The sequence below is a fragment of the uncultured Desulfovibrio sp. genome, assembly GCF_944327235.1.
Taxonomy (GTDB): Bacteria; Desulfobacterota; Desulfovibrionia; order Desulfovibrionales; family Desulfovibrionaceae; genus Desulfovibrio.
The window spans coordinates 1-41149 of record NZ_CALVHE010000016.1; the positions used below are offsets into that span (position 1 = coordinate 1).

36 protein-coding genes and 1 pseudogene are annotated in these 41149 nt (G+C 63.5%); 14 read left to right on the top strand and 23 right to left on the bottom strand.

What is annotated here, in order from left to right; translation table 11 throughout:
- Positions 1-1705 precede the first annotated feature (1705 nt).
- A pseudogene (locus Q0K00_RS04035) lies at positions 1706-2002 on the top strand (flagellin); the annotation flags it as partial.
- Between the two features lie 273 nt (positions 2003-2275).
- On the opposite strand, the gene Q0K00_RS04040 reads toward Q0K00_RS04035, so the two are convergent.
- The 13 genes from Q0K00_RS04040 to Q0K00_RS04100 all read right to left on the bottom strand — a co-directional run bounded on the left by Q0K00_RS04040 (position 2276) and on the right by Q0K00_RS04100 (position 14459).
- On the bottom strand, positions 2276-2674 hold the full coding sequence (locus Q0K00_RS04040) for a F0F1 ATP synthase subunit epsilon (protein WP_297227531.1): 399 nt from the start codon (positions 2672-2674) through the stop codon (positions 2276-2278).
- Between the two features lie 19 nt (positions 2675-2693).
- Positions 2694-4112: a F0F1 ATP synthase subunit beta gene (gene atpD / locus Q0K00_RS04045; protein WP_297227532.1), complete on the bottom strand. Its 1419-nt coding sequence runs from the start codon at positions 4110-4112 to the stop codon at positions 2694-2696.
- A 13-nt stretch (positions 4113-4125) separates the two neighbouring features.
- Positions 4126-5010, bottom strand: a complete 885-nt coding sequence (locus Q0K00_RS04050) for a F0F1 ATP synthase subunit gamma (protein ID WP_297227534.1) — start codon at positions 5008-5010, stop codon at positions 4126-4128.
- Between the two features lie 15 nt (positions 5011-5025).
- The gene (gene atpA / locus Q0K00_RS04055) at positions 5026-6534 is read right to left on the bottom strand and encodes a F0F1 ATP synthase subunit alpha (RefSeq protein ID WP_297227535.1); all 1509 of its coding nucleotides are present in this window, start codon (positions 6532-6534) and stop codon (positions 5026-5028) included.
- Positions 6535-6537: 3 nt separating this feature from the next.
- Positions 6538-7089 carry an ATP synthase F1 subunit delta gene (atpH, locus tag Q0K00_RS04060; RefSeq protein WP_297227536.1) on the bottom strand — a complete coding sequence of 184 codons (552 nt, stop codon included), beginning with the start codon at positions 7087-7089 and terminating at the stop codon, positions 6538-6540.
- Positions 7086-7667 carry an ATP synthase F0 subunit B gene (locus Q0K00_RS04065; RefSeq protein ID WP_297227537.1) on the bottom strand — a complete coding sequence of 194 codons (582 nt, stop codon included), beginning with the start codon at positions 7665-7667 and terminating at the stop codon, positions 7086-7088. Before Q0K00_RS04065 ends, atpH begins: the two co-directional genes overlap by 4 nt.
- A 43-nt stretch (positions 7668-7710) precedes the next feature.
- Entirely contained in the window at positions 7711-8130 is a 420-nt protein-coding gene (locus tag Q0K00_RS04070) for an ATP synthase F0 subunit B (protein ID WP_297227538.1), read from the bottom strand.
- A 170-nt stretch (positions 8131-8300) separates the two neighbouring features.
- Entirely contained in the window at positions 8301-9362 is a 1062-nt protein-coding gene (locus tag Q0K00_RS04075) for a glycosyltransferase (RefSeq protein ID WP_297227539.1), read from the bottom strand.
- Entirely contained in the window at positions 9359-9925 is a 567-nt protein-coding gene (locus Q0K00_RS04080; protein WP_297227540.1) for a shikimate kinase, read from the bottom strand. Before Q0K00_RS04080 ends, Q0K00_RS04075 begins: the two co-directional genes overlap by 4 nt.
- A 276-nt stretch (positions 9926-10201) precedes the next feature.
- On the bottom strand, positions 10202-11335 hold the full coding sequence (gene alr, locus Q0K00_RS04085; protein ID WP_297227541.1) for an alanine racemase: 1134 nt from the start codon (positions 11333-11335) through the stop codon (positions 10202-10204).
- A gap of 183 nt (positions 11336-11518) precedes the next feature.
- Positions 11519-12655, bottom strand: coding sequence for a tRNA guanosine(34) transglycosylase Tgt (gene tgt, locus Q0K00_RS04090; protein ID WP_297227542.1), 1137 nt, complete (start codon positions 12653-12655; stop codon positions 11519-11521).
- Between the two features lie 71 nt (positions 12656-12726).
- Positions 12727-13752, bottom strand: coding sequence for a DUF1848 domain-containing protein (locus tag Q0K00_RS04095; RefSeq protein WP_297227544.1), 1026 nt, complete (start codon positions 13750-13752; stop codon positions 12727-12729).
- Positions 13749-14459 (bottom strand): SDR family oxidoreductase, encoded by a 711-nt coding sequence (locus Q0K00_RS04100; RefSeq protein WP_297227545.1) that lies wholly within the window; start codon positions 14457-14459, stop codon positions 13749-13751. Before Q0K00_RS04100 ends, Q0K00_RS04095 begins: the two co-directional genes overlap by 4 nt.
- A 146-nt stretch (positions 14460-14605) precedes the next feature.
- Here Q0K00_RS04100 and Q0K00_RS04105 point away from each other — a divergent pair, with 146 nt between their 5' ends.
- Positions 14606-15250, top strand: coding sequence for a LysE family transporter (locus Q0K00_RS04105; protein WP_297227546.1), 645 nt, complete (start codon positions 14606-14608; stop codon positions 15248-15250).
- Positions 15251-15762: 512 nt separating this feature from the next.
- Here Q0K00_RS04105 and Q0K00_RS04110 read toward each other — a convergent pair.
- From Q0K00_RS04110 to mutY, 3 genes are all read right to left on the bottom strand, one after another.
- Entirely contained in the window at positions 15763-17469 is a 1707-nt protein-coding gene (locus tag Q0K00_RS04110; RefSeq protein ID WP_297227547.1) for an ATP-binding protein, read from the bottom strand.
- Positions 17466-18203, bottom strand: coding sequence for a response regulator transcription factor (locus Q0K00_RS04115; RefSeq protein WP_297227548.1), 738 nt, complete (start codon positions 18201-18203; stop codon positions 17466-17468). Before Q0K00_RS04115 ends, Q0K00_RS04110 begins: the two co-directional genes overlap by 4 nt.
- 195 nt (positions 18204-18398) lie before the next feature.
- Positions 18399-19508 (bottom strand): A/G-specific adenine glycosylase, encoded by a 1110-nt coding sequence (gene mutY, locus Q0K00_RS04120; RefSeq protein WP_366937600.1) that lies wholly within the window; start codon positions 19506-19508, stop codon positions 18399-18401.
- Between the two features lie 201 nt (positions 19509-19709).
- Here mutY and Q0K00_RS04125 point away from each other — a divergent pair, with 201 nt between their 5' ends.
- From Q0K00_RS04125 to Q0K00_RS04135, 3 genes are all read left to right on the top strand, one after another.
- On the top strand, positions 19710-20219 hold the full coding sequence (locus tag Q0K00_RS04125) for a peptidylprolyl isomerase (protein ID WP_297227550.1): 510 nt from the start codon (positions 19710-19712) through the stop codon (positions 20217-20219).
- A 12-nt stretch (positions 20220-20231) separates the two neighbouring features.
- Positions 20232-20708 (top strand): DinB family protein, encoded by a 477-nt coding sequence (locus Q0K00_RS04130; RefSeq protein WP_297227551.1) that lies wholly within the window; start codon positions 20232-20234, stop codon positions 20706-20708.
- Between the two features lie 245 nt (positions 20709-20953).
- The gene (locus Q0K00_RS04135) at positions 20954-21514 is read left to right on the top strand and encodes a hypothetical protein (protein WP_297227552.1); all 561 of its coding nucleotides are present in this window, start codon (positions 20954-20956) and stop codon (positions 21512-21514) included.
- 211 nt (positions 21515-21725) lie between these two features.
- Here Q0K00_RS04135 and Q0K00_RS04140 read toward each other — a convergent pair whose 3' ends face one another.
- The 4 genes from Q0K00_RS04140 to Q0K00_RS04155 all read right to left on the bottom strand — a co-directional run bounded on the left by Q0K00_RS04140 (position 21726) and on the right by Q0K00_RS04155 (position 28312).
- Positions 21726-24572 (bottom strand): response regulator, encoded by a 2847-nt coding sequence (locus Q0K00_RS04140; RefSeq protein WP_297227554.1) that lies wholly within the window; start codon positions 24570-24572, stop codon positions 21726-21728.
- A gap of 230 nt (positions 24573-24802) precedes the next feature.
- Complete coding sequence (locus tag Q0K00_RS04145) at positions 24803-26161, bottom strand: sodium-dependent transporter (protein ID WP_297227555.1); 1359 nt, start codon at positions 26159-26161, stop codon at positions 24803-24805.
- A gap of 185 nt (positions 26162-26346) precedes the next feature.
- Entirely contained in the window at positions 26347-27630 is a 1284-nt protein-coding gene (locus Q0K00_RS04150; protein ID WP_297227556.1) for a serine dehydratase subunit alpha family protein, read from the bottom strand.
- A gap of 10 nt (positions 27631-27640) precedes the next feature.
- A complete protein-coding gene (locus Q0K00_RS04155) occupies positions 27641-28312 on the bottom strand; it encodes a PAS domain-containing protein (RefSeq protein ID WP_297227557.1) in 672 nt (223 codons plus the stop codon).
- Between the two features lie 231 nt (positions 28313-28543).
- Between Q0K00_RS04155 and Q0K00_RS04160 the strand changes: the two genes are divergently transcribed.
- Complete coding sequence (locus tag Q0K00_RS04160) at positions 28544-29443, top strand: DMT family transporter (protein WP_297227558.1); 900 nt, start codon at positions 28544-28546, stop codon at positions 29441-29443.
- A gap of 128 nt (positions 29444-29571) precedes the next feature.
- On the opposite strand, the gene Q0K00_RS04165 is transcribed toward Q0K00_RS04160, so the two are convergent.
- The gene (locus Q0K00_RS04165) at positions 29572-30432 is read right to left on the bottom strand and encodes a PHP domain-containing protein (RefSeq protein ID WP_297227560.1); all 861 of its coding nucleotides are present in this window, start codon (positions 30430-30432) and stop codon (positions 29572-29574) included.
- 126 nt (positions 30433-30558) lie between these two features.
- Here Q0K00_RS04165 and Q0K00_RS04170 point away from each other — a divergent pair, with 126 nt between their 5' ends.
- The 4 genes from Q0K00_RS04170 to acs all read left to right on the top strand — a co-directional run bounded on the left by Q0K00_RS04170 (position 30559) and on the right by acs (position 34723).
- Entirely contained in the window at positions 30559-30762 is a 204-nt protein-coding gene (locus Q0K00_RS04170) for a Trm112 family protein (RefSeq protein WP_297227574.1), read from the top strand.
- Between the two features lie 57 nt (positions 30763-30819).
- Entirely contained in the window at positions 30820-31377 is a 558-nt protein-coding gene (gene yfcE / locus Q0K00_RS04175) for a phosphodiesterase (RefSeq protein WP_297227561.1), read from the top strand.
- 11 nt (positions 31378-31388) lie between these two features.
- Positions 31389-32045: a Maf family nucleotide pyrophosphatase gene (locus tag Q0K00_RS04180; protein WP_297227562.1), complete on the top strand. Its 657-nt coding sequence runs from the start codon at positions 31389-31391 to the stop codon at positions 32043-32045.
- 602 nt (positions 32046-32647) lie between these two features.
- Positions 32648-34723, top strand: a complete 2076-nt coding sequence (gene acs / locus Q0K00_RS04185) for an acetate--CoA ligase (RefSeq protein ID WP_297227563.1) — start codon at positions 32648-32650, stop codon at positions 34721-34723.
- 736 nt (positions 34724-35459) lie between these two features.
- Here the strand turns inward: acs and Q0K00_RS04190 are convergent.
- Positions 35460-35684, bottom strand: a complete 225-nt coding sequence (locus Q0K00_RS04190) for a hypothetical protein (protein WP_297227564.1) — start codon at positions 35682-35684, stop codon at positions 35460-35462.
- Between the two features lie 214 nt (positions 35685-35898).
- Here Q0K00_RS04190 and Q0K00_RS04195 point away from each other — a divergent pair, with 214 nt between their 5' ends.
- From Q0K00_RS04195 to Q0K00_RS04210, 4 genes are all read left to right on the top strand, one after another.
- Positions 35899-36138: a FeoA family protein gene (locus Q0K00_RS04195; RefSeq protein ID WP_297227566.1), complete on the top strand. Its 240-nt coding sequence runs from the start codon at positions 35899-35901 to the stop codon at positions 36136-36138.
- Between the two features lie 91 nt (positions 36139-36229).
- Complete coding sequence (locus Q0K00_RS04200) at positions 36230-36481, top strand: hypothetical protein (RefSeq protein ID WP_297227568.1); 252 nt, start codon at positions 36230-36232, stop codon at positions 36479-36481.
- Positions 36482-36795: 314 nt separating this feature from the next.
- The gene (locus tag Q0K00_RS04205) at positions 36796-39015 is read left to right on the top strand and encodes a heavy metal translocating P-type ATPase (protein WP_297227570.1); all 2220 of its coding nucleotides are present in this window, start codon (positions 36796-36798) and stop codon (positions 39013-39015) included.
- A gap of 139 nt (positions 39016-39154) precedes the next feature.
- Positions 39155-39415: an HMA2 domain-containing protein gene (locus Q0K00_RS04210; protein ID WP_297227572.1), complete on the top strand. Its 261-nt coding sequence runs from the start codon at positions 39155-39157 to the stop codon at positions 39413-39415.
- A gap of 497 nt (positions 39416-39912) precedes the next feature.
- Here Q0K00_RS04210 and Q0K00_RS04215 read toward each other — a convergent pair whose 3' ends face one another.
- Complete coding sequence (locus Q0K00_RS04215; RefSeq protein ID WP_297227573.1) at positions 39913-40818, bottom strand: DMT family transporter; 906 nt, start codon at positions 40816-40818, stop codon at positions 39913-39915.
- Between the last annotated feature and the right edge of the window lie 331 nt (positions 40819-41149).

Below are 41149 nucleotides of genomic sequence, written 5' to 3' on the forward strand. Positions count from 1 at the left end.
ACGGCAAGCGTACTTGTTTTTCATTGTCATAACTTGCTTTTAGCCTCTTTATGGACTCTCTGCTAGTCATGACCCTTATTCAAATATATATGATCCAATGGTCACTGTCTTGGACAAGGAGACCCAGGGAGATGTCATCGCAAGATTGCGGATGACGCCGGCGGAGGTCAGATCCACGCATGAGTTCGATGTGTATGTGGATCCGGTGACCGGCGATCAATATCATCGTTACCTGAACGGGGCTTATGATACCGGGTTCATCCTCAGCCCAAGCGATCCCAATTCCAAGCCGCTGGATGCACGTGATCCGGCGGAAAAGGCGATCATTGATCGCCTGCAATATGATAATCGATTGATAGATTTCGGCTTTACATGGCGTCTGTATCTGAATGAAGACAATAAAGTATATTATACTCGCGATGGAGGCTTGACCTTTATCAACAATGTGGAAAGACCATTTCAAATCGCATATACTACAGTTAATCCTGATCATCTGGATGAAATAGCCAAGCTAAAGCCAAAAGAAGTAGTGAAAACGGTATCAAAGCCTTATGCAATAACGCACATACCTGCATATCGAGATCCAAAGACTTCAAAGTATGCCTATAGTCATGATGGAAAGACCTTTTACAGTAATCCTCGCGCTACTCCGGATTCCCGCATCGATCCAGTGAAGGAAAAAGATTTTCTTGACAGGCTTGAGATCGTGATCGCTTCGAGCGCAAAAAATGTGAATTACGATGCATATTATGTAATGGATGGAAACAGGAAGGTGTTTTACTATACGAGGGATGGGGGAAAGACGTTTACAAAGAACGGTGGCGACCCCCTGCAAACGGATCTGGACACAGCCAACCCCGCCCATGCAGCCCAGATCGCGCAGCTTCAACCCGATCCGATAGTCAGGAATACTACCATCCACTATCGGGAATACATGGATCCGCTTGATGCCGGGAAAAAATATTATTCCAGTGATGGCGGCAAATCCTTTTGCACGGACATCACAAAACCGGCTGACACCAAACTTGACAAAAATGATCCCGGCTATGCCGCCCTGGTGGGGCGTCTTGTGGAAACCGGTTCCTTTGTTAATGAAGCGACATATTACACCCAATACCGGGACGCAAATGGAACTATTTACTGGACTCCGGACAACGGCCAGACCTTCGTGCGGGATTACAATAAACCCAGCGAGATCGCGCTGGATAAGTCAAACGCCGCCGATGCTCAGATCATCGCCGGACTCTTCTTGGTTCCCCATGTCAGTCAAATAACAGTGTCGTATAATCAGTGCACGGATCCTGTGGATGGCACGATCTATTATACGCCCAGAGATGGAAAAGGCGACTATTTCATCAGTGATGTAAATCAGTATGATACAAAAACACTGGATATCAACGATCCGGCCCAAAAGGCAGTGATGGACAGACTACAGCCTGTGCACGCCAAGCACCCGGCGATCTGGACCAAAGAGTTTCCTGAAGTCTATTATATCTATCAGGATGGGACCACAGGAAAAATTTATTACGAATACGGCAATGGAACCATTACCCCGTCATGGGCAGACCCTTATAAAGATACTACTATCCTTGATCCGACAGACCCGGCGGACAAGGCCATACTGGATAATTTGACGCCCGCGATCACGACTGTTGCTGGCGAATACCGTGTATGGGTACCAGGGGAGAGGGCTCCGGCGGCCGTTATCGAGACCCAGCAGGCCGCCCAGCACGCCCTTGTGGCCATAGAGCGGGCCATCGTCTCCAAGGACAGGATCCGCGCTCATCTGGGTGCACTGCAGAATCGGCTGAAAAATACGATAACCAACCTCACCATACAGGCCGAGAACCTTCAGGACGCGGAATCCCGCATTTCGGACGTGGATGTGGCAACGGAAATGACAGAATTTGTCCGCAACCAGATCCTGGCGCAATCGACCGTGTCCATGCTGGCTCAGGCCAATTCCTTGCCGAAGTTGCTGGCCTCGCTCATCCAGGCTTAGAGCGTTTTCAGTTTGAACGGCTTCGCGTTCCAAACCATCCGGCTTGGCGTTTCGCGGCAAAAATGCGGTTTTTTCCGCTCACGTTTGGCCGGGCGGCGCGGTGTCGCCGCCTCGCATCTTGTCTTTTTCAAAGGGAGAACACTCTAAAAACGCAGGAAAGCTTGTCGGCATTCCCCTCAGAAAAGGTTGGCAAAAGTCGCTGTGTACCCCCCAAAAAAACAGGGCCGGAAGAGATACCTTCCGGCCCTGTGGCGTTTCTTGCCGCCGAGAAGGTTAGCGGCGAGCCAGTTCCAGACGGGTCACGGCACGTTGCAGGGCGGCTTCCGCCCGTTTGACGTCCAGATCCTCAGCGCGCTGGCTCAGGCGTTCCTCGGCGCGTCGTTTGGCGGCTTCGGCGCGCGCCACGTCAATGTCCTCGGCACGTTCCGCCGATTCGGCCAGCACGGTCAGCACGTTCTCGTTCACGTCGGCAAAGCCGCCGGAAATGAAGATGTACTGATCCCTGCCGTTGTCGCTGTAGCGAAGAGGGCCGATTTTCAGGGCCGAAAGCAGAGAGACGTGATGCGGCAGCACGCCGAATTCACCCATGACGCCGGGGCAGACGACCATATCCGTCTCCGTGCTGACCACGGTCTTGTCCGGGGTGACGATCTCCAGTTGCAGCGTGCTCATGCGTATCCTCCGCTATGCCTTACTTTTCCTGGCCGATGCGGGCTTCGTACTTGGCGACGGCCTGATCGATGCCGCCCAGCATGTAGAAGTCGCTTTCGGCCAGATGGTCGTACTTGCCTTCCAGGATGCCCTTGAAGCCCTTGATGGTGTCCTCAAGTTTCACATACTGGCCGGGCGTGCCGGTGAAGGTTTCGGCCACATGGAAGGGTTGGGAGAGGAAACGCTGGATGCGGCGGGCGCGCGCCACGGTGAGCTTGTCCTCGTCCGAGAGTTCATCCATGCCGAGGATGGCGATGATGTCCTGCAGTTCCTTGTATTTCTGCAGCACCATCTGTACCTGCCGGGCCACCTGATAGTGCTCCTCACCCACCACGTTGGGGTCAAGGATGCGCGAGGTGGAGTCCAGCGGGTCCACGGCGGGGTAGATGCCCAGTTCCGCGATCTGGCGGGACAGCACGAGCGTACCGTCCAGATGCGAGAAGGTCGTGGCCGGAGCCGGGTCGGTCAGGTCGTCGGCAGGCACGTAAACGGCCTGCACGGACGTGATGGACCCCTTGTTGGTGGAGGTGATGCGTTCCTGCAGGGCGCCGAGGTCCGTACCGAGAGTGGGCTGATAACCCACGGCGGACGGCATACGGCCCAGCAGGGCGGACACTTCCGAACCGGCCTGCGTGAAGCGGAAGATGTTGTCGATGAAGAGGAGGACGTCCTGATTCTCTTCATCACGGAAGTACTCGGCGCAGGCAAGCGCGGTAAGGGCCACGCGCGCACGGGCTCCCGGCGGCTCGTTCATCTGGCCGTAGACAAGCGTGGCGCGTTCCAGCACGCCCGCGTCCTTCAGTTCGTGATAAAGGTCGTTCCCTTCACGGGTACGCTCACCGACCCCGGCGAAGACGGAGGAGCCGCCATGCTGCTTGGCGATGTTGTTGATCATCTCCATCAGGATAACGGTCTTGCCCACGCCTGCGCCGCCGAAGAGGCCCATCTTGCCGCCCTTGGGGAAGGGCACGAGCAGGTCCACGACCTTGATGCCGGTCTCCAGCAGTTCCACCTTGGTGTTCTGTTCGGTGAAGCTGGGGGCGGGACGGTGGATGGGATAGTATTTTTCCGCGTTGACCGGGCCCATTTCGTCCACCGGGCGACCGATGACGTTGAGGATGCGGCCCACGGAAGCCTTGCCCACCGGGACCATGATGGGCTTGCCGGTATCCACCACCTCCATGCCGCGCACGAGACCTTCCGTGGCGTCCATGGCGATGGTGCGCACGACGCCGTCCCCAAGGTGCTGCGCCACTTCGCAGATCAGGTCAGGTGCGTCGCTGTTGTTGGGGTTTTTGATCTCAAGCGCGGTGAGGATGTCCGGCAGGTGTCCGCCGCTGAACTCCACGTCCACGACGGCACCGATAACCTGGACAATTTTACCGATGTTTTTCTTCATGTGCTTGCTCCTGTTACCCGTTGAGCGCCTCGGCGCCGCCGACAATGTCAATGAGTTCGCTGGTGATGGAGGCCTGCCGCGTCTTGTTGTACAGCAGGGTCAGCGTATTGATCATTTCATTGCAGTTACGGGTGGCATTGTCCATGGCGGCCATACGGGCCGCATGTTCGCTGGCTGCCGTGTCCAGCAGGCCGCGATAGACCTGCACCTTGACGTAGCTGGGCAGAAGTTCCGCGAGCAGCTGTTCCTCATTGGGCTCGTACAGGTATTCGCAGTGCGCGCCCTGTGCCGCTTCCTCTTCCTGCCCGGCTTCCGGCGCGCTCAGCGGCAGAAGCCGCAGATTGCGCGGAGGCTGATGCCCCATGGAGACGAACTCTCCATAGACCATCCAGACCTCGTCCAGCGCCAGCGTCTCGTACCCGTGGATCATCTCCAGCGCCACGGAGCTGGCAAGGGCAAAGTCCACGCTGCCCATGCGGTCGCCGTAGGAGAGGGTGATCTCCTGCCCGGCGCTGCGGATGGCGTCGCGACCCTTGCGGCCCACGCAGGCGAACTGCACGTCCATGCCCTCAGACCGTTTTTCGGCGGCCAGCTTGAGAGCGGCATTGACGATATTGGCGTTGAAGCCGCCGCACAGACCGCGATCCGAAGTCACCAGGACGATGGCGCAACGCTTCTTTTCCTGATGTTCAGCGAGCAGCGGATGTGCGCCGTCTTCCACCTTGCGCGCCAGTTCCGCCAGCACCTGACGGTACTTGCCCGCATAGGGGCGGAAGCGCTCGATGCGGGCCTGCGCGCCGCGCAGCTTCGCCGAGGCCACCATATTCATGGCCTTGGTGATCTGCTTGGTCTTGCCGACCCCCACGATCTTCATTTTGACGTCTTTGAGTGAAGGCATGGTTTCCTCCCGGCGCTACGCCTGCCACGTCTTCTTGAACGCGGCGATGGCCTCGGTCAGGCTCTTTTCCACAGCTTCGTCAATGACCTTCTTTTCCTTGATGGCTTCCAGGGCGTCCTTCTTGGAGTCGCGCATGAAGGCCAGCATCTTGCTTTCGAATTCCCGGATGCGTTCCACGGGCACGTCGTCCATGTGGCCGCGCGTGGCGGCGTAGATGGAGGCCACCTGCTCATGGGCGGGCATGGGCTGGTACTGGGGCTGCTTGAGCAGTTCCACCAGCCGCGCGCCGCGATCCAGTTTGGCCTTGGTCGCCTTGTCCAGATCGGAACCGAACTGGGCGAAGGCCGCCAGCTCGCGGTACTGGGCAAGGTCGAGGCGCATGGTGCCGGCCACCTGTTTCATGGCCTTGATCTGGGCCGCGCCACCCACGCGGGACACGGAAAGGCCCACGTTGATGGCCGGACGCACACCGGCGTTGAACAGGTTGGGCTCCAGATACACCTGACCGTCCGTGATGGAGATCACGTTGGTCGGGATGTAGGCCGACACGTCGCCCGCCTGGGTCTCGATGATGGGCAGGGCGGTCAGCGAACCGGCCCCAAGATCGTCGTTGACCTTGGCCGCACGTTCCAGCAAGCGGGAGTGCAGATAGAAGACGTCGCCGGGGAAGGCTTCACGTCCCGGAGGACGACGGAGCAGCAGGGACATCTGGCGATAGGCCACGGCCTGCTTGGAAAGGTCGTCGTAGATGATGAGCGCGTGCTTGCCGTTGTCGCGGTAGTGCTCAGCCATGGTGCAGCCGGTATAGGCGGCGATGTACTGCAGCGGCGCGGGGTCGGAAGCCGTGGCGGAGATGATGGTGGTGTATTCCATGGCGCCGTGACGACGCAGGGTGTCGGCCACCAGGGCCACGGAGGACTTTTTCTGCCCGATGGCCACATAGAAGCAATGGATGTCCGTATCCTTCTGGGCGAGGATGGCATCGATGCACACGGCGGTCTTGCCGGTCTGGCGGTCCCCGATGATCAGCTCGCGCTGACCGCGGCCGATGGGCGTCATGGCGTCGATGGCTTTCAGGCCGGTGGGCATGGGCTCATGCACGCTCTTGCGGGCGATGATGCCGGGGGCCTTGATCTCCACGGGACGAACTTCCGTGGCTTCCACCGGGCCGAGGCCGTCCAGCGGCTGACCCAGCGGGTCGAGCACGCGGCCCATGACCTTGTCCCCCACGGGCACGGAGAAGATCTTGCCGGTGCGCTTGACCGGGTCGCCTTCCTTGATGCCCACGTCCGAGCCGAGAAGAGCCACACCCACGTTGTCCTCTTCCAGGTTGAGCACCATCCCCATGACGCCGCCGGGGAATTCCAGCAGTTCCAAGGACATGGCGTTCTGTACGCCATAGACTCGGGCGATGCCGTCACCGACGTAGAGCACGGTGCCGGTCTCGCTCATTTCCACGCGCTGCTCGTAGTTTTTGATCTGACTTTCGATGATCTTGCTGATTTCTTCGGCTTTGATCTGCATCTGCTATTCACCCCTCTTGAATGTCTCCCGAAGGATTGCCAGTTGAGCGCGCAGACTGGCGTCCAGCACCTTGTCGCCCACCTTGAGGACGATGCCGCCGAGAATGTCGGGATCCACGTCAAAGCCCAGTTCGATGGATGTCCCGGCTTTCTGTTCCAGCTCGGCCTTGAGAGCGACCTGCCTTTCTTCGGTAAGTTCCACGGCGGTGGTGAGCCTGCCGCGGAGAATTCCCCTCGCCTCGTCCAGCAGCGTGCCGTAGCAGCGCACAATATCGCCCAGACATGCCAGGCGTTCCTTGTCGGCCAGCAACAGGCAGAAGTTGCGGACCGTCTGGTCGATCTTCATTTTTTTCAACACGGCGGAGAGGACAGCCTTCTTTTCCGCTGTGGCGATGATCGGGCTTTTCAGCACCGCCGCCAGAGCCGGGACCGCCTGTGTCTGTTCGCACAGCGCTTGCAGATCCGCATTGTAGCGGCCAAGCGCCTCCTCGCTCTGTTCGCTGCCCAGCGCAAAGAGCGCGGCAGCGTACCGGCGCGCGATCATGGAGTCTGTCATTGCAGCACCACCTTGTTGAGCGATTTGGCAATGAGCGCTTCATGGCCCTGAGCGTCCAGCTTTTCCACAAGGGCCTTCTGGGCGGCGTCCACGATCTCGTCGGCCACGGCGGCACGCACTTCCGCAAGGATGGTGCGGCCTTCGTTCTCCGCCGTCCGGCGGGCCTGTTCAAGGATCTGGTCGGCCTGCCGACGGGCCTCATCGAGGATACCGGCCTTCAGGCGTTCGGCCTGAGCGGCGCTTTCATCAAGGATGGCCTTGCGTTCGGCTTCCAGATGGGCGATGCGCTGTTCCACTTCCGCCAGACGCTTCTTGGCGTCGCTGCGCCGCTGCTCCAGATCGTCGAGCCCTTCCTGGATCTGCCGGCGGCGTCCGCTGAAGTATTTGCGGGCCATGCCGCCCACGAAATACCAGAGGATGCCCGCAAACAGGACGAAGTTGAGGACACGCCAGCCGAAGTCCCCCCAGCGGGGCGCGGCATGTTCCTCCGCCGCCAGAGCCGCGGCGGTCATGAGCAGGGTGAGCGCCGCGACGAGCACCGTCTGCCGCGCGACCCTGCGGCCTGCATGTTTCCACATTTTCAAGGTGATTACCCCCTTGCCGTTGCCGGTTGCGTACTCCTTATCCCCGCAGCACCTTTTCCGCCGTCAGGGCGGAGAGGGTCGCCACCTGACCGCGCAGGGCGGCAAGGGTCTGCTGCGCTTCGGCTTCCAGTTCCCGACGGGTCTGGGCCAGGATCTCCTGGGCCTTTTTCTGGGCATCGCCCACGATGACCTGCTGTTCCGCCGCGCCCGCGCTGCGGCCTTCGTCGCAGAGACGGGCGGCATCGCGCCGCGCCTGCACGAGGGCGGCCTCGTAGCCGTCCAGCCGTTTGGCGGCTTCATCCTCAAAGGATTCGGCTTCGCCGCGCATACCGTCCATGACGTCCTTGCGCTGGCGGATGATGCGCCGGATGGGGCGGATGAGCAGGATATTCAGGACGAAGAGGGCGATCAGAAAATTCGCCAACTGGAAGAGTAGAGTGATATTGAGATCCAGCATATGGCTTCTCCTCGAGGATGATTGCCGGGGGATGCCCCTTAAGATACGGATTATCGGCCCGTCTACAGTACGGCATGGCGGGGCTTCTGTCAAAGCCTTTGCGCCCGCCGAGAGGTCGGCCGGGTCGTAATGCCGCCTTTCCGCACTGTTGCGGTAAAAAAAGCGTCTGTTCAGACCAGCAGCCAGTCCTCAGGGGCGTAACCCGCCTCCCCAAGCCAGTCGGCTGCCTCTTCGGCAGCCCCGTGGGCCGTCAGCACATTGAGCAGCAGGCCCGTCCCCGGCGGCGGCAGCTCCTGACGGGAAAGGACGGGCACGCGGCGCGCGTCATGCGGCGACAGGGGCACACGTTGCCCGATCTTGCACGGGTCGATGTCGATGAAGGCCACAGGCTCGATACCTTCGGCCCAGAGCGGCGCGAGGCGGCGGCGAGCCACCCGGCCCGCGCCCAGCACCCAGACCCGTTCCCGCCCCTCACGAAGCAGGTGACGAGCCAGCCAGCGGGCGCGCAGGGCGTTGTTGGCGGTATCGGTATAACGGGCGTCGGTGCGGGTCAGCCTGCCGGGAGGATCGTTCCAGACGAGCAGTTCCTCCGGCAGCTTTTCCATGTGGGCCCCGGCATGGAACCAGCGCAGCCACAGCTCCCAGTCCTCGGCAAAGTCGCCATCGGCATAGCCGCCGAAGCGCTCGACGGCCGAGCGCCGGAACATGGCGGACGGGTGACAGATCGGCGTGTCCCGGAAGCGGTTGCGGGCCATCTCCTCATGGCCGCACAGACCGTTCTGCCAATCGACATAGTGAGCAAAGCCGTATGCCGTGCGGGGATCGCCGCCAAAACGGACGCGGCTTGCGCTGACATCCAGTCCCGGCTGCCGCAGGAGGTGGGCCGCCTGTCGGGCAAGGCGTTGCGGATGGGCCACATCGTCGGCGTCCATTCGGGCGATGAACTCGCCCCGTGCCGCTTCCAGCCCGGCATTGAGCGCCCGGGCGATGCCGCCATGCGGCACTCGGACGATCCGCAGGCGGCCGTCCGCGCGGGCAAGGTCGTGCAGGACGGCGGGCGTGGCGTCGTCGGAGCCGTCGTCCACGGCGAGGATCTCCAGCGGGGGCAGAGGAGCCTGTGGCGTACCGCACTGGGCAAAAAGGCTTTCAAAGGCCGTCCGCAGGCGGCGACCGTCGTCAGCGGCGGCGTTCCAGACCGGAACGAGCACCGAGATGGACGGAGCGTCCTTCATGCGTCGGCATTCCCGGAAAGCAGGGTCAGGGCCTGCGCGCAGACGTTGCGGAGCGGACGGGCGGCATCGAGGCGATGGTGGGCCTCTTCATACAGCGGCAGACGTTGCGCGAGGACGTCGGCCACCTCCTCGGTCAGGCTCTTCCCCGTCAGCGAGGGGCGTTGCGCCTCCAGCGGATTGCGGTTGAGCCGCCGTACCAGTTCCGCCACCGGCACGTCCAGAAAGAATACGCGTCCCGTCTCGCGCATGAAACGGCGGTTCTCCTCGGCCAGCACCATGCCGCCGCCCGTGGCCACCACGCCACGCCACGCCGCCCTCTGAGCGGCCGTCTCCCCCGCTGCGGAGGCATTTTCCAGCTCGGCGGCCACTTCGCGCAGAATGGCGCTTTCCCGGCGGCGAAAGCCTTCCCAGCCTTCGCGGGCGACGATGGCGGCCACCTCCTCGCCGCTGCGCTCCCGCAGGCGGTGATCCGTATCCACGAAAGGCAGGCCGAGGGCTGCGGCCAGCGCCCGGCCAAGGCTCGTCTTGCCGCAGGCGCGCGGCCCGGTCAGATAGATAAGCATGAACGCCTCCTGAACGCCGGAAAATGGGCGTTCGGCTGTTCGTTTTCTGGGGGGAAGGGGAACCCCTCCGCCGGCGCGGGAGGGGTTCCCCTTCCCCCAAAAAGCATGTTCAGAACAGCGTCAGCAGGCGCTGGAGCGTTTTTATCTTTGAAAAAGATGAAACGCGAGGCGGCGACACAACGCTGCCCGGCCCAAACCAAGCGGAAAAACCGCGCTTTTTCCGCGAAACACCAGGCCGTATGGTTTGAAACGCAAAGTGTTTCAAACTGAAAATGCTCAAATGATATATTGCCGGGGATTCACTTCGCCCATGAGGCAGAGCAGTTCATAGGGCAGCACATCGGCCAGTCGGGCCAGTTCGCAGACCGTGACAGGGCGTTCGCCGGGGGCGGCCTCGCCGCCCATGAGCCAGGCGGTGTCTCCCCGGCTGACGTCGGGAAGGTGGCTCACGTCGGCCATCATCATGCTCATGCAGACGCGGCCCACCACCGGCGCGCGGCGGCCGTGCAGGAGCACGGCGGCCTTGTTGGACAGGGCGCGCGGGTAGGCCGTGGCGTAGCCGCAGGCGATGACGGCAATGGTCATATCGTGGGAGGCGGTGAATGTGCGGCCGTAGGAAAGGCTCTGCCCGGCCCGGAGTTGACGTACCTGCATCACCGGGGCGCTGAGGCTCATGACCCATTCCAGACCCGCGCCGCGTTCTTCCCAGGGGCCGCCCGCAAAGGGGTTGCCGCCGTACAGGGCCAGTCCGGGACGGCAAAGCTCGAAACGGGCCTGCGGCAGGCCGAGCGTGCCCGCCGTATTGGCCAGCGAGCGCGCCAGACCGGGCCAGCGGTGCCGCAGCGGCTCGCACAGGTTGCGGAAACGTTCTATCTGTTCCAGCGAAAAGGCTTCATCTTCGGGCATGTCCGCGCTGGGCATGTGCGAAAGGGCCATGACCGGCACAAGTTGCGGCATGTGCTCAAGGGCGCTGAGCAGGGCGGGGATGTCCGCGGCGTCGAAGCCCAGCCGCCCCATGCCGGTGTCCAGCTTGAGAGCGATGTCCAGCGTGTCGCCGCGGCCGCTCAGGCCTTCGGCCGCGTTCTGCAGGTCCTCGAAGCAGGCCACCACCGGCGTGAGGCAGGCGTCGGCGGCCTGCGTCCACTCGTTGGGACAGAGCGCGCCCATGAGCGTCACCACCCGCTGGCGGTAGCCTTCGTCCCGCAGGGAGATGCCTTCGCTGACGGTGCCGACGGCGAACTGGCGGGCTCCGGCGCGATCCAGTGCCCGCGCCACCGGCAGCAGGCCGTGTCCGTAGGCGTCGGACTTGATGACCGGCAGGATGGTCTCCGGCGCGCCGAGGCGGGCAAAATTGCGCTGCAGGGCGGGCAGATCGATATGGCAGGCGGACGGGGTAAAGATGCAGGTCATGCGCGTGGCTCCAGCCGGAACGGAAAAGCGCCCGCCCATACATGGCGAGGCGAGTTCCTGTCATAGCAACATGCGGCCGGATAGACAAGAAAAAGTCTAGACTTGCCGTGCCGCGTCGGCAGGGCGGCAAGGGCGTCGTGCGCGGCCCGCTCCGGCGGCGCACGACTGCCCGGCGTCTCGGATCTACATGCCCGCGGCCTGTGCGGCTTCTTCGGGATAGATGGCGGCCACCCCGGCCAGGAATTCCGCGTAGCGGTCTTCCAGGATGGCCTGCCGTGCCCGCCGCACGAGATCGAGGAAATACGTCAGGTTGTGCAGGGAGTTGAGACGGAAGGAGAGCAGCTCCTTGCTGACGTAGAGATGGCGCAGATAGGCCCGCGAGAAGGTGCGGCAGGTGTAACAGCCGCATTGCGGGTCCAGGGGGCCGTCGTCCTCGGCATATTCCTTGCGCTTGATGTTGATCTTGCCCTGCGAGGTGTACAGCGTGCCGTTGCGGGCGTTGCGGGTGGGCAGCACGCAGTCGAACATGTCGATGCCTGCCGCTATGCCGTTGGCGATGTCCAGCGGGGTGCCCACGCCCATGAGATAGCGGGGCTTGTCGGCGGGGAGCTGCGGCGCGATGTCGTACATGAAATCGTACATGACGGGCTTGGGTTCGCCCACGGAGAGACCGCCGATGGCAAAGCCGTCAAAGTCGTGAGCGCAGAGTTCTTCGATGGAGCGGCGGCGCAGATCCTTGAAGAAGCCGCCCTGCGTGATGGCGAACAGCAGATTGTGTGCCGTGCCCGCCGGATAGTGCTGCCGGGCGCGCAAGGCCCAGCGGGTGGTGAGCGCCGTGGACTTGTCCGTATAGGCATAGTCCGCTCCGTGGGGGACGCATTCGTCCAGCACCATCATGATGTCCGAGTTGAGGCTGCGCTGGATGTCCACCACGTTTTCCGGCGTGAACAGATGTTTGGAGCCGTCCAGATGCGAACGGAATTCCGCGCCTTCTTCCCGCAGTTTGCGCAGGGAATTCAGGCTGAATATCTGAAAGCCGCCGCTGTCGGTGAGGATGGCGCCGGGCCAGGAGGCAAAGCCGTGCAGGCCGCCGTGGCGTTCCACCAGCTTGTGACCGGGGCGCAGATAGAGGTGATAGGTATTGCCCAGGATGATGGGGGCGTTCATGGCGGCCAGATCGTCGGGGGCCACGGCCTTCACCGAGCCGACGGTGCCCACGGGCATGAAGATGGGCGTGGGGATGTCCCCGTGAGCGGTGTGGACGATCCCCGCGCGGGCCGCGCCGTCGGTATGCAGCAAGGTATAGGTGGGATTCTTCATGGCGGCAGGGTAGCCGCAGCCGGGCCGGGACGCAAGAGGGGCGACAGGCGGTGGGACGTGAAGGATCTTTCTCAGGCGAGCAGTTCGCGTCCCGGCGTAAGGTGGGCCAGCCGTTCACGCACTACGGCTTCGGATTGATTGGCGTAGCAGTAGAGGCAGCCGTGCAGGCAGGTGGAATAGGCCCCGATGTCCCGGCTGGGAAGGCAGCGGCAGGCCCTGCGCTGGGAGCTGTCGCGCGGCGTGGTGGCGTCTTGCGTGGCGCTCGCGCCTGTCAGGGGCAGGAGCGAACATTGCACCGGCGCGGGGGGCGGCCCGCACAGGCGCTGCACCTCCGCATCCCGGGGGCAAAGCCGCCGGACGAGTTCGCCGTCCACGCAGGCATTGTGCGCGATGCCCAGAGCGCGCAGGTCGATGGTCTCGGCGCAGCTTGCCGGTTGCAGGCGTCGCGGCCAGCCGTCCGCCAGCTGTCGCAGGCCCGTGGCCAGTTCCCGCTGTTCGTCGGGAGTGGGGGCACGCAACGATGGATCATGCCGCCGCAGGGCGTTTGCCGTTTTGCGGTACATGTCCAGAAAACTGAAGACCAGTTTTTCGGTGTACGGGGCAAGCCTGCGGCCCAGCGCGTCGATGCGGTCCAGCAGACGCGGCACGCTGAGGCCGCCGCCCAGGATGAGGGGATCGAAACGCCAGACGACGCGCTCCGGTCCGATGCTGTCCGCCAGACGGCAAAAGGTGTCGAGTCGCTGGGCCAGCGGCGGCACATGCGGTTCCAGCCCCTCGGCGGCGTAGTCGTTGAGGGTTAACTGGAAGTAGAAGGCATGGCCGCGCCCGGCTATCTCCTGCAGATGCGGCAGGAAGGGCCGGGGATCTTTGCTCCAGAAGACGAATACGCGCGCCGTGTCCAGCGCGATGGCGCTGACCTGTCGGCTGTTGCAGGGATTGCGCCGCAGACAGTAGCCCGCCCGCAGCCGCTCCATGAACCAGTCCGCATGAAAGGCCGGGATGTCCGTGGCCCGGCTGGCGGAAACGACGAGCGGGCTGACGGTCGGGAAATGGCCTCCGGCGGTGAGGGAGCGGCGTGCGGTGGGGGCGGCGCTCATTCCAGATAGATCATGCGGCGCGTCATGCCGCCGTCCACGACGAGATTGATGCCGTTGACGAAGTCATTGGCCGGGTCGGCCAGGAAGAGCGCGGCGCGCAGGATGTCGTCAGGACGGCCCACGCGTCCGGATGGATGCTGGGCGTGGTCCTCCGGCCGCAGGGCGGCGTGATCGCCGGTCTCGATCCAGCCGGGGCTGATGGCGTTGACCGTGATGCCGCTGCCGCTCAGGGAGACGCAGAGCGAGACCGTCAGCGCCGTGATGCCGCCCTTGGACGCGCCATAGGCGTCCCAGTGGGCCTCGTTCTGCGGGCCGCGTGTGGACGCGATATTGATGATGCGGCCGTAGCCCGCGCCCGCATTGGCCGTCTGAAAGGCCCGGCAGCAGAGGAACGCGCCGCGCAAGTTGGTGTCCAGCACGTTGTCCCATTCCGCGGCGGAGAGGTCCGGCAGCGGTTTGCGGAAATGGCTGACAGCGCCGTTGTTGATGAGCAGATGCACCGGGCCGAAGCGTTGCCGGGCCAGCGCAAAGGCAGCCTGTACGGAATCTTCCTCCCGCAGGTCCATTGCCGCGGACAGGACGCGGGGATGGGAAAAACGGCTCTCTTCCCTGTCGCAGGCCAGCACATCGTAGCCTTGCGCGGCAAAGCCCTCGCAAAGACAGCGGCCGATGCCGCGTGCGCCGCCGGTGATGATGGCTGTGGGCATGTATCCTCCCGTGTGCAGGGATGCTGTTTGGGCGTGGCGGATTTCGGGGCCGACGAAGCCCTTGCACTGCCCTTCTCCTTCTGCCACAAGACGGAAAATACGTCACAGCGGCCCGCCCCGCAAGGAAAGGCAAGGAGGAAACTGCCGTGCTCTGGGAGAATCTGCTGCTCTATGTGCCCATGTCCGCCCTGCTGGTCATCATGCCGGGACCGGACTTCGCGCTGGTGACGCGCGTGGCGCTCGCCCAGGGGCGGGCGGCGGGCACGCTGGCCGCCTGCGGCGTGGCCCTGGGCATCGGCCTGCATACGGCATTGGCCATGCTCGGCATCAGTGCGGCCATCGCCCATTTCCGCCTGTTGTTCAGCCTGCTGGAATACGGCGGCGGCGCCTTCCTCTGCTGGATGGGCTTCCAGTCGTTGCGCGGCGCATCCACGGCGGCGCAGGCGGTCTTGCGCTGCGGCGAAGCATCCCCGGTCGGCGCGGTGACGCCATCCCTGCGCCGGAGTTTTGCGCAGGGATTTTTGACCAATGTCCTCAATCCCAAGGCCATCGTCTATTTCCTGACCTTCCTGCCGCAGTTCATGCAGCCGGATGCGCCGCTGGCCCCGCAATTCCTGCTGCTGGGCGGCATCCTCGGCCTGCTCGTCCTGCTCTGGTTCGTCACGCTGGCCAACTTGCTGCAGGCGGTGCGCGCTCTGTTCCTGCGTCCGCGCGTGCAACTCTGGCTCTACCGCTGTACCGGTGTGTTCTTCCTCTGCTTCGGCGTGCGATTGGCGCTGTCCGCCCTGTAGCAGCAATCACGTCTTTCGGCTCACTTAGAGGCTGATGACGCATATTTTCAAATAATTTCAATATGCAGGACCAATAGGCTGTAAACGCTCCGTTTCTCTTTGGGAGGGACTCGTGTTCCCGATTTTTCCCCCAAATAAACACTGGATAATGTTAACGCCCTAGGGCCTGTTAACACTATTCGTTGCCTGTTTGGGGGTGAAGGGAAACCCCTCGCTCTGCTGTCGATGCCTGTAAGGCTCCTTTGTCGCCTAACAGGCACGGCCCTGCGGGCCGCCCGTTGGGTCGCTGCCAGCGCGGGAGCGGGTTGCTCTGCTGTCGATGCCCGTAAGGCTCCTTTGTCGCCTAACGGGCACGGCCTACGGTCGCCTTCCGGTCGCTCCCTTCCCCAGCGCGCTTTTACCGGGGGAAGAGTCAAAGACACGAGGCTCTCTCGTCCCAAAAACAAGCGGTGTACATACAGCCTGTTTTGCTTATCTATTGAAATTGTTTGTAAAATTTGTGTTAACAGGCCCTAGTTCCCGGCTCCGAAGGTCAGCCGGGCGATGAGGCCGCCGCCGGGGCGTTCCCGCAGATGCAGCTCGGCATTGTTCTGGCGCGCCATGCTGCGCGCGATGGACAGGCCCAGACCGCTGCCTCCTTCATGACGGCCACGGGCCGGGTCCAGCCGGAAGAAGGGTTCAAAGACCTGTTCGCGTTTTTCGGACGGGATGCCGGGACCGTCGTCCTCCACGTCCACCAGCCAGAGGCCGCTGACGGGGCAGCGATGCAGGCGCACCACGATGTGGGCGGCATAGCGCAGGGCATTGTCCACGAGGTTGTCCAGACAGCGGCGCAGGGCGTGTCCCCGGATGGGCAGGATGCAGCTTGCGCCTCCCGTATCGGCCAGAAAGCGCAGACGTTCCTCGGCAGCCACGCCGGATGTCGGAGCGACGGCGTCATGCTCTTCGCCGGAGAGGAGGGAGGCCAGCCGGTCAGCGACCAGACTGTCCAGAAAAGCCGCCAGATCCGTACGGCGCAAGTTCTCCTGCGGGATCTGGGCCTGCCCCAGCTCTTCACTGCTGCGCATGATGGCCGAAAGCGTGTTGACGTCGGCCTGCAGCTTGCGACGCAGCACGTCGTCGGGCACCTGCTCCACCCGCAGCCGCAGCCGGGTCAGCGGGGTGCGCAGGTCGTGGGCCACGGCGGCCAGCATCCGCTGATGCTGTTCCAGCGCGGCCTGGATGCGGCGGCTCATGCGGTTGAAGGCGCGGGCCGCTTCGGCCACTTCCGGCGGGCCGCTCTCGGCCAGAGGCGGCGTGCGGCGATCCTGTCCCAGCGTATCGCTGGCCTGCACCAGCTGGCGCAGGGGGGCGATGAGCCGGTGCACCACAAAGACGGTCAGGATCAGCATGACCAGCGCTTCCAGTCCCAGCAGCACCAGCATGAGGGGCCAGGAGGGCGCAAGACGGCTGATGCGGTGGATGTCCAGCCAGGTATCATTATCCAGCCGGACAAAGAGGCGGCTTATGTAGACGTCCGCCTGGTTGGTGCCGGGCAGCATGAGCAGACGGGCCAGCCCTGTCGGGCCCTGCCGGGTGACTCGGGTCACGAATACCCACGGCGGCACGGCGGTATAGGGCGCCACTTCCTTCAGGTCCGTGAGCTGCGCCCCTTCATCGGCCCAGAAGGATTCGCGGGGAGGGAAGTGCGGCGGCGCGGCGCTATCCGCGCGGGAGGGCAGGTTCTCGTCGGGATGGCGGGAGACCATGTCCTTGCTCCACGGCAGCAGTTCGGATGCGCTCGGCTCCGGCGAAAGGTTTTCCGTGGGGTCGTCGGGAGGAAGGGGAGAGACGAATCCCTTGAGACTGTCGCTGATGCGCTGCCGCAGGAAGAGAGAGGCCGCATCGCGAAACTGGACAGGCTGGGAAGTGGGCCGCAGGATGCGGGCATTGACGGCGTCCAGACGGCGTAGCCGCAGGATGAGTTCCGGCAGGGGCGCGCCGCCCTCGTGCAGGGGGTCCAGCATGAGCAGACAGAGGGTGAGGCTGGAGGCGTGGTCGGCCAGCACCATGCGAGCGGCCTGTTCGTCGTCCAGACGATGGGCCAGCAGGGCCGTCAGCGTGTGGAGGAGCAGGAAGGTCAGGCCCAGCAGGAGCCAGAGCCTTGCCCGCAGGCCGATGCGGGCGAACAGGGCGCGCAGCGGCGAGACGTGCTCCCTTGCGGGGGGCGGCGTGCTCATGCACGTTCCCGCGGCGTGGCCTCTTCGCGGATCACGTCCGTGGCCAGCACATACCCTTCACCGCGCACGGTCTTGATGAGCGTGCCGTAGCGGCCGTCGTCCTGCAGACGATTGCGCAGGCGACTGATGAGCACGTCGATGCTCCGGTCATAGGGCTGGGCGTTGCGCCCCTGCGTCTGTTCCAGCAGGGTGTCCCGACTGAGCACCTGCCGGGGATGCTGGAGAAAGATGGTCAGCAGGCGGTATTCCGCGCCGCTCAACGGCATGATGACGTCATCGGCGGTCAGCAGGTGGCGGGCCGTGGTATCCAGCCGCCAGGAGGCGAAACGCAGTATGCCGCCCTGCGGGGCGGCCGGTTCGCTTTCGCCGCTGCGGCGCAGCACCGTACGGATGCGGGCCAGCAGCTCGCGCGGCTCGAAGGGCTTGCCGAGGTAGTCGTCCGCCCCCAGTTCCAGCCCGACGATGCGGTCCGTGCTGCCGTCCAGCGCGGAAAGGAAGATGGTCGGTACGCGGGAGATCTCGCGCAGACGCCGCAGGACGGCAAAGCCGTCATCCCCCGGCATCATGATGTCCAGCACCACGAGGTCCGCCGGACTGTCGTTCCAGAGCGCGAAGAGATCCGCCGCATTGTGGGCCGTGCGTACCTGAAAGCCGTTGTCGGAAAGGTATTCCTGCAAAAGCTCGCAGATCTCCACGTCATCGTCCAGAAGATAGATGCGTTTTGCCGTTTCCATACCTTGCTCCAGATGGCGTTCGAGGTGCGTTACGCTTGCGCCCAGCCTCACGCGGCGCACATGCGGAGAGAGGCGGCCCGGCGGGCGGTGGGGCGTATCCTGTCAGGATCGGGTCGAGGGCGTATGACTGTTCCTTTTCTCACATGATAGCTCAAGATATGGCAGGCGGCAAGCGGACCGCCTGCCGGAGAATCGTCAGACGAGGCGGGCCTGCGTCGGGCCAGGGGGCGGAGCAAAGAGTCGGTCCGCCAGCTTGCGATGAGCGGCAGGCATGGCCAGGCTCTGCAGTTCCTGCGGACTGACCCAGCGGTAGGCGCTGGCGGCGGTCAGGACGGGCGGGACGGGCAGGCCGTCGGCATCCGTTGCCCATGATCCCGCCGCCAGGGCGACGCCGTAGCAGTGCAGGGTCACGCGGTAGGTGGTGTACCCGTGCCGGATGATGCCGTATTCGTCTGTCACCCGCACGGCGAAGCCTGTTTCCTCGTGGTGTTCGCGCACCACGGCCTGCCGGGGTTCCTCGCCCGGCTCCACCCGGCCGCCCGGGAATTCCCAGAGGCCGCCCCAGGCCCCGCGGTCGCAGCGTTTTTGTACGAAGAGGCGTCCCTCGTGCCGCAGGACGCCCGTCACCACATCCAGCAATACCGTATCGGCCTTGCGGCCGGGCACGGGCCGTTCGTGGACAATGCCCAGATGGCGGGCCAGACAGAAGTCGGCCAGCGGGCAGATCTCGCAGCGGGCCTTGCGGCCGCAGATCAGCGCGCCGAGTTCCATCATGGCCTGATTGTGGGCCCTGGCCTGTCCGGGCGGCAGCAGCTCCTGCGCCAGAGCGGCGATGCGGGCGGCGGCGTTTTTATCCTTTACCGGCGCGTCCACGTCGAAAACGCGGGCGATGACCCGTTCCACATTGGCGTCCACACAGGCCACGGGCTGCTCGAAGGCGATGCTGGCGATGGCTGCCGTGGTGTACGGTCCCACGCCGGGCAGGGCGGCTATGTCCTCCCGGCGCTGGGGGAAGATCCCGCCGTGCTCGTCACGGATGCGGCGGGCCGCCGCCAGCAGGTTGCGGGCCCGGGAATAATAGCCCAGCCCTTCCCAGGCGTGGAGCACCTCCTCTTCCGAGGCCGCCGCCAGCGCTTCCGGCGTGGGGAAACGTTCCATCCAGCGCAGGAAATAGCTGACGCCCCGATCCATCTGCGTCTGTTGCAGCATGATCTCCGAGATCCAGACCTCATAGGGGGCATAGGTCCTGCGCCAGGGGAGATCCCGCCCGTTGGCGGCGAACCAGCGCAGCAGGGCCTCCCGCATCTGCGGCAGATGTTCCAGCGGGGCAAGGTGTCCCGGCGGCGGTACGGCGCCGGTCACCGTCAACGGCAGGGGAGAAGTTTTTTTGCTCATGCACCCAGCCTACACCCCGGCAGGCGCATTGTCATCAGGCGGCGCTTGGCATATACTCCCCCGACTCGACGGCCGTCTGTGCCGCGGGCACATTCATCGCAAGGAGATCCCATGTCCGAGAATCCCACGGTGCTGCTGGAAACCACTTCCGGCGACATCCTCATCGAACTTTTTCCCGACAAGGCCCCCGAAACCGTCGCCAATTTCCTCCAGTATGTGGATGACGGCTTTTACAACAATACCATTTTCCACCGCGTCATCCCCGGCTTCATGATCCAGGGGGGCGGCCTCGGCGCCCGCATGGACGAGAAGCCCACCCGCGAGCCGGTCAAGAACGAGGCCGACAACGGTCTGAAGAACGAGCGCGGCACCATCGCCATGGCCCGCACCCGCGAGCCGCACAGCGCCACGGCGCAGTTCTTCATCAACCTTGTGGACAATGATTTTCTGGATCACAGCGAGCCGACGGTGGACGGCTGGGGCTACTGCGTGTTCGGCAAGGTGGTGGACGGCATGGATGCCGTGGACAAGATCGCCAAGGTCAAGACCAAGGCCGTGGGCGTGCACGAGGCCGTGCCGACCGACATGGTGCTCATTACCGGCGCGAGCCGTTTTGAATAGGATGGACGCATCATGTCCCGAACGCTGACGACGGCGGCGGCAGTGCCCTTTGCCCATGCCTGGAGCCTGCTGGAAGCCTATACGGATGCCTGCCCCGACGCCATCTGGGAAGAGAAGCACGGCGGCTGGCCGGTGTGGCAGCAGATGCTGCACGCGGTGACGGTGCTGGATTTCTTTACCTGCGGCGATGCGTCGCTGTTGCCCGCTCCGGCCCCGCAGGACGTGCTCATGCTCACCGTGCAGGGGACGGAGAAGGTGGACAAGGCCGGACTGCGCGCCTATATGTCGGCGGTCAAGGGCCGGGTGGACGCCTGGCTGGCGGCGCTGGACGATGCCGCATTGTCCGTGAAGGACGAGCGACTGAGCGCGGCGCTGGGCTTTGAGGTCAGCGCCATGTGGGTGCTGGTCATGCTGGCTTCGCATACGCAATATCACCTCGGTTCGTGCGATGCGGCCCTGCGGGATCACGGCCTGCCCGGCGTATTTTAGAGCGTTTTGCCATTGAAAATGGCGGAACGCGAGGCGGCACAGCGCCGCCCGGCCCAACGTGAGCGGGATGACCGCGTTTTTTCCGCGAAACGACAGGCCGTATGGATTGGAACGCAAAGCGTTTCAAACGGAAAATGTTCTAGCAGAGAACGTGGATGGTGACGTTTTCGGGAAAGGCGGCGCGCGGGACGTGTGACGTACGCGGGTGTCGACCTTCTCGAGCAAACGTGCTCACGGAGAACAGTATGAGAACGTATCTTGCCGGCATTGTCCTCTCGCTGGCGGCGGTCGGGCTGCTTCTGCCCGCCTCCGTGCGGGCCGAGGACGAGAAAATCGATCCGACCACCTATATTTGTGCGGAATACGTGGCGCTTGCCTCCACGCAGTCCGCGCCTCCGCTCTTCCAGAGCCTGCAGATCGACGGCTTTGTGAGCTCCAACATCGGCAAGACCGTGGCGGACCCGCGCATGGTCATGAGCCTCATGGCCCGGACATACGCCGTGTGCCAGCGGGACCCCACTGCCGTGGCGGCCGACGTCTGGCAGGAGATGAAGATGGAGCTTTCCGATCCGCTGGATGAGCACTGGAAGGCCGATACGACCACCTGCCGCCAGTACAACGACAATCCTGATGACGGCAGCGGTTTCGTCATCTGGCTGGACGGCTACAATCGTCATTATAATGTGACCGAGAAGTCCGTCCTGGACGATCAGAAGACGCTGGACGCCTTTCTTGCCGCCTGCAAGAAGAAGCCCGACGCCCGCATGATCGACGTCATGCAGGAAACGCTCAAGAACACCAAGTAGATCGTTTTCCCGCTCGCGGATAGAGCATTTTGCCTTTGAAAAAGGCAAAATGCGAGGCGGCGGCACAGCGCCGTCCGGCCGAAACTGAGCGGGATGACCGCGTTTTTTCCGCGAAACGCCAAGCCGTATGGTTGGAAACGCGAAGCGTTTCAAACTGAAAATGTTCTAGGAACGGGGCTGCCTGAGATGGCGGCCCCGTTTTTTTGTCGGGTCAGCTGTCTTGCGGGGTCTCGCGAGAGGGCGGCAGCTGACGGGGGGCGTCTTTCAGGGCGGCAAGTATGGCGTCGCAGCAGCGGCGGACGCCGCTCAAGTCGAATTCGTTGACGGCCTGCTGCAGCTGGGCCAGCTGTTCCGTCAGGCAGGTGCCCCGTGCCCTTCCCAACAGCTGGGAGGCGAGCGTCTCCGCCGTCCCCCAGTCCCGTTCCATCACGTCGGGCAGTCCGGTCAGGGTCGCGGCCACGGCGGAACGGACATCGGGCGGGACCGGCGCGCTGCCATGCTCCCGCGTCTCCTCCTCGCCGCAATAGCTGAGGATGGCCTGCCGGCTCTCGTCCAGCGTCTGCAGGAAGCGGTGCGTCTTTTCCGGCTCGGGCGCCTGCCGCAGCAGGGTATTCTCCATTTCCGTGGCGTGCTTGGCAAAGCGGATAAGCCCCAGATTGGTGCCCACGCCCCGCATGGCATGGATGAGCTGGAGCAGTTCTTCCAGCCGGTCATCCTGCAGGAGACTGCGGATCTGTACCGTACAATCGGCGTAGCGGTGGGCGAATCGCTGCAACAGGGAGCGGTAGAGGCGCTCGTTGCCGGCCACGGCGGCAAGACCGTCCGACGGGCTGAGCAGGGGCAGGGCCTCGCTGCCGGAGACGGTATCGCTTTCCTCTTTGTCCGCCTCATGCATCGCGTCGGGATCTTCCGCCGCGGCGGGGAGGCCGCAGGGCAGCCATTTTTCCAGCGTCTCCCGCAGCTTTGCGGGATCGACCGGCTTGGTCAGGTAGTCGTTCATGCCGGCGGCCAGACCAGCGATGTGCGAACCGGAATCCGTATGGGCGCTCAGGGCGATGATGGGCAGGCTCTGCGGAGAATGCCCGTTGCCGCGGATACGACGGGTCGTTTCCATGCCGTCCATGACCGGCATCTGCATGTCCGTGATGATGAGGTCCGGCTGTTCCTGCTCGGTCTGCTGTATGGCCTCCTCGCCATTGGCGGCAAGGCTGACTCGGCAGCCCATCTGGCTGATGAGCTCCTGCAGGATCTCGCGGTTGATCTCGTAGTCGTCCACCACGAGGATATGGGGGCTGGGCTTGGGGGCGGCGGGGACAAGGCTGTCGTCCGCTGTTTCGAGAGCGTCCGGCAATTGGTTTTCGCAGGCAAAGAGCCGACAGAAGGCCGGCTGGGGCGCGCTCTTTTCCAGCACGGGCAAGGCAAGGCTGAAGCGGAGGCTGCTCCCCTGCTGCTGGATCTCCAGCTCGAGCTGTCCGCCCAGAAGGCGTACCAGCTGGTGCGCGAGCGCAAGGCCCATGCCGATGCCGTTTTCCGTGCGGGTCAGGGAACTGTCGCCCGAGGCCAGCGGTTCAAAAAGATGCTTTCTGGCCGTCTCGCTGAAGCCGGGGCCGCTGTCCGTGACGGCGAATCGTACCAGCACGCGATCCGCATGATCCGCTTCCGTCGTGGGCGGCAGGGGGCAGGCGGACAGGACGACGGTCCCCCGCTGGCTGTAGCGCAGAGCGTTGTCCAGCAGGTTTTCCAGCACCCTGCGCAGACGCAGGGCATCGGTGAGCACCTGGGCGGGCAGATCGGGGGCCGCATCCAGCGCCAGGCCGAGGTGGCGCTGCCGGGCCACGGCGGCAAAGGGGCGGATGGTCCGTTCCAGCAGTTCGACGAGCCGCACGGGCTGTTCGTCCGGGCGCTGCCGGTCGTCAGCCAGACTGGAAAATTCGAGGATGCGGTCGATCATGGTGGTCAGCCGTCCGCCGGACTGCTGTATCTGGCGTACATAGCCCTGCTGGCGGGGCTGGAGCGGCGTCTTGAGCAGGAGGAAGCTCATGCCCAGGAGCTCGTTGATGGGGGTGCGCAGTTCATGGCTCATGCGCCGCAGCAGGTCCTCCCGCGCGGCCAGCGCCTGCCGGGAGAGGCGGGTGGCCTCCTCGGCTTCGTGGCGGGCGATCTCCGCCAGGCGGCAGTTCTCGCGCGATTGCCTGTCCGCCATGTCCAGCGCGCGGATGCGGGCCTCCAGATCGTCCTGCAGGCCGCAGAGGGCGCGAAAGATGTCGGAAAGTTCGTCCTGATGATCCGGCAGGGGGCGGGGGACCTTCTCGCCCCGGCGGGAAGCCAGCACATACTTGTGCATCTCGCGCAGAGGATTGATGAAGCGGCGTTCCCGCAGGTGCATGAAAATGAAGATCAGGATGCCGATGAGCGCGAGGGCCCCCGTACAGGCCCAGGCCAGCATCTTGAGGCTGTGGCGCAGCTCTTCGGCGTGCAAGGTGATGTTGCGGCGCAGCAGGTGGCGAAAATCCCGGCACTGATCGATGATCATCTCGAACTGTCGGCGCATGTTGTGCGCCTCAAGGAAGTCCCGCATGGCCTGCCGGGAAGATTCGGGCATGACGTGCGGTCGCGCATGGGTCGGTATGTCCCCTCCCGCCTGCTGGGCGGCCTCACCGAGCTGGTCGGAGAAGTCCTTGTACAGCCTGACCGTACTGGTCAGCAGCGTACGGGGCGTGGGGGCAAGGGGGAGCTTTTCCACCGTGGACGGCAGCTCCGGCAGATCTTGCGCGGGGTCCTCGCGCCGGGGCAGCTCGCCCAGGTCCTGGAGCCGGATCTCTTCCAGCATGGCCAGCATGGTCCGGTTGCCCGTGCGGGCGAACTCCCGCGCCAGCGCATATTTGGTGCGGATGCGGTATTCGATATGGCTGGAGATGTCATAGGCCTGACCGACTTCATCGAGGCGGCTGCCCCTGTCATAGAGATCCATGCCGAGGATGAAGATCAAGGCGCAGAAAAGGGTCGTTACCGTCAGGAGGAGGATATTCCAGCTGCGTGTCAGGGAGCGGATAGTCATGTGGCGTGCACCGTGTGTGGATTCATCCGCAGCATATCACAGGCTCCGGCGAAAATCATCCGGTACGGTACGGCCCCTTTTCGGGAGCGGAGGGGAGGGATCGCCGCCATGCGATGCACGCCGACAGACGAAAAAGCCGGTCCCGCCCCTGCGGGACCGGCAGCGGCGGCTGGCCGCGAGGAGGAGAGGCTGTCGCCGGCAGGCGTTTTGCCCGCCGGCGGCGTCAGGGGTCAGAAGTTGGCCGCGATGAAGTTGATGGCGATGACGATGGGGATGACATAGAGGATGAGCGGCTTCCACCAGTTGCGGACATGGACCCGCGTCGCGCCGGTGTTGGCCTCATCCTTGAACCGCTCGAAGCCTCTGCTCCAGCCCGTGTACAGGCACATGATCAGACCGGCAAGGATCAGGAAGACATTGGCGGACACATAGTCCATGAACGTGAACATATCCATGCCGAACCAGCGGACATCCTTGAGGGGGCCGTTGGCAAGCACCGAAGGCAGGCTGAGGACGAAGGAGAAGGCGATCACGATCCAGGTAGCCTTGCGGCGTGCGGTGGTGCGGTCCCACTTGAGCGAATCCATGAGCGTGGAGGCGAAGCATTCGGCAAAGGCGATGGCGCTGGTGATGGCCGCGATCAGCACGCCGAAGAAAAAGAGCAGGCCCACGATATGTCCGCCGGGCAGCGTATTGAAGATGGACGGCAGCGTCTTGAACAGCAGACTGAAACCGGAATCGGGGTTGACGCCCACGGCGAAGGCCGCCGGGAAGATGATGAGCCCCACCAGTATGCCCACGGCGATGTTCATGAACACGGCCTGACTGATCATGGTCGGCACGTCATCGGTCTTTTTCATGTAGGACGCGTATACCCACGAGGCGCCCTGGCCCACCCCGATGGACAGGAAGGCCTGGCCCAGCGCCGCCAGGAAGCCCTGGCCGTTCATCTTGCTGAAGTCGGGGACAAGGAAGAACTCCACGCCCTTGAAGGCCCCGGGGAGCGTCAGCGAATAGATGGCGAGCAGGATGAAGAGGATGGCCAGCGTCGGCATACCGTATTTGGCCACCCGTTCCACGCCCTTGACGAGTCCCGCGCTCACGACGACGCCGAGGAAAATGAGCACCACGGCCTCATAGGCCAGCGTCTTGGTCGAATCGGCGCACAGCGCGTCGAAATGCTGCCCGATGGCGGTGATGTCCATGCCGCCGAAGGTATTGGGGATGAAGTTGACGAAGTAGGCAAGGACCCAGCCGATGATCATCACATAATAGGAAAAGATCATCAGGCCGCCGATGATGCCGAAGATCCCGCCCAGCCGCCAGATGGGGTTGCGCGTCAGCTGGAAATTGCCCGTGATGGGCGAGCTCTGCGATTCCCGGCCCAGATTGTATTCTATCACCATGCAGGGGATGCCGATGATGACGGAGATCAGGATATAGACCAGAAGGAAGGACGCCCCGCCGTATTCGCCGGTGAGATAGGGAAAGCGCCAGATGTTGCCAAGCCCGATGCCCCAGCTCGCGGTGGCGAAGAGGATGCCGATTTTGGTGGCCCAGCTTTCACGCTGAGGAAGTGTTCCGCTCATGGTGAACCTCGTTCCAGTGTTGCGACCCGACGGGTCTGGTTGGCAGGCATGGCCTCTCCCGGAGGATTGGGGGGAGGGAGAGGAGGCCATCCGGCTCCCATGCCTGTTTTCAGGGCACAGAGGGAGATGTCCCGCGCGTCGGCGCGGGATACAGGGACGGATCTGGACGGACGGCGGGCGGGCCGTCAGTCTTTTTCACGCATACGCTGGTCGATGATGTCGACGATCATGGCGTCTGTCGCCGTCATGCCGGGATTGTTGAGTTGCCCCAGATTGCGGAAGGTCTCTTCGATATCGTTGCCGATGATGCCGGTCCCGCGGGGGATGCCGCAGTCTTTGAGGGCCAGACGGGCAAACTGCACGGCCATGACGGCCGCCGTACTCAACTTGTAGGCGCAGGATTCCTTCGCGCCGTCGCAGAAAAGACCGCCCAGCGTCCCGATGACGGAATGCATGGCCAATTCGGACTGCGCGTAGCTGCCGCCCATGAGCCATACCGCCGCTGCCGCCACTCCGGTGGCCGCGGCGACGGAGCAGCCGCAAAAGGCGGTCATGCGCTTGATGTAAGTTTTGATGTAGACGGTGATGGCCGAGCTGATGGCCAGGGCCCGGGCGGTGCGCAATTCGTCCGCTCCCAGCCCTTCGGCAAGGCTGAGCACGCCCAGGAAATTGGTGATGCCGTGATTGCCGCTGCCGGCGATGGCCATGATGGGGACCAGCAGGCCGCGCATACGCGCCTCGCCCGCTGCGCCGGTCATGATCTGGACTTTCCTTTCCGGGCGGGAGTCATCGTCTTCCTCCGCAAGACCGGCAAGCAGGGGGCCAAAGCGCATGTTGCCGTCACGCAGGCCGCTCTCCGCCGCCTCCCGATTGACGCGGGCAAATTCCAGGAGGAACCCGGCCTGTTCGAGCGTCAGCGCCGCCGCCGTATCCATGACCTCGCGGACGCTGTGGGCCGCCAGCTCGTCTTCGGCAGCGTCCGCCGCCGAAGCGCCTCCGCCCATGCGGCGCACGTCGCCGTCCAGACCGACTTCGGTGATGTTGGCATAATCATACATGATGACGGCATGGGCCGTATGTCCGGCATGGCTCGCCTCCGCCCGGACATAGAGCGGATCCGGGGTCTCGGCATGGCATAGCTCCACCCGGCCTTCCTCCAGGAGGGTCCCCGCCTTGCGGACGATCTCCGGCGTGGCGTGATCGAGGATGGCCAGCCCGTCCCGCCAGTGTGCCGCCAGCAGCATCCCCATGGCGGCCGCGATCTTCAAGCCTGTCGCGCCGGTCCCGGGCACGCCGACGCTGACCCCGTTTTTGAAGATGTTGGCGCTGACCGTTACGCGCACTCGATCGACATGCTGAAGCTCGGCGACGGCTCTTGCCACAGCCAGACAGACCCCGCCGGGATCCGTACAGCCGGTTGAGCGTTCTATCTCCTTGCGCAAAACAGCGATCAAGACGGTTGCATTCATTGTTTTCTCCTCAGGATGTCGTCGATGTGCCTTCTTTCGGCTCGGTAAGTGAACACTTCCGATAGCTGTACAAGGTGAATTTCGAGATCCCCATGATCTCGGCCACCTCTTCCACCATGCCCTTGAAGTGGAAAACGCCCGCTTCCTCGAAGTCGTGCACGAGCGCGATACGTTCGTTGCGGTTCAGCTCCTCCGGTTGTTTGTCCAGCGTATCCAGAACCTTGCGGATGAGGGCGTCAGTCGTTTCCCGCATGTTGGTCGCAAAGGTCTCCGTATTGTCCGTCCCTTCCTCATGGTCGCCGCTGGTGCGGACCATCTCTTCCAGGAGGGCCAGGGTCCGCGTGGGGACGCTGATGTCCATGTTGATGCACACGGCGGCAAGGATCTTGCCGTTTTCGTCCCGGAAGAAGGTCAGTGCCGACTTCATGGGCTGTCCGGCGGCATTGCGCGTCTTGTAGGGCGGCAGGTCGGGGGCGGCGTCCCCCCACTTGGCCAGATGCTTGATCAGCAGGTCCGTGGCGGGAGCGCCTATCTGCCGGCCTGTGACGTTCCCCGAGATATGGACGAGCGAGTGTTCCAGCTGCTCTACATCATGGATGACGATCTCACAGTAACGTCCAAAAAAGTTTGCCAGAGCATCCGTCACATGCCCAAGGCTCTTCAGTGCCGCCTGCTTGTCCATGTTCCCCTCCGCTATGTTGAGAATGCCATGATGGCTTTTAAAAAACAATAAAATTTTTTGTCTTTACAAAAAATTTTTTGTATGTAGCGCGGCGTTCCGCGTTACGCCAAAAAAACAATGATCCGAGGCGGGTAGGGATCTTCCCCCTCCGCTTGAAGTTGTTCGGGATGTGGCATAGTCTGCACGCCGCTCCCCCTGTCCCACAAATCTTGCTTACGACGGGAATCCGCCATGCCCCTTTTGCAACGAATCTGGCCGCATCTGGCCCTTCTGCTGGCCATGTGCTTCTGGAGCACGTCCTATCTGGCCATGCGCATCGCGCTTACCGCTCTTGACCCCCACAGCCTCATGCTGGGGCGTATGGCCGTGGCCACGCTGGTGCTGCTCCCCCTCTGGCCGCATCTCTGGAGGGCGATACGCCGCTACGGGCAATGGCGCTGGCTCCTGTTCATGGGGCTGTGCGAGCCGGGATGCTATTTTCTGCTGGAGACCAATGCCCTGCGGTTCACCACGGCCTCGCAGGCGGGCATGGTCATTGCCCTCATGCCGCTTTTTGTGGGACTGCTGGCCTGGTTCACCTTGCGCGAACGGGTAGGGGCGCAGGGCTGGTGCGGCTTCGCGCTGGCCGTGGGCGGGGTGATCTGGCTGACGCTGGCCGCCGCGCCCCAGACCAGCGCCCCCAATCCCCTGCTGGGCAATATCCTTGAAGGGCTGGCCATCTTCTGCGGCTCCGTCTATACGGTGACGGCCCGGCATCTTTCCGCCTGTTACTCCCCCTTGCAGATCACGGCGGTGCAGTCGCTGGTGGGGCTTGTTTTTTTCGGGGCGCTGCATCTGCTGGTGCCGCTGGAAGTGACGCCGGTACAGCTGGGCATCGATCTGCCGGAATGGGCGGCCTGGGCCGCTGTGCCCTATCTTGGCTGTGTGGTCTCGCTGGGAGGCTATGGACTGTATAACGTGGGCGTGCATCGTCTTTCGGCCGCGCAGGCCGCCGCCTACACCAATCTGATCCCGGTGCTGACCCTCCTGCTGGGCGTCTGGCTGCTGCGGGAGGTCTTTTTGCCTGCCCAGTATGCGGCCTCGGCCTTGATCATCGCCGGTGTGCTGCTCAGTCAATGGCGCAGGGGCTGACGCCCGGCAGCCGGAGGCGGTCGAAAAGCGACGTCCGAAAGGCGTCACGGACATTTCTCTGCGGAGCGGGGAGTGGCATTCGTGCTCGTCCCTCCTCCAAAAAACACTGTGCGTCGTGTCTCTGCCCCCTAACAGGGGAGGCCCTGCGCCCGGCGGCGTGCCTTGAGGTCGTCCAGGATGGCCAGAGGGACGCGCAGCCCGCCGTATCCCGCGCCGAGGCGGATGCGGGGCTTGTTGCAGCCGTGGTAATCGCTGCCGCCGCTCAGGCCCAGTCCCAGCCGATGGGCCAGATCCACACAGGTACGGATGTCGGCATCCGAATGCTCGCTGTGATAGGCCTCGATGGCGCTCAGACCGCAGGCTTTCAGGCGCAGGACAAAGGCTTCCAGCCAGTCCGCTGGCAGCGGTTTGAGGCAGGGGTGGGCTAGACTGACCGTGGCCCCCAGTCCGGCCATGAGGCGCACGGCTTCCTCCGGTTCCAGCACTTCCTTGGGCAGATAGGCGCGTCCGCCGCTGCCGAGGTACTCGCGAAAGGCGGCGTCCATGCCTGGCACCACGCCCTTTTTGACGAGCAGGGCGGCGATATGGGGGCGACCCACGCTTTCCCCCCGCGCCTCGTGCAACAGCTCGTCCATACTGATATGGATGCCGAGCGCAGCCAGCTTTTCCAGGATATGCGCGTTGCGGTCGTCGCGTTTGCGGCGTACGTCGGCCAGACGGGCTTCCAGCGCATCAGCCTGTCGGGGGAGCCAGAGGCCGAGGATGTGCATCTCCCCATGCTCGGTGCGGGTGGAGAGTTCGCAGCCGCGTATGAACTCGATGTGGTGACGTCGGGCCTCGTCTTCGGCCTCGTCAAGACCGGAGAGGGTGTCGTGATCCGTCAGGGCCACGGCGGCCAGACCGGCGGCGGCCGCTCCGGCGACCAGCTCCGCGGGGCTGTCCGTACCGTCCGATGCCTGACTGTGGGTATGAAGATCGATGAACTGCATGGTCGCCTCCTCCGGGCCATTTCATCCGTTTTGCGGGGAAATGGCAAGGGTGCCCGCCTCTTGATGTGCGGGCGGGTTGCGGCTATGTTTTGCCTCGTTATTTTTGATTCGGAGGTATTTTTGCACATGCAGACCGAAGAGCTTTTGCAGATACTGGCCTGTCCGCGTTGTCATGGTCAACTGACGGCGGAAGGCCGGGCGGACGAACCGGCGGGGTTTGCCTGCGCCGCCTGTGCGGCGGTCTATCCTGTCCGTGACGGCATCCCCGTCATGCTCCTGGAAGAGGCCATACCGCTGGACCGCTGGCGGGCCGAGCATCCCGCGGACTGACCGGCAGCCCGCACGCCGCGACTCGCGTACCTGTCCCGATGTTTTTCTGGAGGCATCATGCGTCTTCTCATCGCTTCTGATCTGCACGGCTCGCTGGAAAGTCTGGATTTCCTGCGGGAACGTGCCGCGGCCCTGCAGCCGGATCTGCTGGTGCTGCTGGGCGACCTTGTGTATCACGGGCCGCGCAATCCGCTGCCCTCGGGCTACGACACCCTCGGCGTCCTGGATACCTTTGCCGCCATCGACTGTCCGCTGCTGTCCGTGCGCGGCAACTGTGACGCCGAGGTGGATATGAGCCTGCTGCCTTTCGCCACGTCGGAAAATGCCTGGATCTCGGTGGACAATCTGCGCGTGTTCGCCTCTCACGGGCATTTGTTGCCCGACGTGCCGCCCATGCCCGCCCGCTTCCCGCGGGGGACGGTCTTCCTGCGCGGGCATACGCATATCCCGCGCGGCGAGACGCGCGACGGCTACCACTTCTGGAATCCCGGTTCGCTCAGTCTGCCCAAGGGCGGATCGCCCCGCAGCTATGCCGTCTATGAGGACGGCTGCTTCCGGGTGCTGGACATGCAGGGGCGGGAAGTGCTGCGCCACTGGCCGCGCCAGAACGATTGAACGGGGACGGCATGGCAGCTTCCGTGACGACATGGCCGCCCCTGTTTGCCCTGCCCGACGGCTGGGAACTGGTGCTGGCGTCGCATTCTCCCCGGCGGCGGCAGTTCCTGGACGAGTGGGGGCTTGTCTACCGGGTCGTCACCGGCCGGGATGAGGAGCCGCGTCCCCTTGCGGGCGAGGCCCCGGAAGCCTATGCCCGGCGGGCGGCACGAGCCAAGGCCCTCGCCGCGGCCGAGGCGGACGGTCCGGCCGCAGGCCAGCGGGTGCTGCTGGCGGCGGATACCATCGTGGCGGTGGACGGAGATATCCTCGGCAAGCCCGCCGACCGGGAACACGCCTTGTCCATGCTGCGCCGTCTTGCCGGACATACGCATGAGGTCATCAGCGCGGTTTGTCTACTGGGCCCGCGGGATGAGGAGATTCTGTTCCATGACGTAAGCCGCGTACGTTTTGCGCCGTGGCCGGAAGAGGTGCTGGCGGCCTATGCGGCCACCGGAGAGCCGGACGACAAGGCCGGTGCGTACGCCATCCAGGGGCAGGGGGCCGTGCTGGTGGAAGCCGTGACCGGCTCCTGGAGCACGGTGGTCGGGCTGCCGGTGAGCCGTCTGGCACAGGAGATGCTCTCGCGCGGCTGGCTGATGCCCGTGGGCACCGGGCCTGCCGTCTGAACGAGACGGCTTTTCCGTTTGGAGCGCGTTGCGTTTCCAACCGTACGGTCTGTCGTTTCGCGGAAAAAGCGCGGTCTTTCCGCTTGGTTTGGGCCGGGCGGCGTTGTGCTGCCTCCTCGTATTTTCCCTTTTTCAAAAGCAAAATGCTCTTTGGGCACGGGCTGTTTCCGTTGCTGTCTGCGGGGCCGTTTCGACGGTCCTTTTTTTGTGTCCGCCGTCCGGGCGACCTGACCGCATTGCGGATATTGTATCGTCCCGGAGCAGACTGCTTGTGCAAACAGTCACCCGATCCGGTGGAAGTATACGGCTTGTTTGTCTAAACAGTTAATGTTTTCGAGTGGTTGTTGCACGGTTTGCAGCGCCGTTCCAAAAAATTTTTTTGTTTCTGCTTGTGAAAAATAAAACATTGCTTGTGCGACTGCAACAGGCGGTTTTTTCAGTATTTGCCACTGTTCATCCGTCGATTGTGACAAAAGACGCAACCATGGTTGGAAGCACAAACAATTTCCCCCCCTTGACGCTCCCGGAAAATCCTCCTAGGCCCATACCATCGGCGAGTGCCAGTGTCTTTCACTCTTAACCATGCAGGGAGTATCAAGGTCATGTCGCAAGAACGCATCACCACGCTGTTGACTGAAAGCCGTAGCTATCTTCCGCCGGAACACGGCAAGTCAAGTGCATGGATTTGCGGGCAGGATGAAGCGGAGGCCATTTGCCGCAGGGCCCTCGAAGATCCCAATGACTTCTGGGGAGCGCGCGCATCGCAGCTCATCCACTGGTACAAGCGCTGGGACAAGGTCCTTGATGCGGACGATGAAAAGCACAAGTACAGATGGTTCACCAATGCCAAGCTCAATGCCTCCTTCAACTGCATCGACCGGCATATCTATTCCGGCCGCCGCAACAAGGCGGCGCTTATCTGGCAGGGCGAAAAAGAGATGGACGTACGCTGTTTCACCTACCAGATGCTGTACACGGAAGTCTGCCGGGTGGCCCATGCCCTGAGTTCCCTGCGGGTACGCAAGGGCGACCGCGTGGCCCTGTACATGCCCATGATCCCCGAACTGGTCATCGCCATGCTGGCCTGTGCGCGCATCGGCGCGGTGCATACCGCCATCTTTTCCGGTTATGCCGAGGGCGGGGTGCGCAGTCGTATCCAGGGCGCCAAGGCCAAGGTGGTCATCACGGCCGACGGCGTCATCCGGGCGGGCAGCATCAAGCCGCTCAAGAGCAATCTTGATCCCATCCTGGAAAAGTGTCCCTCCGTGGCCCATGTGGTGGTGGTGGGACATGCCGGGCTGCAGGACGTGAAGATGATGCCCAACCGGGACATCTGGTGGCACGACCTCATCGAGGATTTCACGCTGGATGTGGACTTCCCCTGCGAGACCATGGACGCCAACGATCCGCTCTTCCTCCTGCATACCAGCGGCAGCACCGGCAAGCCCACGGGCATCATGCACTCTACGGGCGGCTACCTCACCTATGCGGCGCATACCACGCAGTGGATCTTCGACATGCGTGACGACGACGTGTACTGGTGCACCGCCGACATGGGCTGGATCACCGGCCACACTTACGGCGTTTACGGCCCGCTGGCCCTCGGCGCCACGACCATGATGTTCGAGGGCGTGCCCAACTGGCCCAAGCCTGACCGCTACTGGCGCATCGTGGAAAAATTCCGGGTCAACATCCTCTACACCGCGCCCACGGTCATCCGTTCGCTCATGCGTATGGGCGAAGCCTGGCCGGAACGCTACGACCTGCGCACCCTGCGCGTGCTGGGATCGGTGGGCGAGCCCATCAATCCCGAAGCCTGGCAGTGGTATCACAAGAATATCGGCGGCGGCGAGCTGCCCATCGTGGACACCTGGTGGCAGACGGAGACCGGCGGGGCCATGATCAGTCCGCTGCCTTACGCCACCAAGCTCAAGCCCGGTTCGGCCACCTTCCCCCTGCCCGGCATCGACGCCACGGTCATGGGATCGACCGGGCGGGACGGCGAGGATCTGACCGAAGGCCGCCGTTCGGGGCATCTGGTCATCCGCAAGCCGTGGCCCGGCATGATGCTCGGCGTATTCAATGACGAGGAGAAGTACCAGAGCTATTTCAGCCGCTTCGGCTGCTTTGACTCCGGCGACGGCGCGGAGATCGACGACGACGGTTATTTCTGGATCCTCGGCCGTATCGACGACTCCATCAACGTTTCCGGTCACCGTCTGTCCACGGCCGAGATCGAAGCCGTGCTCACGGCCAGCCCCGATGTGGCGGAGGCCGCGGTGGTGCCCATGCCGCACGCGCTCAAGGGCGAAGCCATCTACGCTTATGTGGTGGTCCGCGACGAAGTGCCGTGGAGCGACGATGTCCGCAAGAAATTGCGGGACACTGTGCGCCGGGACATCGGCGCGCTGGCCTCGCCCGAATATATCCAGTTCGTGGAGGCCATGCCCAAGACCTGCTCCGGCAAGATCATCCGGCGTATGCTGCGCAAGATCGCGGGCAACGTCTACGACGATCTGGGCGACACCACGGCGCTGGCGCATCCCGAAGTGCTGGATGCCATCATCACCGGCCACCAGAATCTGCTGTTGGGCCAGCATGAGACGGCCTCTCCGGCCCCGACTTCCGAGGACAAGGACGCCGCGCCGCAGGAAGCCGCCGACAAGAAAGCCAATTGACGCCGCCTCCGGGCGTGCCCGACACGCAGCGGCGGAGATGGCGGTGACTGCCAGCCGCTTTCCCGCAGGAAAGGGTCACGCCATCAGAACAGCAGGGGCTGCCTTCGGGCAGCCCCGTTTGCGTTTCGTCGTCGCGGGGCAGCGGATACGGTGCGCAGTTCATATAGCGGAGAGAGGGAGATTCGGCCCCCTTCTTCCCAAAATGAAATGCGGCAGCGTGAGCAGCCCTTGTTGCGAACAGCGCGACCGCTCGCGTGGGCGGTCGTCTCGCCGCCCGGCCCAAACCAAGCGGAAAAACCGCGTTTTTTCCGCGAAACGCCAGGCCGTATGGTTTGAAACGCAAAGCGTTTCAAACTGAAAATGCTCCAGGACCTGTTAACACAAATTTTACAAACGATTTCAATAGATAAGCAAAGCTGGCTGTATGCACACCGCTTGCTTTTGGGACGAGAGTGACTCGTGTACCTGACTCTTCCCCGGTAAAAGCGCGCTGGGGAAGGGATGGGGGGCTTGGGGGGAAGGGGAACACCTCCAGCGCCGGCAGCGACCCAACGGGCGGACGCAGGCCGTACCCGTTGGCGACGCAGGGGCCTTACGGGCATCGACAGCAGAGCGCGACCGAAAGGCGGCCCGCAGGGCCGTGTCCGTTAGGCGACGCAGGAGCCTTACGGACATCGACAGCAGAGCGAGGGGTTCCCCTTCCCCCCAAACAAGAAACGAATAGTGTTAACAGGCCCTAGAGGGCTTTGCGCCGCTTCCAGACGTGATCGGCCAGCAGGGCGCTGAACACGAGCCCGGTAGCCACATGCGCCTTGCCCTTGCCCGCAAGACCCAGCACCAGCGAGACGCCCAGCGCCCCCAGCATGACGCGCATGGCGAGCTTGCGGGTGTCCAGAGAAGTGCGCCGGGCAGGCGGCGTTCCGCTATCCTTGCGTTTTTCCATGAGAACCGTCGTGGACATGTCTCCCTCCTGCGAAAGTGGATTAAAAAAATGAATTTAACTTTCATTTTTTCTTGACGACCACGCTAAAGTAAGTCACTGTCCTTTGCAAGCCCGCACGGGCAGCTTCCGGCACGAATGTCCATAACCGACCCCTTACGACGTGCCCTTGGCGCGTCAGGCTTGCGTGCCGGAAGCTGCCCGTGCGATCAACCGTTTTTTTCAGGAGGCGGTCATGAGCAATATCATCAGTTTGCGTCAGATGGCGGTAGGACAGCAGGGCAAGATCGCCGCTGTGGAGGCTCTGGGCGAGATGGGGCGTCGCATCCGGGACATGGGGCTTATCCCCGGTACGACGGTTTCCGTGGTGGGGCGCGCTCCCCTCAAGGACCCGGTGGCCCTGCGGCTTTCCGGCGTGACGGTGACCCTGCGCAACAGCGAGGCCGACCATATCACCATCGATGTGGCGGGCTAGCGTGGTGCGGACGCGGGGCCGGGCCGCCGGATTGGCTGACTAGGGGGAGGATCCCCCTTTTTCAAGGTGTATGAGCAAGGAGGGAAAGATTATGAATTCTATTTTCAAGTACGGATTGGTTTTTCTGGGCGGTCTCGTGGTGGGCGCGCTGGGCTCGGCCGCGGTCAAGCGCGGGTCGCTGGATCTCAAACCGCTGGCCACGGACCTCATCAGTCGTGGCATGGACGTGAAGGATGCGCTCCTGAGCAAGGTGGAAGCGGTCAAGGAAGATATGCAGGATCTGGCGGCTGAGGCGCGCGCCAAGGCCGAGGATCGCAAGTCCGCCCCGCAGCAGGACGCCTAGGGTCATCAATGCAAATTTTACAAAGAGTCCAATAGACAAGAAAATAGACTGTGCACATCCCGCTTGGCTTCGGGGGCGGGGTCGCCTCGCGTTCCAGGCTCTTCCCTCAAAACAGGCGGTGAGCAGTGTGGACAGCCTTGGCGAGTGGCTGACGGCGGGGCGTCGCACAAGCCGTTTCAGTCTGTCGAGAAACAAGGTGCCGCCGCACCATCGCGGCGGCGTTTTTATCGAGCCGCGTGAGGAGAGCTCCCCTTGGGCGAGCGGAGTTGGGCGGCAAGTCGAGCGTATCCATGCGTATCCAGGGGAGTGGGCGTATGCGTTTTTATCTGGTCCATGAAGTAATCTTGCCATCCGGCGGACGGATGCGCGTGCGCGCCTCTCGTATCTTCGATGCGGCCCTTGCCGAAGAGCTGCAAGAGGAACTGGCGGCGCTTCCCGGTGTGACGGTGGCCGCCGTCAATCCCCGTGTGGGCAGTCTGCTGCTGTTCTACGCGGATGCGACGGCCCGGACGGCCGCCCTGCGCTGCCTGCTTGATCGCTCCGATCAGGGGGATGCCTCGGAAGCCCCCGCCCGCGAGACCGGTCCGGCCGTCTCGTTGTCCGGCGTGCACAAGATCGGTGGAGAGCTGCGCCTCGTGGACGAGAGTGACGCGCCGCCGCTGGGCGGTTTCGGACCGCTGCTGCGTTTCCTCTTCGTGCGTCCCTTCCTGCCCGTGGCCGCCCGTATGCTGTTTTCCATCATGGTGGCGCTGCCCTTCCTGAAAAAGGGGCTTGATGCCCTCTTGCAGGGAAAGCTCAATGTGGACGTGCTGGACGCTGCTGCGATCACCGTTTCGCTGGCGCGGCGGGACTTCCGGACCGTCACCATGCTGACGCTGCTGCTGGGCCTGGGCGAGGCGCTGGAATACTGGACACGTCGCCGCTCGCTGGACAGCCTGACGGAAAGTCTGGCCCTCAATGTGGATCAGGTCTGGCTGGAGCGTGACGGTACGGAGATCTGCGTGCCGCTTTCGCAGGTCGTGCCGGGCGATCGTGTGGTCGTGCGGGACGGAGGCTGCATCCCTGTGGACGGCGTGGTGGAGGACGGCGAGGCCGTGGTCAATCAGGCCTCCATGACCGGCGAGCCGTTGGGCGTGCCGCGCGGCGTGGGAGCGTCCGTCTATTCCGGCACGGTGGTGGAGCAGGGCAGGCTGGTCATCCGCGCCGTGCATGTGGGCGACGGGACGCGCCTGCAGCAGGTCGTCCATTTCATCGAGGAATCCGAGGCCCTCAAGGCGGGCATACAGGGCAAATACGAGCGCATGGCCGATATGGCCGTGCCCTTCACCTTCGGTCTGGCGGCGCTGGTCTGGCTCATCACCCGCAATCCCCTGCAGGCGGCATCCGTGCTGCTGGTGGACTATTCCTGCGCCCTGCGACTGGCCACGCCGCTGGCCGTACTGGCGGCCATGCGCGAAGGGGCGCGGCACGGGGTGGTCATCAAGGGCGGACGCTTCCTTGAAGCGTTGTCCGAAGCGGACACCGTGGTGTTCGACAAGACGGGCACCCTCACCAACGCCACGCCGCATGTGGCGGAGGTCTTTGCCGCCGACGGCCAGCAACGGGACGAAGTGCTGCGGCTGGCCGCCTGTCTGGAAGAGCATTTCCCCCATCCCGTGGCGCGGGCCGTGGTGCGTAAGGCGCAGGAAGAGGGCTTGCAGCACGAGGAAGAACATGCCCATGTGGAGTATGTGGTGGCGCACGGTGTGGCCTCCACCCTGTACGGACAAAAGGTGCGCGTGGGCAGCCGCCATTATATCGAGCATGACGAAGGGGTGAGCGTCGAACCCATGCGGGAGGTGCTGGAAGCGCAGACGCGGCTGGGACGTTCGCTGCTCTATCTGGCCATCGACGGCAGGCTGGCGGGCATCATCGCCATTGAGGATCCCTTGCGTCCTGAAGCCCCGGAAGTGCTGCGCGGCCTGCGGGAGGCCGGGGTCCGTCGCATCCTCATGCTCACCGGGGACGATGAGCGGACGGCGCGGGCCGTGGCCGCCCGGCTCGGTATCGAGGAATTTCGGGCGCAGGTCCTGCCCACGGAAAAGTCCGACGTCATCCGGGAACTCAATGCCGAAGGCTGCAAGGTGCTCATGGTCGGGGACGGCATCAATGATGCGCCCGCCTTGTCCGCCTCCCATGTGGGGGTGGCCATGTGCGACGGCGCGGATCTTGCCCGTGAGGTGGCCAATGTGCTGCTGACCCGGCCCAGTCTTGAAGGACTGCTCACGGCGCGGCGGCTGGGCTGCGGGACCTTGTCGCGCATAAGGATCAATTTCGCGGCGGCCATGAGCCTGAACAGTCTCTTTTTGCTGGGCGGCCTCTTCATGCTGCTGACGCCCGGCGTGTCCGCCCTGCTGCATAATCTGACGACGCTGGGCATCACGCTCAACGCCATGCGCCCGCATCTGCCTGCCGCCGACGAGCCGCAAGGTCCGCTTGACGAGGATGGACGCACGCTGGAACTGCTGGCGCTGGGTGAGGGCATGAGCGCCTGAGGGATCGGGGCGTGAGCGCCCGGCCCTTGCCGGAAGGCGGGACGGTCATGCCGGGGCAACGGTCGCGGCGGGAAAGGAAACAACGGAGCTGAGTCGAATGGTGGATACCCTGCGTTTTGTCAAATATGTACGGAGCTTCATGGATGGCCGTGTACGGCTGCGGCACCCCGCCCTGCAAGACCGGCAGGTGGCCGAACTGGCCCGACAGGGGATAGCCGCCATCCCCGGCGTGCGGCAAGTGGAGGTCAACCCGCTGAGCGGATCGGCCCTGCTGCATTATGACAGTAAATGTCTCAGCCGGGAAAAGCTCATGGAGATGGGGGTCGCCTGGGCCGTCTGGCTGGACGAGGCACGCGCCGGACACATCGGCCCCCTGCCGCGGACCGGAGCGGCGCAATAGAGCATTTTCAGGGTGAAACGCTTCGGCGTTTCGCCCCATACGGCCTGCCGTTTCGCGGAAAAACGCGGTCATGCCGCGTGGTCTGGGCCGGGCGGCGCGGTGTTCCGTCGCGTGTTTTGCCTTTTTCAATGGCAAAACGCTTTAGAGCGGATTCGCATATTGAAATCGTGTCCAATTTCCATGCTGACGCTGCCCTCACACCACGGAAAAAGCGTGGTTTTTCCGTGTGTTCGGTTGCGCGTAGTCGCTCTTGCGACTACCAGAGCAATCCACATTTTCAATGTCGAATTGCTCCAAGGCCGGACATCGCGTACGCGGTGTGGGCGGGCCTGCGATCTTTGCCGGGAAGGTCTGCCGACAGGCCACGACATCCGGTTACTTCGCCCACCTCCGAAACCTGTTCTGTCGCACGCTGTGCGCGGGACAGGTTTCTTTTTGGTGAGAGGAGAAGAGCACTTTTTACAGGCGCAAGAGGAGTGATGTCATAACCGCCGGTTTCAGTTCCGGTCTGCGCGTTTTGTCCGTCGCAGCGGGAGGCGGCTCTCGGAGATGCCCAGCCCCAGCAATACCAGCCCCATGCCCAGCGCGGCCAGCCAGGTAAGAGGCTCGCGCAGCACGAGCATGGCGGTGATGACGGCCACTACCGGCACCAGATAGATGTAGACGCTGGTTTTGACGGCTCCCAGGATCTTGATGGAATAATTCCAGGTGGCGAAGCAGAGCGCGGAGGCCCCCAGGCCCAGAAAGAGCAGGTTTCCCAGCAGCACGGGGTCGGTGAAGCGGGCAGCCTCCCAGCGCACGTCGGCCAGCGGCAGCACTGGCAACATGAAGAGCAGCCCCCAGCAGAAGATGCGCCGCGTGGCCTGGATCATGTTGTAGCCGCATTGGCTGACCTTGCGCGTGAAGATGGAATAGAATGCCCAGGTCAGCGCGGCAAGGAAGGCCAGCAGATCCCCCAGCGGATTGAGGCGCAGCACGGCGCCGCTGTTGATGCTGATGCAGATGATGCCCCCCAGTGCGCAGGCAAAACCCACAAAAAAGCGGGGCTGCAGGCTTTCCCCCAGCAGGAGGCGGGCCAGCAGGGCCGTGAGGAAGGGTGCGGTGGCCACGATGACGGCGGCATTGGCGGCCAGCGTATGGGTGAGCGCCACGTTCTCGCAGAGGAAATACAAGGTCACGCCGCAAAGGCCCGCCATCGCAAAAAGACCTTCCTCACGCAGGCTGCGGCTGTGCAGCGGCCGGGGGCAGGCCAGCGCCAGCGCGGCGGCCCCGAGGGCAAAGCGCAGAAAAAGTATCTCCACTGGCGAGAAGCCGCGCAACAGCACCTTGGTGGACACGAAGGTGGCCCCCCACACGAGGATGGTCAGCACGGCAGCCACATGGGCCGTCACACGAGGATTCATGCCAGCTCTCCGTTGGCTGGACAAGGGGCTGTCACCATGATCTTGCGATGTATCTCAAGAAAATACGCCATGCTTGCCATGTGTGCGCCGTCTCCCTTGTCCTTTCACGTTCCGGCAGCGGCCCGTCGGGCGGCCGCAGGCCGTGCCCGTTGCGACGCAGGAAGCTACGGGCATCGACAGCGGAGCGAGGGGGGGCCCCAAAAACAAGCTGCGAATAGTCTTGGCGGATCTTAGAGCAATTTCGGTTTGAAACGCTCTAGGTGTTGTGTTCCGATAGGTTGTTCACCCTTTCCTCATTCGGTAAGTTGGAAGTTAGCAGACAAACCAACAA

Excerpts from the sequence above, each read along its gene's own strand:
- Q0K00_RS04040 (WP_297227531.1), bottom strand. The coding sequence starts at position 2,674 with ATGAGCACGCTGCAACTGGAGATCGTCACCCCGGACAAGACCGTGGTC.
- atpD (WP_297227532.1), bottom strand. The coding sequence starts at position 4,112 with ATGAAGAAAAACATCGGTAAAATTGTCCAGGTTATCGGTGCCGTCGTG.
- Q0K00_RS04050 (WP_297227534.1), bottom strand. The coding sequence starts at position 5,010 with ATGCCTTCACTCAAAGACGTCAAAATGAAGATCGTGGGGGTCGGCAAG.
- atpA (WP_297227535.1), bottom strand. The coding sequence starts at position 6,534 with ATGCAGATCAAAGCCGAAGAAATCAGCAAGATCATCGAAAGTCAGATC.
- atpH (WP_297227536.1), bottom strand. The coding sequence starts at position 7,089 with ATGACAGACTCCATGATCGCGCGCCGGTACGCTGCCGCGCTCTTTGCG.
- Q0K00_RS04065 (WP_297227537.1), bottom strand. The coding sequence starts at position 7,667 with ATGTGGAAACATGCAGGCCGCAGGGTCGCGCGGCAGACGGTGCTCGTC.
- Q0K00_RS04070 (WP_297227538.1), bottom strand. The coding sequence starts at position 8,130 with ATGCTGGATCTCAATATCACTCTACTCTTCCAGTTGGCGAATTTTCTG.
- Q0K00_RS04075 (WP_297227539.1), bottom strand. The coding sequence starts at position 9,362 with ATGAAGGACGCTCCGTCCATCTCGGTGCTCGTTCCGGTCTGGAACGCC.
- Q0K00_RS04080 (WP_297227540.1), bottom strand. The coding sequence starts at position 9,925 with ATGCTTATCTATCTGACCGGGCCGCGCGCCTGCGGCAAGACGAGCCTT.
- alr (WP_297227541.1), bottom strand. The coding sequence starts at position 11,335 with ATGACCTGCATCTTTACCCCGTCCGCCTGCCATATCGATCTGCCCGCC.
- tgt (WP_297227542.1), bottom strand. The coding sequence starts at position 12,655 with ATGAAGAATCCCACCTATACCTTGCTGCATACCGACGGCGCGGCCCGC.
- Q0K00_RS04095 (WP_297227544.1), bottom strand. The coding sequence starts at position 13,752 with ATGAGCGCCGCCCCCACCGCACGCCGCTCCCTCACCGCCGGAGGCCAT.
- Q0K00_RS04100 (WP_297227545.1), bottom strand. The coding sequence starts at position 14,459 with ATGCCCACAGCCATCATCACCGGCGGCGCACGCGGCATCGGCCGCTGT.
- Q0K00_RS04110 (WP_297227547.1), bottom strand. The coding sequence starts at position 17,469 with ATGAGCACGCCGCCCCCCGCAAGGGAGCACGTCTCGCCGCTGCGCGCC.
- Q0K00_RS04115 (WP_297227548.1), bottom strand. The coding sequence starts at position 18,203 with ATGGAAACGGCAAAACGCATCTATCTTCTGGACGATGACGTGGAGATC.
- mutY (WP_366937600.1), bottom strand. The coding sequence starts at position 19,508 with ATGCGGGAGGCCCTGCTGCGCTGGTTCGCCGCCAACGGGCGGGATCTC.
- Q0K00_RS04125 (WP_297227550.1), top strand. The coding sequence starts at position 19,710 with ATGTCCGAGAATCCCACGGTGCTGCTGGAAACCACTTCCGGCGACATC.
- Q0K00_RS04130 (WP_297227551.1), top strand. The coding sequence starts at position 20,232 with ATGTCCCGAACGCTGACGACGGCGGCGGCAGTGCCCTTTGCCCATGCC.
- Q0K00_RS04135 (WP_297227552.1), top strand. The coding sequence starts at position 20,954 with ATGAGAACGTATCTTGCCGGCATTGTCCTCTCGCTGGCGGCGGTCGGG.
- Q0K00_RS04140 (WP_297227554.1), bottom strand. The coding sequence starts at position 24,572 with ATGACTATCCGCTCCCTGACACGCAGCTGGAATATCCTCCTCCTGACG.
- Q0K00_RS04145 (WP_297227555.1), bottom strand. The coding sequence starts at position 26,161 with ATGAGCGGAACACTTCCTCAGCGTGAAAGCTGGGCCACCAAAATCGGC.
- Q0K00_RS04150 (WP_297227556.1), bottom strand. The coding sequence starts at position 27,630 with ATGAATGCAACCGTCTTGATCGCTGTTTTGCGCAAGGAGATAGAACGC.
- Q0K00_RS04155 (WP_297227557.1), bottom strand. The coding sequence starts at position 28,312 with ATGGACAAGCAGGCGGCACTGAAGAGCCTTGGGCATGTGACGGATGCT.
- Q0K00_RS04160 (WP_297227558.1), top strand. The coding sequence starts at position 28,544 with ATGCCCCTTTTGCAACGAATCTGGCCGCATCTGGCCCTTCTGCTGGCC.
- Q0K00_RS04165 (WP_297227560.1), bottom strand. The coding sequence starts at position 30,432 with ATGCAGTTCATCGATCTTCATACCCACAGTCAGGCATCGGACGGTACG.
- Q0K00_RS04170 (WP_297227574.1), top strand. The coding sequence starts at position 30,559 with ATGCAGACCGAAGAGCTTTTGCAGATACTGGCCTGTCCGCGTTGTCAT.
- yfcE (WP_297227561.1), top strand. The coding sequence starts at position 30,820 with ATGCGTCTTCTCATCGCTTCTGATCTGCACGGCTCGCTGGAAAGTCTG.
- Q0K00_RS04180 (WP_297227562.1), top strand. The coding sequence starts at position 31,389 with ATGGCAGCTTCCGTGACGACATGGCCGCCCCTGTTTGCCCTGCCCGAC.
- acs (WP_297227563.1), top strand. The coding sequence starts at position 32,648 with ATGTCGCAAGAACGCATCACCACGCTGTTGACTGAAAGCCGTAGCTAT.
- Q0K00_RS04190 (WP_297227564.1), bottom strand. The coding sequence starts at position 35,684 with ATGTCCACGACGGTTCTCATGGAAAAACGCAAGGATAGCGGAACGCCG.
- Q0K00_RS04195 (WP_297227566.1), top strand. The coding sequence starts at position 35,899 with ATGAGCAATATCATCAGTTTGCGTCAGATGGCGGTAGGACAGCAGGGC.
- Q0K00_RS04200 (WP_297227568.1), top strand. The coding sequence starts at position 36,230 with ATGAATTCTATTTTCAAGTACGGATTGGTTTTTCTGGGCGGTCTCGTG.
- Q0K00_RS04205 (WP_297227570.1), top strand. The coding sequence starts at position 36,796 with ATGCGTTTTTATCTGGTCCATGAAGTAATCTTGCCATCCGGCGGACGG.
- Q0K00_RS04210 (WP_297227572.1), top strand. The coding sequence starts at position 39,155 with ATGGATGGCCGTGTACGGCTGCGGCACCCCGCCCTGCAAGACCGGCAG.
- Q0K00_RS04215 (WP_297227573.1), bottom strand. The coding sequence starts at position 40,818 with ATGAATCCTCGTGTGACGGCCCATGTGGCTGCCGTGCTGACCATCCTC.